The 57,671-nt window shown below is 51.0% G+C and carries 44 protein-coding genes and 2 pseudogenes (1 of these 46 running past the window's edge); 31 read left to right on the forward strand and 15 right to left on the reverse strand.

What is annotated here, in order from left to right:
* A pseudogene (locus BZG14_RS01600) lies at nt 1–935 on the reverse strand (M14 family metallopeptidase); the annotation flags it as partial.
* Between the two features lie 224 nt (nt 936–1,159).
* On the opposite strand from BZG14_RS01600, the gene BZG14_RS01605 reads away from it, so the two are divergent.
* The 4 genes from BZG14_RS01605 to pgsA all read left to right on the forward strand — a co-directional run bounded on the left by BZG14_RS01605 (nt 1,160) and on the right by pgsA (nt 6,010).
* A complete protein-coding gene (locus BZG14_RS01605) occupies nt 1,160–2,608 on the forward strand; it encodes an NAD-dependent succinate-semialdehyde dehydrogenase (RefSeq protein WP_077607796.1) in 1,449 nt (482 codons plus the stop codon).
* Between the two features lie 285 nt (nt 2,609–2,893).
* Nucleotides 2,894–3,538, forward strand: coding sequence for a UvrY/SirA/GacA family response regulator transcription factor (gene uvrY, locus BZG14_RS01610; protein WP_046073101.1), 645 nt, complete (start codon nt 2,894–2,896; stop codon nt 3,536–3,538).
* Between the two features lie 29 nt (nt 3,539–3,567).
* Nucleotides 3,568–5,400: an excinuclease ABC subunit UvrC gene (gene uvrC / locus BZG14_RS01615; RefSeq protein ID WP_077607797.1), complete on the forward strand. Its 1,833-nt coding sequence runs from the start codon at nt 3,568–3,570 to the stop codon at nt 5,398–5,400.
* A gap of 49 nt (nt 5,401–5,449) precedes the next feature.
* Complete coding sequence (gene pgsA / locus BZG14_RS01620; RefSeq protein WP_077607798.1) at nt 5,450–6,010, forward strand: CDP-diacylglycerol--glycerol-3-phosphate 3-phosphatidyltransferase; 561 nt, start codon at nt 5,450–5,452, stop codon at nt 6,008–6,010.
* Nucleotides 6,011–6,194: 184 nt separating this feature from the next.
* On the opposite strand, the gene BZG14_RS01625 is transcribed toward pgsA, so the two are convergent.
* The 3 genes from BZG14_RS01625 to BZG14_RS01635 all read right to left on the reverse strand — a co-directional run bounded on the left by BZG14_RS01625 (nt 6,195) and on the right by BZG14_RS01635 (nt 10,021).
* Nucleotides 6,195–7,562: an ATP-binding protein gene (locus BZG14_RS01625; protein ID WP_077607799.1), complete on the reverse strand. Its 1,368-nt coding sequence runs from the start codon at nt 7,560–7,562 to the stop codon at nt 6,195–6,197.
* 3 nt (nt 7,563–7,565) lie between these two features.
* Nucleotides 7,566–8,240: a response regulator gene (locus tag BZG14_RS01630; protein ID WP_046073104.1), complete on the reverse strand. Its 675-nt coding sequence runs from the start codon at nt 8,238–8,240 to the stop codon at nt 7,566–7,568.
* A 101-nt stretch (nt 8,241–8,341) separates the two neighbouring features.
* Nucleotides 8,342–10,021: an aspartate:alanine antiporter gene (locus tag BZG14_RS01635; protein WP_077607800.1), complete on the reverse strand. Its 1,680-nt coding sequence runs from the start codon at nt 10,019–10,021 to the stop codon at nt 8,342–8,344.
* A gap of 542 nt (nt 10,022–10,563) precedes the next feature.
* On the opposite strand from BZG14_RS01635, the gene BZG14_RS01640 reads away from it, so the two are divergent.
* The 9 genes from BZG14_RS01640 to BZG14_RS01680 all read left to right on the forward strand — a co-directional run bounded on the left by BZG14_RS01640 (nt 10,564) and on the right by BZG14_RS01680 (nt 22,340).
* On the forward strand, nt 10,564–11,388 hold the full coding sequence (locus BZG14_RS01640) for a hypothetical protein (RefSeq protein WP_077607801.1): 825 nt from the start codon (nt 10,564–10,566) through the stop codon (nt 11,386–11,388).
* Between the two features lie 100 nt (nt 11,389–11,488).
* Entirely contained in the window at nt 11,489–12,280 is a 792-nt protein-coding gene (locus BZG14_RS01645) for an HNH endonuclease (RefSeq protein WP_077607802.1), read from the forward strand.
* Nucleotides 12,281–12,535: 255 nt separating this feature from the next.
* Nucleotides 12,536–12,910 carry a LysE family translocator gene (locus BZG14_RS01650; protein ID WP_077607843.1) on the forward strand — a complete coding sequence of 125 codons (375 nt, stop codon included), beginning with the start codon at nt 12,536–12,538 and terminating at the stop codon, nt 12,908–12,910.
* 60 nt (nt 12,911–12,970) lie between these two features.
* Complete coding sequence (locus BZG14_RS01655) at nt 12,971–13,786, forward strand: arylamine N-acetyltransferase family protein (protein WP_077607803.1); 816 nt, start codon at nt 12,971–12,973, stop codon at nt 13,784–13,786.
* A gap of 30 nt (nt 13,787–13,816) precedes the next feature.
* Entirely contained in the window at nt 13,817–13,999 is a 183-nt protein-coding gene (locus BZG14_RS01660; protein ID WP_198531997.1) for a type II toxin-antitoxin system YoeB family toxin, read from the forward strand.
* Nucleotides 14,000–14,219: 220 nt separating this feature from the next.
* Nucleotides 14,220–14,612: a response regulator gene (locus tag BZG14_RS01665; protein ID WP_077607844.1), complete on the forward strand. Its 393-nt coding sequence runs from the start codon at nt 14,220–14,222 to the stop codon at nt 14,610–14,612.
* Nucleotides 14,602–16,251 (forward strand): diguanylate cyclase, encoded by a 1,650-nt coding sequence (locus BZG14_RS01670; RefSeq protein ID WP_077607804.1) that lies wholly within the window; start codon nt 14,602–14,604, stop codon nt 16,249–16,251. The genes BZG14_RS01665 and BZG14_RS01670 overlap by 11 nt, the downstream gene beginning before the upstream one ends.
* Before the next feature lie 24 nt (nt 16,252–16,275).
* Nucleotides 16,276–19,134 (forward strand): PAS domain-containing protein, encoded by a 2,859-nt coding sequence (locus BZG14_RS01675; RefSeq protein ID WP_077607805.1) that lies wholly within the window; start codon nt 16,276–16,278, stop codon nt 19,132–19,134.
* Nucleotides 19,131–22,340, forward strand: a complete 3,210-nt coding sequence (locus BZG14_RS01680) for a response regulator (protein ID WP_077607806.1) — start codon at nt 19,131–19,133, stop codon at nt 22,338–22,340. Before BZG14_RS01675 ends, BZG14_RS01680 begins: the two co-directional genes overlap by 4 nt.
* 130 nt (nt 22,341–22,470) lie before the next feature.
* Here BZG14_RS01680 and BZG14_RS01685 read toward each other — a convergent pair whose 3' ends face one another.
* Nucleotides 22,471–22,737 carry a GrxA family glutaredoxin gene (locus tag BZG14_RS01685; RefSeq protein WP_077607807.1) on the reverse strand — a complete coding sequence of 89 codons (267 nt, stop codon included), beginning with the start codon at nt 22,735–22,737 and terminating at the stop codon, nt 22,471–22,473.
* A 247-nt stretch (nt 22,738–22,984) separates the two neighbouring features.
* On the opposite strand from BZG14_RS01685, the gene nfsA reads away from it, so the two are divergent.
* The gene (nfsA, locus tag BZG14_RS01690; protein WP_077486129.1) at nt 22,985–23,707 is read left to right on the forward strand and encodes an oxygen-insensitive NADPH nitroreductase; all 723 of its coding nucleotides are present in this window, start codon (nt 22,985–22,987) and stop codon (nt 23,705–23,707) included.
* Between the two features lie 254 nt (nt 23,708–23,961).
* On the forward strand, nt 23,962–24,549 hold the full coding sequence (locus BZG14_RS01695) for an acetate uptake transporter (RefSeq protein WP_077607808.1): 588 nt from the start codon (nt 23,962–23,964) through the stop codon (nt 24,547–24,549).
* Between the two features lie 94 nt (nt 24,550–24,643).
* Here the strand turns inward: BZG14_RS01695 and BZG14_RS01700 are convergent, their stop codons facing one another.
* From BZG14_RS01700 to pabB, 4 genes are all read right to left on the reverse strand, one after another.
* The gene (locus BZG14_RS01700) at nt 24,644–26,005 is read right to left on the reverse strand and encodes an L-serine ammonia-lyase (protein WP_077607809.1); all 1,362 of its coding nucleotides are present in this window, start codon (nt 26,003–26,005) and stop codon (nt 24,644–24,646) included.
* A 243-nt stretch (nt 26,006–26,248) separates the two neighbouring features.
* Nucleotides 26,249–27,517, reverse strand: a complete 1,269-nt coding sequence (locus BZG14_RS01705) for a serine/threonine transporter (RefSeq protein WP_069362540.1) — start codon at nt 27,515–27,517, stop codon at nt 26,249–26,251.
* 237 nt (nt 27,518–27,754) lie between these two features.
* Nucleotides 27,755–28,519 carry an NUDIX hydrolase gene (locus BZG14_RS01710; protein ID WP_077607810.1) on the reverse strand — a complete coding sequence of 255 codons (765 nt, stop codon included), beginning with the start codon at nt 28,517–28,519 and terminating at the stop codon, nt 27,755–27,757.
* A complete protein-coding gene (gene pabB, locus BZG14_RS01715) occupies nt 28,516–29,931 on the reverse strand; it encodes an aminodeoxychorismate synthase component 1 (protein ID WP_443508378.1) in 1,416 nt (471 codons plus the stop codon). The genes BZG14_RS01710 and pabB overlap by 4 nt, the downstream gene beginning before the upstream one ends.
* Nucleotides 29,932–30,168: 237 nt before the next feature.
* On the opposite strand from pabB, the gene BZG14_RS01720 reads away from it, so the two are divergent.
* Nucleotides 30,169–31,686: a fumarate hydratase gene (locus BZG14_RS01720; RefSeq protein WP_077607846.1), complete on the forward strand. Its 1,518-nt coding sequence runs from the start codon at nt 30,169–30,171 to the stop codon at nt 31,684–31,686.
* A 160-nt stretch (nt 31,687–31,846) separates the two neighbouring features.
* Here BZG14_RS01720 and BZG14_RS01725 read toward each other — a convergent pair whose 3' ends face one another.
* Nucleotides 31,847–33,478, reverse strand: a complete 1,632-nt coding sequence (locus BZG14_RS01725; RefSeq protein WP_046073121.1) for an ABC transporter ATP-binding protein — start codon at nt 33,476–33,478, stop codon at nt 31,847–31,849.
* A gap of 654 nt (nt 33,479–34,132) precedes the next feature.
* Nucleotides 34,133–35,488, reverse strand: coding sequence for a dihydroorotase (locus tag BZG14_RS01735; protein WP_069362538.1), 1,356 nt, complete (start codon nt 35,486–35,488; stop codon nt 34,133–34,135).
* A gap of 203 nt (nt 35,489–35,691) precedes the next feature.
* Between BZG14_RS01735 and hinT the strand changes: the two genes are divergently transcribed.
* The 9 genes from hinT to BZG14_RS01780 all read left to right on the forward strand — a co-directional run bounded on the left by hinT (nt 35,692) and on the right by BZG14_RS01780 (nt 43,723).
* On the forward strand, nt 35,692–36,042 hold the full coding sequence (gene hinT / locus BZG14_RS01740; RefSeq protein ID WP_046073123.1) for a purine nucleoside phosphoramidase: 351 nt from the start codon (nt 35,692–35,694) through the stop codon (nt 36,040–36,042).
* 27 nt (nt 36,043–36,069) lie between these two features.
* Complete coding sequence (locus BZG14_RS01745; RefSeq protein ID WP_069362537.1) at nt 36,070–36,447, forward strand: DUF1425 domain-containing protein; 378 nt, start codon at nt 36,070–36,072, stop codon at nt 36,445–36,447.
* A 59-nt stretch (nt 36,448–36,506) separates the two neighbouring features.
* Entirely contained in the window at nt 36,507–37,187 is a 681-nt protein-coding gene (locus tag BZG14_RS01750; RefSeq protein ID WP_077607811.1) for a hypothetical protein, read from the forward strand.
* Complete coding sequence (locus tag BZG14_RS01755; protein WP_158011717.1) at nt 37,180–38,043, forward strand: phosphotransferase; 864 nt, start codon at nt 37,180–37,182, stop codon at nt 38,041–38,043. The genes BZG14_RS01750 and BZG14_RS01755 overlap by 8 nt, the downstream gene beginning before the upstream one ends.
* On the forward strand, nt 38,044–38,907 hold the full coding sequence (locus tag BZG14_RS01760; RefSeq protein ID WP_131825160.1) for a DUF6279 family lipoprotein: 864 nt from the start codon (nt 38,044–38,046) through the stop codon (nt 38,905–38,907).
* A gap of 181 nt (nt 38,908–39,088) precedes the next feature.
* Nucleotides 39,089–39,631, forward strand: coding sequence for an alpha/beta hydrolase YcfP (ycfP, locus tag BZG14_RS01765; protein ID WP_069362533.1), 543 nt, complete (start codon nt 39,089–39,091; stop codon nt 39,629–39,631).
* Between the two features lie 263 nt (nt 39,632–39,894).
* Nucleotides 39,895–40,986 (forward strand): NAD(P)/FAD-dependent oxidoreductase, encoded by a 1,092-nt coding sequence (locus BZG14_RS01770; protein ID WP_077607814.1) that lies wholly within the window; start codon nt 39,895–39,897, stop codon nt 40,984–40,986.
* 167 nt (nt 40,987–41,153) lie between these two features.
* The gene (locus tag BZG14_RS01775) at nt 41,154–42,155 is read left to right on the forward strand and encodes a cytochrome-c peroxidase (protein ID WP_077486109.1); all 1,002 of its coding nucleotides are present in this window, start codon (nt 41,154–41,156) and stop codon (nt 42,153–42,155) included.
* A 236-nt stretch (nt 42,156–42,391) separates the two neighbouring features.
* Nucleotides 42,392–43,723, forward strand: a complete 1,332-nt coding sequence (locus tag BZG14_RS01780; protein ID WP_077486107.1) for a DEAD/DEAH box helicase — start codon at nt 42,392–42,394, stop codon at nt 43,721–43,723.
* Nucleotides 43,724–43,853: 130 nt separating this feature from the next.
* Here BZG14_RS01780 and BZG14_RS01785 read toward each other — a convergent pair whose 3' ends face one another.
* From BZG14_RS01785 to BZG14_RS01795, 3 genes are read right to left on the reverse strand one after another with little or no spacing between them, the layout of a single operon-like run.
* Entirely contained in the window at nt 43,854–44,726 is an 873-nt protein-coding gene (locus BZG14_RS01785; RefSeq protein WP_077486105.1) for a peptidoglycan binding protein CsiV, read from the reverse strand.
* A 28-nt stretch (nt 44,727–44,754) separates the two neighbouring features.
* Complete coding sequence (gene mfd / locus BZG14_RS01790) at nt 44,755–48,219, reverse strand: transcription-repair coupling factor (RefSeq protein ID WP_077607815.1); 3,465 nt, start codon at nt 48,217–48,219, stop codon at nt 44,755–44,757.
* Nucleotides 48,220–48,223: 4 nt separating this feature from the next.
* Nucleotides 48,224–48,817 carry a PilZ domain-containing protein gene (locus BZG14_RS01795; protein ID WP_077486100.1) on the reverse strand — a complete coding sequence of 198 codons (594 nt, stop codon included), beginning with the start codon at nt 48,815–48,817 and terminating at the stop codon, nt 48,224–48,226.
* A gap of 194 nt (nt 48,818–49,011) precedes the next feature.
* Here BZG14_RS01795 and BZG14_RS01800 point away from each other — a divergent pair, with 194 nt between their 5' ends.
* From BZG14_RS01800 to lolE, 3 genes are read left to right on the forward strand one after another with little or no spacing between them, the layout of a single operon-like run.
* Nucleotides 49,012–50,199, forward strand: a complete 1,188-nt coding sequence (locus BZG14_RS01800; protein WP_077486098.1) for a lipoprotein-releasing ABC transporter permease subunit — start codon at nt 49,012–49,014, stop codon at nt 50,197–50,199.
* The gene (lolD, locus tag BZG14_RS01805) at nt 50,192–50,881 is read left to right on the forward strand and encodes a lipoprotein-releasing ABC transporter ATP-binding protein LolD (RefSeq protein ID WP_077607816.1); all 690 of its coding nucleotides are present in this window, start codon (nt 50,192–50,194) and stop codon (nt 50,879–50,881) included. The genes BZG14_RS01800 and lolD overlap by 8 nt, the downstream gene beginning before the upstream one ends.
* Complete coding sequence (gene lolE / locus BZG14_RS01810; protein WP_077605295.1) at nt 50,878–52,116, forward strand: lipoprotein-releasing ABC transporter permease subunit LolE; 1,239 nt, start codon at nt 50,878–50,880, stop codon at nt 52,114–52,116. The genes lolD and lolE overlap by 4 nt, the downstream gene beginning before the upstream one ends.
* Before the next feature lie 204 nt (nt 52,117–52,320).
* Here the strand turns inward: lolE and BZG14_RS01815 are convergent, their stop codons facing one another.
* Nucleotides 52,321–52,878, reverse strand: a complete 558-nt coding sequence (locus tag BZG14_RS01815; protein ID WP_077486092.1) for a DUF2062 domain-containing protein — start codon at nt 52,876–52,878, stop codon at nt 52,321–52,323.
* A gap of 29 nt (nt 52,879–52,907) precedes the next feature.
* Here BZG14_RS01815 and BZG14_RS01820 point away from each other — a divergent pair, with 29 nt between their 5' ends.
* The 3 genes and pseudogenes from BZG14_RS01820 to lpxK form a co-directional block, all read left to right on the forward strand.
* Nucleotides 52,908–55,208, forward strand: coding sequence for a DNA internalization-related competence protein ComEC/Rec2 (locus BZG14_RS01820; RefSeq protein ID WP_077607817.1), 2,301 nt, complete (start codon nt 52,908–52,910; stop codon nt 55,206–55,208).
* A gap of 43 nt (nt 55,209–55,251) precedes the next feature.
* Complete coding sequence (gene msbA, locus BZG14_RS01825; RefSeq protein WP_069362522.1) at nt 55,252–57,006, forward strand: lipid A ABC transporter ATP-binding protein/permease MsbA; 1,755 nt, start codon at nt 55,252–55,254, stop codon at nt 57,004–57,006.
* Between the two features lie 2 nt (nt 57,007–57,008).
* Nucleotides 57,009–57,671, forward strand: a pseudogene (lpxK, locus tag BZG14_RS01830) (tetraacyldisaccharide 4'-kinase); it runs 362 nt beyond the window's last position.

The following is a 57,671-nucleotide window of genomic DNA, read 5'->3' on the forward strand; positions in this document are numbered from 1 at the left end:
GTCATAGCCGTGCTCGTCTTGGAACTCTGGCGTCACGGTCAGTAAGGCACGCGCTTAAAACTGTCCTCTAAATCCGCCATACGCGCATCGTAAGAAGGGATCCCCTCGCAACCAGCAACAAAGTTATACGGAATCGCTTCATCACCGTGGATATCGAGGCACATTTTCACCCCTGTTTGTTCCATGCGCGCACGAACATGATACACCTCAGGGCTGCGCTCAATCGTGGGGGCTTGCCATTCGCGGTTCAAGTTGGCACCCACCGCATTGGTGCGCAAGTGGCCACGCACACTGCCGTCGGGGTTCATATTCGGCACCACGTAAACGTCTGCCTTTGCCAACAGCGCACGGGCGGTGGTGTCCGTGTCGTCAAGCAATCGGTCGAGCAGCCCCTCGATAAACCATTCCGCCATGGTTTCGCCAGGGTGTTGGCGCGCAATCAGCCAAATCGGTGTTTTTGCTTGCGCAGACTCACTGAGCTCTGAGCGGATTTTCAAAAGGCTAATATCACGCCCGTCCAAGGTCTGGCCGAGGGTTTCTAGCTGACATTGCGGATAGGTCTGCGCTTGGTGAATCAAATCCAGGTGGAGCTCATAGCTATACGGCGCGAAGTAGGCGAAATACATCGAACCATGTTGCGGCGTGACTTTAATGGTTAGGGTGTCGCCGTCAAATTCGGTGGGGACACGGAACCAAGTATCACGGTCGTAAGAGGCGACCGCTTGATAATCTCTCCAGCCTTCCGGGTAGGCCGAACCTGCCAGTTGCTGAATATGCAGTGTGTGAGCCTGATTGACTTGCGCCTCTAAGCGAAAGTGAAACCACTGATAAAATTCAGACTGGTTGTCGTTATGAATGGCAAGTTGAATGTTGTTGATGTCGTCATCGTTAACAACGCGAATATTCCCGCTGTCGAACTGGCTAAAAATACGCATAGAGCATCCTTTATCGGTTTGAGAGGCCAGCTGTGTTTGCACCTGAGGGTAAGCCTTTTGTTATTTCCGCTTCTTCTGTTGTCTATTTGAGCAGACAACGGACGTTGACGGATTTATGCTGATTGAATCTCTGTGATTATCTTGCCGTGCCMACGGTGAGCTGGCAAGGTGCTGTCTCGATCCAAGCCAATTCTCCAGGCTTTTGAACACAAAAAGGAGCCATTATGCAGCTTCACGATCAGACGTTACTCAAATCTCAGGCCTTAATTAACGGCAAATGGGTTGATGCCGATAGCCAACAAACCCGCGCAGTGATCAATCCTGCGAACGGAGAGCACTTGGCGACGGTACCCAATATGGGGGCGGAGGAAACCAGCCGCGCCATTGATGCGGCGGATGCGGCGTTACCCGAATGGCGAGATTTAACCGCCAAAGCGCGGGCTGACGTGCTATATCGCTGGTACGAGCTGATGCTCGAGCATAAAGACGACCTCGCCGCTATCATGACGGCTGAGCAAGGCAAGCCATTAAAAGAAGCGTCGGGAGAGATCCAATATGCGGCGTCGTTTTTACAGTGGTTTGCTGAAGAAGCGAAGCGCGTTTATGGCGCGACTATTCCCGCGGAGCAAGCGGACAAGCGTATTTCAGTGATCAAGCAGCCGATTGGCGTGACTGCGGCGATTACCCCGTGGAACTTTCCGGCGGCGATGATCACCCGTAAAGCGGCAGCCGCCCTGGCGGCAGGGTGTACCATGGTAGTGAAGCCTGCAAGCGATACGCCATTGTCGGCGCTGGCGCTAGGGGATTTAGCGTTACGAGCTGGGGTGCCAGCTGGGGTGATCAGCGTGGTGACTGGGGCGTCGGGCCCCATCGGCGATACCTTATGCGCCGACAGACGCGTCCGTAAGCTCTCGTTTACCGGCTCCACCGAAATCGGCGCACAGCTGATGGAAAAATGTGCCCCAAGTATCAAGAAGCTCTCGTTGGAGTTAGGTGGCAACGCGCCCTTTATTGTGTTTGATGATGCCGATATTGATGCCGCGGTTGAAGGTGCCATCGCGGCGAAGTTTCGTAATGCTGGGCAAACCTGTGTCTGTGTGAACCGCATTTACGTGCAAGCGGGCGTGTATGAAGCCTTTGCAGAAAAGTTTATCCAGGCGGTGAGTCAATTGCAGGTGGGTAAAGGCACCGACGATGGTGTAGACATTGGCCCACTCATTAACAAAGGGGCAATAGAAAAAGTGAATGCCCATCTGGATGATGCCAAGCAAAAAGGCGCTGCGATTGAGCTGGGTGGCGCGTGCCCTGAGCTGGGAGAAAACTACACTCAACCGGCGGTGATTAAATACGCGACCCCAGCGATGCAGATAGCTAAAGAAGAGACCTTCGGCCCCGTGGCCCCGCTATTTTCTTTTGAAGAAGAGGCGGATGCCATCGCCATGGCCAATGATACCGAATTTGGTCTCGCGTCTTACTTTTATGCCAAAGACATTAGCCGCGTGCATCGGGTAGCTGAAGCGTTGGAATACGGCATGGTGGGGATTAACACCGGCCTGATTTCGRCCGCGGTCGCGCCCTTTGGTGGGGTGAAGCAATCGGGCCTTGGCCGTGAGGGATCACACTGGGGACTCGATGAGTATCTAGAAATCAAGTACTTGTGTTTGGGCCTTTGATAACGTGAGCGATTTGTACCGCCAAGTGTTAAAAATTACTGACACGTAAAGCGGTTCTTACGCGGTTTATGGCAGTCAACTTGCCTCTAACGCCACCAAATCGGTGATAATTCAGGCAAGTTGACTGTTTTTTGGCGGCTTAGTGTATGAATATTTGCATTTGCCCACATCCGCTCTGTTGTTGGCTTTTCATCCGTGGTAAAACTCAAGTAATATGCGTAAGAGAAGTCCAACCGTTGCCTTGGTGCAGCATGTTGGCGAACCAAACCAAGTGGAGATACAAGTTTGATCAATGTGTTCCTTGTAGATGATCACGAGCTGGTTCGCACAGGGATTCGACGTCTTTTAGAAGACGTTCGTGGCATAAAAGTGGTAGGGGAAGCCGACAGCGGTGAAGCTGCACTCAAGTGGTGCCGGCAAAATCACGCCGATATTGTCCTAATGGACATGAATATGCCAGGTATCGGTGGGTTAGAGGCAACACGCAAGTTGCTTCGCTACTCGCCGGACGCCAAGATTATCGTGCTCACGATCCATACAGAAAACCCGTTCCCAACTAAGGTAATGCAAGCGGGCGCCGCGGGTTATTTGACCAAAGGCGCCGGTGCCGATGAAGTGGTGAACGCGATCCGCATGGTCAATAGTGGCCAGCGTTATATTTCACCGGACATTGCCCAGCAAATGGCACTCAGTCAGTTCTCTGCCTCTTCAGATAATCCTTTCAAAGAACTGTCAGAGCGTGAATTGCAGATCATGCTAATGATCACCAAAGGGCAAAAGGTTACCGACATTTCCGAGCAACTTAGCCTGAGCCCGAAAACGGTGAACAGTTACCGTTATCGCTTATTCAGCAAGTTGGGCATTAATGGCGATGTGGAATTGACCCACCTTGCTATCAGGCACGGCATGCTCGACACCGAAACCCTGTAACGCGAAGTAATCCAGGACGAGACCGCGCAGTGCCGAACACCTTCGATGCGAAAAGCTTTCTAAAAACCGTCCCTCACCAGCCTGGCGTTTATCGCATGATGAACGCCGCGGGTGAAATTATCTATGTGGGTAAGGCCAAAGATCTCAGTAAACGCCTAGCCAGCTACTTTCGGGTGCAGGTTGCCAGTGAGAAAACCAAAGCCTTGGTACGGAACATCGCCGATGTAGAGGTGACGGTGACCCACACCGAAACCGAAGCGCTGATCCTCGAGCACAACCTGATCAAGCAGCACCGCCCCAAATACAATGTATTGCTGCGAGACGACAAGTCTTACCCTTATATCTATCTCAGTGCTCACGAGCATCCACGGCTGGCGATCCACCGCGGCGCGAAAAAGAAAAAGGGCGAATATTTTGGTCCCTTTCCTGATGCCAATGCGGTGCGTAAAAGCTTGCATCTGTTGCAGAAAATATTCCCGGTTCGCCAGTGTGAAGACTCGGTGTATGCCAACCGCAGCCGGCCTTGCTTGATGTATCAAATTGGTCGTTGCTCTGGACCTTGTGTGCCAGGGCTGATTAGTGATGACGACTACGCCGAGCAAGTCAATTTTGCCCGTATGTTTTTACAAGGCAAAGACCGCGAAGTGATCGACAGCTTGGTGACCAAGATGGAAACCGCCAGCCAAGAGCTGCAATTTGAAAAGGCGGCGGAATACCGCGACCAAATCCAAGCGTTGCGCCGTGTGCAAGAGCAGCAGTTTGTTTCGCAAGACAGTGACGATGACATCGACGTTATCGGCTTTGCACTAGAAAACGGGGTAGCGTGCATTCATGTGCTCTTTTTGCGTCAGGGTAACGTGCTGGGCAGTCGTAGCCACTTTCCTAAGATGCCGGCAGAAACCGACCCTGGTGAAGTGGTTTCAAGTTTTGTCAGCCAGTTTTACTTGGCGCAAGCGGAAGGGCGCACCATTCCCAGCCATATTTTGATTTCTGACGATATCGGTGATGATCTTGGTTGGCTGTCAACTACCTTGAGTGAAATCGCCGGCCGCAATGTGCGCCTACAAAGCCGTCCGCGCGGGGCCAGAGCCCGCTTTTTGAAGCTGGCCAACACCAATGCGCGCACCGCCCTGACCAGCAAAATCAACCATCGGATGACCATCCAGAATCGTTATCAAGCGCTGCAAGAAACCTTAGGCTTAGAGCCGGTTAAGCGCATGGAGTGCTTTGATATCAGCCACACCATGGGCGAGAAAACGGTCGCCTCTTGCGTGGTGTTCAACCAAGACGGGCCGCTGAAAAAAGAGTATCGCCGTTACAACATTGAAGGGATCACTGGTGGCGATGATTATGCCGCGATGGCGCAGGTACTGACGCGCCGTTATAGCAAGCAAGTCGAGCCAGAAAAAATCCCCGATATCATTGTGATTGATGGGGGTAAAGGCCAGCTCAGCCGTGCTTGGGAGGTGCTCGAGCCGCTGATCGCCGACTGGCCGGTTAACCCGCTTATTTTAGGTGTAGCTAAAGGCACCAGCCGTAAACCGGGGCTCGAGACATTGATTAAGGTCTCGGGCGAAGAGTTTTCGCTGCCTGCAGACTCGCCGGCGTTGCACCTTATCCAACATATTCGTGATGAAAGCCACGATCATGCCATTGCCGGACACCGCGCGGCACGGGGTAAAGCACGCAAGCAAAGTGTGCTCACCCAAATTGATGGCGTTGGCCCTAAACGTCGCCAGGCCTTGCTGAAATACTTGGGCGGGATTCAAGAGCTGAAAAACGCCAGTGTTGAAGAAATCGCCAAGGTGCCCGGGATCAGCGCCACATTGGCAGAGAAAATTCATTCCTCATTGCAAGGTTAGTGGCAATGGGGCACCATAACCCAGTTAATCCTAAAATAAAAAGCTGAGCATGCGTCTAAATATACCTACCATTTTGACCTTTTTGCGCATTGCGCTTATTCCGGTCTTTGTTATTGCCTACTATTTGCCTTATGCCTGGGCGCCATTTGCGGCAGCACTCATTTTTGTGATTGCTGGTGCCACCGATTGGTTAGATGGTTATTTAGCGCGTCGCTTAAAGCAATCGACCCGTTTTGGCGCGWTTTTAGATCCCGTCGCCGACAAAGTGATGGTGGCGATTGCCATGGTGCTGATTGTCGAGCACTACGCCTCTATTTGGATTACCATTCCCGCGGCAACCATGATTGCGCGTGAGGTGATTATTTCAGCCCTGCGCGAGTGGATGGCTGAAATCGGCAAACGTGCCAGCGTCGCGGTCTCTTGGGTGGGTAAATTTAAAACCGGCTCACAAATGTTCGCCCTGACCATGCTGCTTTGGCATGGCGCGCCGTGGATTGAATGGTTAGGCTATGTCGCGCTCTATGCCGCAACCGGCTTAACCTATTGGTCGATGTATCAATATATGATGGCGGCCAAAGACGACTTGCTCGCCGATCCGGACGATGAATAAACCGAGCACTGAGCAAACGCATTCACGCCCGTGACGTATCAATAAAAACGCAGCCACGATTGGGCTGCGTTTTTTGTTTGCTGCTGGTGGCAGCGCGCGTGAGTCTGCCTGTTTGGCGTCGCGCTTAAGCGAACCGCTGGACTTCGCGCTTTAGGATTAGCGCGGCTAGCTTAGCGCGGCTAGCCTAGCGCTTGGGAATGGTCAGCACAAAGGCCGCGCCTTGCAGCGGAGAGTCGCTGGCGTGGATGTTGCCATCGTAACTGGCAATGATTTCATCGCACACCGCTAACCCGATGCCGGTGCCAGGGTTGAGCTGATCGGCACGCACCCCGCGCTGGAATATGCTTTCCCGATATTGTGCTGGTACTCCGGGGCCATCGTCTTCAATCGCCAGTTGCCACACTTCGCCATGATCGTCGAGCCGGATTTGCACGGTTTCAAGGCAAAACCGATAGGCGTTTTCCAGCAAGTTACCGAGTAACTCCATCAAATCACTACGGTGCACCGGTAAAGAGGCGCTTTCATCAAACGCTCGCACCACTTTCACCGGTTTATCGCGATAGGCCTTATCTAACATGCCCGTCAGGCTATCAATTGGTGCGGTCAGTGGGCTATCTTCGCGTTTCAGGCCACATTGCCCCACCAATGCGCGTTTAAGCTGATATTGCACCATGTCATCCATCTGACTGACCTGCTCCAAAATCCGCTTATTTAGCTGCTCGCGCGACAGATGATTATCATCGAGCAGGGCATTGGTGGCGGATAAACGCGTTTTTAAGCTGTGCGCCAAATCATCCATGGCGTGGCGATAACGGGATTTTTGCTTTTCCCGCTGGGTGATCATCCGGTTAAGCGCTTGGGTGACATCTTGCAGTTCGTCAGGGTAATCGTTATCCAGTGTTTGCTGGCGTGATTCAGTAATCGCGATCAGCTCTCTGGCTAAGCGGCGCAGTGGGGAAAAGCTCCAATGACACGCGGCAACCACGAGTGCCGACGCCGAGACAAACAGCAGGCTAATGTAAAACCAGGTCTCTGCTTCTAAATCGGCTAGCTGTTGTTTTTGTTTGTCGACGTTGCGCAGCACAAACAGCCGGTTTTCGCTATCACCGGGTTGTTTTTCTGATGAAAGCCGCTGTGCCACTACGTTAAAGCCAGCAATGGAAAGATACTGCGGCTTTTTCGCTTCGTTAGGGATCAGCGTGCAGATATCGTCGATATTAAACGCTTGCACATCGCGCGAGGTCCACAGCGTGTGATTATCGGGCGTACATAGCACCGACATATAATCGCTGCTGGACGGGTCAAGCGATTGGATCCAAGCGGTCAGCTGGTCAGCGCGGATCAGCCCGTCTTTACTGAGCTGCGCCATCACCATCGGAATTTGTGAGGCCAGATCGCGCGAGTAAGCCGCCATTGAATTTTGCTGATACAGCTTATTAATCAAGGCCGCAAGCGCAATCGAGAAAAGGAGAATAATGCCAATCGAGGTGGCGAGCACGCGGGTGCGCAGTCGAGGGCGACATTGGCAAAGGGTAAATTGGCCTAGTTTCATGGTTTACTCAGCTTGGATCTCGAACAGGTAGCCTTGGCCACGCACAGTCGAGATGGGGTTGTCGTGTCCGGTTTGGATCAGCTTTTTACGCAGACGACTGATCATCACCTCAATGGTGTTAGGGTCGCCATCTTGGTCATGATACAGCACATCGAGCAAGCGTTGTTTAGAGATCACTTCGCGACTGTGACGAATCAGGTACTCAAACAAATCATATTCAAAGGCGGTCAGCTCCAGTGCTTGGCCATTGACGGTAACCGATTTCGCCAACAGATCTAACTCGATATCACCAGCGGTAATGGTGGGCTTCACAAAACCCGCACTGCGGCGTACTAATGCGTTTAGTCGTGCGACTAGTTCCGGTTTTTGAAACGGCTTTACCAAATAATCATCGGCACCGGCATCTAAGCCCGTGACTTTATCTTGCCAATTGGCGCGCGCTGTGAGGACCAAAATCGGCAGGCGWAGCCCTTTGGCGCGAATATCTCGAATAAGGCTAATGCCATCTTGATCGGGCAAACCGAGGTCAACAATGGCAATATCATTGGGGTATTGGTCAGCGTAGTAAAGCCCTTCGCTGGCAGTGCTGGCACAGCGAACATGGTGGCCGAGTTCACTGAGTTCGGTGTTCAGGTGATGACTTAAAATCGAGTCATCTTCAATAATAAGAACCTGCATAAAAGCCCCTGTAAAACAAAAAAGCGCCCGAGGTGGACGCCTTTATTATAGGTTTAATAAACTGAATTTTGGCTGACTCAGCGACCGTCTCCGGCGTGACGTTACACCAAAATAATCATCAAGGTGCCGGCCAAGGTCAAAATAACGTTGGCAATCGCGTAAGTGCCCGCATAGCCCAAGGCAGGAATGGTGCTGCGAGCATGCTCGTTGATCATATCCATCGCCGGCGCACAGGTTCTTGCCCCGATGATTGCGCCAAACAAGAGCGCGCGGTTCATTTTAAGCACATAGGCCCCCACCAGATAAGCAATAATCACGGGGATCACGCTAATCACAATGCTGGCCAGGATCACCGAAAAGCCCATGTCCGCGATGTAATCAAACAGCCGGCTACCGGCACTCAGTCCAATGCCAGCCATAAAGGTCATCAGGCCGAGATCTTTCACCATATTCAGCGCCCCTTGGGGCACATAGCCGAAAGTGGGGTGGTTGGCACGTAAAAAGCCGAGGCTGATCCCCGCCAACAGCAAGCCAGCGGCATTACCCAGGCCAAAGGTCACTTGGCCGAAGGTGAGGGTGATCATCCCTAAGCCCAGCCCCAAAATAAAGAAGCAGCAAAAGGCGAGCAAATCCGACATCTGGCTATGAATCGAAATAAAGCCGATGCGGTCGGCCAAGCCTTTTACGCGGCTTTTCTCACCACTGATTTGCAGCACATCGCCTTTGTTGAGGATAATTCCTTGGTCCATCGGCATCTCAACCTGAGCGCGCACCACTCGGTTTAAAAAGCAACCGTATTCCGACAGGTTTAAATCCGACAGCTTTTTCTGCGCCACGCTGTCATTTTTCACCACGATTTCTTCCTCGACAATACGCAAGTCGAGCAGATCGCGGTCAAACACTTCTTTACCGTTACGAAAGCTGGGGTCCAGCCGCGCATGGCTGTCGGGATAGCCCACCAAGGCAATCTCGTCGCCTTGCTGCAAAATGGCGTCCCCATCAGGGTTAGCCAAAATGCCGTTACGGCGAATACGCTCGATATAACAGCCGGTTTGGCGATAAATACCCAGCTCTCGCAAGTTGCGGCCATCAATCCAATCGATCAATTCAGGCCCCACCCGATAGGCGCGAATAATGGGTAAATAGACCTTACGCTGTGATTCACTGCCCAAGCCGCGCTCAATCGCAATCTGTTGGGCGGAGTGCTCAAGGTTATGGCGCTGCAACTTCGGCATCAATTTCGCCAGCACAATCAAGCTCACCAGGCCGGTGAGGTAGGCCATGGCATAGCCGACACTGAGGTTATCAATCATCATCCCCAGTTGTTCGCCTTCCGCGCCGGTTAAGCCGGAGTTAAGCGCATCTTTCGCGCCCACCAATACCGGGGTGGCGGTAAGCGCGCCGGCCATCATCCCGGTGGCAATGCTGATATCCAGCCCCAATTGCTCTTGGAAAAACAAGGTTAAGCCAATAGCACTGAGTAGCACGGCCAAGGCAAGCAATAGGTATGATTTTCCGTCACGGAAAAAGACGCCAAAAAAGTTCGGCCCCGCCTCAATCCCCACGCAGTAGATAAACAGCATAAAGCCGATGCTGAGGGTATCGGGCGAGAAGGTGAACCCCGCGTTGCCAAAAATGATCGCGGTAAACAACACGCCGATGGATCCGCCGAGTTGCACACTACCAATTTTGATCTTTCCGACCGCGAGGCCGAGGGCGAGAACCACAAAAAGGAGTAAAATATCGTTTTGGAGCAGGAGGTTATTGACGTCTATATTCACAGCACAAATGTCCGACAGAGCGTGCAGGGGGTTAATGTGGTGAAAATTATACCAACCTTAATCACACTTTGTTGTACAAATTTAGTGAAATAATCATTAATTTTGCGTAAAAAAAGACCAGTTGCACGTTTTTTGGAAGCATCCACAAAAAATGGCAGCCCCGACTGGCTTTTTAGACCCAACCAACACGCCCGCAAGACCCCAGCCAAATCCTCGAAGCAATCTCACAGAATTAGCGCTAGCTAACATTTTAGACATGAGGGAATGAAAACGTTATCACGCCTCTGTTAGGCTAATCCTTACGACAAAAAAGGGAATGGCCTATCGGATGCCCAAAACCGGCGGGCGGTAGCGTGGGAAGGCTGGATAGTTAACCCGCTTATCGGATAGAAAGCCGAGTCGGATGCACGCTTTCGCGGGGAAGAGACAGACAGTAATCGCAATAACTGACTATTAATAACAGTCAGTTAAGAAATAGAAAGGCGCGTATAACGGTTTTGGAAAATCGAGCATGCGCACTAACACAATGTTAGGCAGAAGAAATGACAATACATGAGCTTGACCTTCTTGATAATGCGCTCGACAGTCTGTCCGAGGCCCTATCGAAATTTGAGGAAGGTGACGACGGTGACCACAAGGCCTATAAATTTGCTGTGCTTCACTTGGCGCATTTCATTGAGTTGATCTTTAAACACCACATAGCATCGAAGCACCCGCTGTTGATCTATAAAGATCCTTTCTCAAAGAAGCTGGATAAGAACAAGACTATAGGTCTCTGGGAAGCTGTGAATTTCATCAATAACGAAGCTCCTGACACGGTATTACCGGAATTCCGTAAAGACCTGGAATGGATAAAACGGCTAAGAAATGAGATAGAGCATCACAAGTTCACTATGGACGTTCCGCAGGTACGAACTACGATGGGCCGCTTGTTCCGCTCGGTGATGGAGTTTCTCGAAGAATATACTGAGGTAGAAATAGAAGAGCATATTCCAAGGCACACAAAGGACACGTTTAAGATTCTGTCTGATGAATATGAATTTTCAGTGCGTGACGCTATCAGGCAGGCAGAAGAAGTGGAGGAAGAGAACCCCATAGACTATTCCGATGATCCTGATGCGGCTCCGGTTCGTCTTGAGTGCCCAGAATGCGGTCACCTCACGCTTGTGGTAAATGAAGATTCTGGAACAGGTTATCGTTGCACTTTTTGCCAAAATGAAGAGAGCGATGAGTTACCCGCAAACTGCGACATTTGTGGTATTTCGACTACGGTTGGGGAGTTGGTCTACTGGGAAAACGAAATGGAACAAGTGGAAGGACGTTGCTACTACTGCTCTGGAAGGCACCACGCTGATAAAGATGATTAGCCGACCAATGCCCAACAAAACGCGTCACTCGGATGGCCTTTTCTTCGCTTCGCTGCGCAAAGGCCACCGGTGCGCTCTGCGTTAGACATAAGGAGAAAAAATGCAAGTATGGCGATTAGTTGCTCATCATGAAGAGTCACAAAAAGCACTCGCAAGAATGATAGAAATTGGACGAATTGCTATTGGTTGGTCAAGTATCGGGGATCTTTCCGAATTGGATCCAAGTAATTATACTGAAATAACCAATAAGCTAGAAACTATACAGCCTGATGTAAACAATTCCAATATGGCAGGGCCAAGTTTGTGGAACCTGTATGCAGAAGTTGAGATTGGTGATCAAATTATAGTTACGGCAAGTGGTAAAAGAAAATGTGTTTTTGAAATAACAGGGCCATACATTTTTGATTCTGATAATTCAATTATTGGCTACTCCCATCAACGGCAAGCTGCTTTAACTAACATTGACCCTGAAGCGCTATGGGAAGCATCTGAATCCAACGTAGCAAAAGGTGAGAATGTCAGGTGGACATTAGCGAAGTGTAAGGGTACGAAGAAATCGAATGATATTGTGCATTTTGAAGGTAAAAGGTATTCGGTAGTATCGACTGCAATTGAGCGAGATCGATCGGCTCGTGAAAAGTGCATACGCCACTTTGGTTGCAACTGCCAAGTCTGTGGAATGAACTTTCAAAATCTATACGGAGATATAGGGCGTGACTATATTCATGTACATCATCGAGTAGATTTGGCTTATAGCGACGGTGAGCATATTATTAATCCAGAAACAGACCTAGTTCCTCTTTGTCCTAATTGCCATGCAATGATTCATACAGATAAACCTGCTATGTCAGTGGAAAAACTGAAGGAAATTTACAATCGCAATGGTGCCTAACAAGAGAGTTGGGCTCACGCTGGATTTGATCCGTTTTACTGGAAACGTATCGACGATCTTATGACGTCAGCTTGTTCTCGTTCCCACGCTCCTGCGTGGGAATGCATATCTAGCTCTTGCTATTATTCAAACACAAACAGCACCATAAACAGTGTTATATTATTCTGCCTAGGGCGTTGAACTGGCTTGCTCGCTACAGGTATTGACGCTGTCCGCTAGTGTTAGAACAGGGGTCAAGTGCGATTCGGTGACTTTATGGTGAACCCTGCCTGTGATTCAAAATTCGTATACATTCCCACGCAGGAGCGTGGGAACGAGTTATACCAAAAATGGTTTGTTCGTGGCGTGGTTTTAAATTCCTCTAATCCTAAAACTGTGGTGGCATGGATGGCGGCTTTGTCGGTTGGTATGGGCTCAAGCAGCGATGAGCTATTTCTTGTCGCGGCGGTGCTGACTTGTATGTTGGTCGGCTTTTTGGTGAATGGGATGTGCTCCCTCTTGTTTTCAATCAACGGCGTGATGAACGTCTACCAAAAAGTGGCACATTGGGTCGAGCGAGTAGTGTCTGGGATCTTTGCTCTGGCAGGATTAGGATTGCTGCGCCCCGCCTTTAGCCGCAATCCTGCGTGAGGCTTTACCTCAACCTAACTTGAGGGGTTAATCTGGTGCCATTCACATAAGGAGTCGACGATGACATCAGCAACCATGATTGAAGAGTATTTACACCGCCTCGCGTTGAGTGAGGCGAAGGGCGCGGCACTGGTCACTGAGTTTATTGAAAAGCACTTGGCGCGGTATGCGTTTTCTAGCCTTAATGCCATGGCGGGGCAGCCGCTTTCTTTACAGACGGATGCCTTGTTTGAGCGGTTGGTGGTGAACCAACAAGGTGGCTATTGCTTTGAGCACAATAAAATCGCCTACCTTGCCCTGAAATATTTGGGGTTTGATGTGCGCAGTGTGCTGGCGCGGGTGATGCTTAATGGTAAACCCACCAATCCGCGCACTCACCGTATGAATATGCTTGAGCTCGATGGCGAGACTTATCTAGTGGACGTTGGTTTTGGCAATAAAACCCCGCGCGGGTTACTCAATATCAACCAGCGCACCTGCACTATTGGGCACGATACCTATCAAATCACGCGCAATGGCGATGTAGTGACGGTGGTATTACACGAGCCCGAGCAACCGCCATTAACACTGTACGAGGTTGAGCTTTATGATGTGGTAGAAGCCGACTTTGACGTGGCGCACTTCTATTCTCATCAGCACCCTGAAGCCATTTTCGTCAATAACCTTGTGGTGTCGTTGATCACCGCCTCACACCGCTATTTGATCCGTAATCAGCAGTTTTTGGTCTGGAATGCGGCAGGGCACCTTATTACCGATAAAAGTATCGATAGCGTCGAGGAGTTAACCCAGTTGGTTTATGAGGTGTTTTTATTGCAACCGCCCAAAGCCGTGTTGGAAACCGTGTTTGCAAAGGTGGCGGCCAACGCGGCGGCTTGAGTGAGCGGGTGCTCGCGACGGATGAATGCGATGAGGTGTTGGTTAACACTGATTGAAGACACCGCTACCGTCAACCTCCACCATCTGAAAAGCTTGCCAGTGATCAGCGGTGCCTATTCACGCCGTATTACTATTCATCACCGCTTGGTCTATCAAGTCCTCGAGAATGAACAGGTGGTGAAAGTGCTCAGGCTCTGGAGCCATTATGAGTAGTGGCTGTCATCGGTCTTTATTGGCTGCTTTGTTGATTGTGTTGTTCTCTGGGCTGTGCACTATGTTTGGAACGCGATAATAATCAATTTCTCTCATCACACGTTAGCAATATGCACTACGCTAAAATTACAACTGACTAAAATTTAAAGAGAAAGCTGAGCTGGCTGATAATAGCGAGCGGGTGATTGTACACCGTTGAGTGAATGAGCAAGGAATGTATATGTCTGTTTTAGATAAAGTTTTATATGTCGAGGATGACCCTGATATACGCGAAATTGCTACTCTCGCATTAGAGGATGTGGGAGAGCTCACTCTCAAAACCTGTGAGTCTGGTGAGCGAGCCTTGCAGGAAGTGGAAGGCTTTAAGCCGCAACTCATACTGCTCGACGTCATGATGCCGAATATGGATGGACCCGAAACTCTCACTGCGATGCGGGAACGAGGGTTCGTTGATGACTCGGTACTGGTTCTTTTTATGACCGCGAAAGTTCATCCAGAAGAGGTGGCTCGCTATAAAGCGTTAGGCGTGAGTCAGGTTATCTCTAAGCCTTTTGACCCTATGACATTGGCTGACGAAATTAAGGCGTTTTGGGACGAATTCAATGAACGATAGCAAAAAGAACAACGGAACCGATGAGCGACTAGAAAGGCTTAAAGAGGCGTATGCAAAAAGGTTGTCGTCTGAATTTAAACAGCTCCATGCCATCAATGAAAAGATAGYATCAGGCCATGATGATCAGGAAACCTTAAAAGCGTTGCATGCGGGGTTGCACACGATAGCAGGCGCGGCAGGAACATTTGGCTTTCCTAGTCTTGGGGAGGCAGCTCGCCAGTTCGAGCAACAAGTTGGCAATCGCTTATCTCAAGTTGAACAGCAAGCCAGTTTACCTGATGATTGGATCGAGGCGCTTGAGTTAGCGCATAACAAAGACAGTCTCTCAGCAAATCAGAGCACCACAACAATACAGCAGCCGGTCATGGAAGGAGCGCCTGTTATCGGCTTGGTCGAGCGCGATAATATTTTGGCTGAATACGCCCGATCCCAGTTTGCTCGTTTTGGCTTCCAGGTGCATTGGGTCAAAGAAGCAGACGAAGTAAATCAATTAACCAGTCATGCACCGGACTTAATGCTGGTTGACCATCATGCCATTAAGAATGACGCGCCTGATACCAATTTAGCGGATGTATGGAAAATCAAGCTGCGAGACTTTAAATGTCCAATCTTCTTCATTGGCGCGGAAGAAAGTTATAAAGCCAGGCTGCAAGCATTACGCGCAGGAGGCTCAGGTTATTATACCAAGCCGTTGGACATGTCTACACTCGCGTCCAAGTTTGCGTACATGCTCGGGCACAATGATAAAGAGCCTGGGCGAGTTATGATTATTGATCAAGACGCCGCTTTAGTCTCGCAATGCCAATCTGTTTTAGAAAACGCAAACATGCACATCGAGGTAGTGTCGAATCCCGAACAAACCTTTGAATGTATCAGCGAGTTCAACCCTGAAGTTATTCTCATTAGCGTCTGGTTATCTCAGGTTACGGGTGCAGAATTGGCCACTTTGCTGGCGCAGACAGAACACTGGGCGCATCTGCCGATTATTTTCCTTTCTCGCGACCCTAATGCAGATTTGCGTCGTCAATCATTGCTGATCGACGGCGATGCCATTCTTGAGGTTCCCGTGGATAAAGCGCTTTTGGTGAGCCTTTGTCAGCGGAGGGTCCAGCGCCTTCGGACTTTCAATCGTACCCAGCACCAGGACAGCCTCACAGGTCTATTGAAGCACGCGAGCATCAAAGACGCGTTGCAAAAGCAATGGCAATTGGCACAGCGCCGGTCGCAAGTTTTTAGCGTAGTCATGTTAGATATCGATCATTTTAAAGGCGTCAACGACACCTACGGTCATGCCATTGGCGATCAAGTGATTGCTGCAATTGGCACGCTGGTACGTCAGCACTTTAGAAATACGGATAAGCTTGGCCGTTACGGCGGAGAAGAATTTGCACTCGTATTACCCGATTGCGATATGCACCAAGCAGAGAAACTAGTGAACCAGTTACGCGAAGACTTTGCAGCGGTTAAGTTTAAAGCAAATGATACACCTTTTTCGTGCACGCTTTCCGCTGGTATTGCCGACAATCAGCGTTTTCCGGCAGAAACAGGTGAATCCCTATTGACACTCGCTGATAAAGCCTTATACCGCGCCAAACATGATGGTCGAAATTGTGTGGTACAAGCAGTCATTACTTCTTAACCGCGAATACACGGGAGCTTTTGTATGCGAACGCCACCTGTTCCAGACAACGAAGTGCAGCGTCAACAGGCGTTAGACGAAACCGAGTTGCTTAATAGTGGTGCCGACCCTCGCTTTGATCGCATTACTCGCTTATGCCTTGACTTGTTTTCTGTGCCTATCACGCTGGTGTCACTGATCGATCGTGAGCGACAATACTTTAAGTCTCGTCAGGGGTTAGATGCCTTTGAAACCTCAAGGGATATCTCTTTTTGTGGGCACGCCATTATGGGTAGTGAACCATTGATTATTGAAAACGTGCTAGACGATATGCGTTTTTGTGACAATCCACTTGTCTGTGGGGCGCCAGATATTCGATTTTATGCGGGTATGCCGATTCACAGCAGCGAGGGTTATCGACTGGGCACGCTATGCCTAATTGATAACCAACCAAGGCAGTTTAGTGAAGAAAACGTGGCGCAACTAAAGAACCTTGCTGGCATGGTGGAGGATCTGATTTGGAGCGATACCTATCAGCGGCGTGAGTCAACAGCGTTGCAGAAACAACTGCAGGCTAGCCACGATGAAATGGCATCGCTGATTAATAACATACCAGGCATCACGTTTCGTTGTTTGCCAGATAAAAGCTGGACCATGCTTTACATCAGTAACCAAGTTGACACCATCAGTGGTTATGCCGCCGACGATCTGATAAACAATAAACGTGTTTGTTATGCAGATCTCATTCATCCTGATGATGTTTCATTGGTTGATGACGCTGTTACTAACGCCATGGCCAATAATGAAGGATGGCATATTGAGTACCGTGTTCGGCATCGTACGCTGGGTTTTCGCTGGGTAGAAGAACGAGGTAAATGTATAGACACAGACCCTAGGCATCCACAGGTGCTTGAAGGGTTTATTATCGATATTACTCGAGAGCGCAATGCCCTGACGCAGCTGGAGCGGCATCATCAGGCGTTAGCGGTGCTGACTGACATTGCCTTTTCAAGCCATAGTAGCTTGGATGATAGAATTAATCATGCTTTGGAAGAAGCCAAGCAGTATTTGCGGGCTGAACTGGCGATTGTCAGTGAAACCAAAGACGATGTGTATATAGTTAACTGGATAGTCGGACCTCCAGACTCGGTCATTGATGCAGGACAGCAGTTTGCGTTAAAAGATACTTGGTGCCAGCTGCTCATGTCAGAAAATTCCCGTACATCTGTGACGGAACAGTTTATCGCTGACACCTGCCGTCCGGAATTCTACCAACACCCGTGCTATAAAGCGGCACCGCTAGGCAGTTATGCAGGTGTGGTTATTTATGTCTATGGTCGCCCTTGGGGCACATTGAACGTGTCGTCTTCTCGTGCGCGTTCGGAAGATTACAATGATGGTGAAAAGCTGTTTCTGCGTCTATTGGGCAACTGGTTATCTGATGTACTGACCCAAAATCTGAGCCAGCAACGGCTGACCAAGTTAGCGGCATTGCTACCGGGAACGCTGTACCAATTCCGTCGCTTTCCCGATGGACGGATGATTTTTCCCTATAGCTCCCCTCAAATAGAATCTTTGTACGGCATTACACCAGAGCAGGCCGCTGAAGACGCCACGCCCGCGTTTGAACGTATCCATCCTGGTGATATCGAGGCTATCCAGCAATCCATTGAGCATTCGGCAGACACGTTAGAATATTGGCAAGCGACCTACCAGAGTGATTGTCCAGGAAAGGGGTACCGTTGGATTTCGGGTGAGGCGCAGCCAGAAAAAATGATTGACGGCAGTGTCTTGTGGCATGGTTATTTGCAGGATGTTCACGAACATCACCAAGCACGCTTGGCTCTAGAACAGAGCGAGGCAAGGTTGCGTGGTCTTTTTGACTTCTCCCCGATCGGTATTGCGTTAAATGATTTTGAAACTGGACAATTTCTTGACTTAAATGATGCCCTCATAGCGCCCACAGGTTATACGCGCGAAGAGTTCGTTTCCCTCAGTTATTGGGATGTCACGCCCAAAGAATATGAGCCAGAAGAGAAAAAAGCGCTGGCAAGTATGCAGAACACAGGTCGCTATGGGCCGTTTGAAAAAGAGTACATCCGCAAAGATGGCAGTCGATATCCGGTACGTCTACAAGGCATGCTGAGCACAGAGTTGGACGGAAGAAAGGTGATTTGGTCTCTTGTCGAAGACATTACTGAGCGTAAAAAACTCGACAAAATGAAAGATGAATTTATTGCCACCGTCAGCCATGAACTGCGCACACCATTAACGTCGATCAAAGGCGCGTTAGGGCTCTTGAATGGCGGTGCAACTGGAGATTTACCGCCGAAGGCGAATCAGCTATTGCATACGGCTGAACGGAATGCAACACGTTTAAGCCTACTGATAAACGATTTGTTAGATATGGAAAAGCTTGTCGCAGGAAAAATGCTTATTCAACTCCAAAAACAAGAGCTTGGCCCGCTACTAAATGACGCGATAGAGTCTGTTAAATCCTACCAGCATCAAAACCCGATACAAATACACACCCCGAATAACTGGCCGACGGTGATGGTCAATGTTGACGGAGCAAGATTGATTCAAGCATTAACCAATTTACTGTCCAATGCGATCAAATTCTCCCCTGAGGAAGGGCAGGTGGACGTATCCGTCACAAAAAGCCGTAAAGACGTTGAAATTAGCATCCGAGATTACGGATCCGGCGTGGACAAGGAATTTCAAAACCGACTGTTCCAACGTTTTAGTCAGGCTGACAGCAGTGATAATCGCAAGGTTGCTGGTACAGGACTGGGGCTAGCGATTACGCGGGAGATATGTCAGCAAATGGGCGGTGATGTGGGGTACCGCGATGCTGAGGGTGGCGGGGCATTGTTTTTTATTCAGTTGCAGGTTGAACAATGAGCGTAGTTGCTAAACAGGTGATGGCAACGCTGTTACTGGCCCTTATTGCTGTCGTTGGTAACATGATTAACTTGCCTTTGTTTTTCGGTGTGCATTTTATCTTTGGCTCGGTGGCTGTCATGCTGGCCATAAGATTGATCGGGCTATGGCCAGCCGTGTTCGTCGCGTTAGCTGGCGGTTCTTATACCTGGATACTTTGGGGTCACCCTTACGCGATGCTGGCACTGACATTGGAAGCGTTTGCAGTCAGTTTATTGTATCGCCGCGGCGTAAAAAACTTGGTACTCGCGGATCTCGCTTTTTGGGTAGTGGTGAGTCCGATAGTGCTGATGCCACTCGACGTCATAGTCATCGGGATGGAGGCCAGTTCCGCTATCATGATTGCTCTGAAGCAAGCGCTGAACGGCGTATTCAACGCGCTTATTGCAGGGCTATTGGTGAAACTGCTGATTTGGTATTTCCAGAATGGCACTATCAATTGGTTACCGGCAAAGATACGGCTCCATGCGCTGCTTTTTGATGCCCTGTTGTGCCTGACCCTTATCGCGGGGATGACACCCATCATTATCAACAATCAACATAATATAATAAAAAACGAGCAACGGGTCGCTGACGAACTTAAGCGGGTTGCCGAGGGTGCCGTGGCTCGGCTCAACCAGCAACCCGATCGCTCGCTTGATAGTCAAAAGAGATCATTACGGCCGTCACTGTCTCAAGGTGCGTCTGGTGTGGCGATATTAAATCGCGAGGGAACACCGACAGTACAGGTCGGTGATTTACACTCTGGTTTACCAGGGGGAGTCCGGCCGCTAACCAGTGCCGATAACCTGTCTATTTGGTTGCCGGCGTCGGGGGATAATTTGGTTAACCGCTGGAAAGCGGGTTTTTATCAGTATCAATTACCAATAGCAGACCGGCCCAACGTGTCCGCGTTACTTATAGAGCGGCCCGCAGCACCACTGATAAAAAACATTGAAAATATGCGTAATCAAAGTTTTACGGTGCTATCGGGTATTGCTTTTTTGAGTATACTCGCGGCCTTTTCGTTGAGCCGAATCCTGATTCAGCCTCTATCACGACTCGATAGGGCAAGCCGTCATTTACCTGAAAAAATACGCTATCAATCGAGTGTTGTGCTGCCTCACAGCCGAGTAGCGGAATATGCTGTTTTGTCGACATCGCTGCAAGATATGAGCCATGCGCTTAGCGATAACTTCCGTGAATTGGAGAAAGCTGAGGCGAGTCTTACGGAGGAAGTGCAAAATCGCACCCAAGAACTGGCGAGAACGTCTGATCTATTAAGTAATATATTGGCCGCCTCGACTGAGGTTGCGATTATCGCCACCGACACTAAAGGGGGGATTGCCTTATTCAACACCGGCGCTGAAAGACTACTTGGTTATCAGTCCTCAGAGGTCGTCGATAAAGTTAGCCCTGCACTGTTTCATGTGCCTGAAGAGGTGGAAGAAAGAGCTCAGACGTTAACGGACCAGTTGAATCGTCCGATAACCGGGTTCGATACCTTCGTGGCGATTCCGATGTTAGAAGGTGCAGAAACACGTGAATGGTGTTACATCCACAAACAAGGCCATTATATTCCCGTTACGTTGACAGTGACGGCGATATACGACGATCGTCAAACGATTACCGGTTTCCTCGGTATTGCTCAAGATATCACCGAACGTAAACGCCATGAGCAAATGAAGAATGAGTTCATTTCCACGGTTAGTCATGAGTTACGCACGCCACTCACCTCGGTGTCCGGGGCACTGAGTTTGGTGCGAAGTGGACGCCTAGGCGAGATCCCTGATAAAGCCCAAAAAATACTCGACACCGCACATCGTAATAGCGAGCGGTTAACCTTGTTGATCAACGATTTACTCGATATCGAAAAAATAGCGGCCGGCCAGTTGTATTTTGATATGCACGTTCAACCTATTGATTCCATCCTTGAGCAATGCTTAGAAGAAAATAAAGCATACGGTGCAGAGCGACAAGTCGACATTATCTTGAACAGTGAAACGGCGGATGTCGAGGTTCGGGTAGATAAACAAAGATTGAAGCAAGTCATGGCTAATCTGCTATCTAATGCGATCAAGTTCTCGCCTGATGGAGCCACGGTCGTCATCGATTCCATAGTGAATGAAAAGCAAGTTATCGTCAGTGTCAGTGACCAAGGTTGTGGGATTGCTGAAGACTTCCTACCCAAGCTGTTTGAGAAGTTTGCACAAGCTGACAGCACAGATACTCGTCAAAAAGGCGGCACGGGGCTGGGGTTAGCGATTACTCGTGAACTCATTGAGAATATGAATGGAACGATCCACGTTGAATCAACAGAAGGCAAAGGGTCACGTTTTTACTTTCAGCTACCTGTGTATGAAACGGCGAAAATGAAATCGACTGTTCAGGATAGACTGACCGATTCGAGCGTTGTTAATGGGCCAGCTGCGAGTGTTTTGTATGATATTTTGGTCGTGGAGGATGATCCCGACGTTGCTAGCCTGTTAAGAATCATGCTGGAAGATTCGGGATATCGGGTTGAGATCAGTTACGATGGCATGACAGCGTTAAGCGCGTTAGAAGCGAAGCATTATGATTTAATCAGTCTCGATTTAATGCTGCCTGATATTGATGGGCTCGATATTATTCGCCGTATAAGACAGCATGCTGAAACGGCTGATATTCCCATCGTCGTGGTGTCTGCAAAAATGGAGCAGGGGCGTTTAGCGCTCAATGGTGACGTTGAAAATATTGAGTGGTTAGCCAAACCCATAGAGCACAAACAACTTATCAGCTTGGTACAACAACAGTTGCTGAACGCGACACATGCAAAAATTTTGCATGTTGAAGATGATATAGATTTACATCGAATCGTTCAGGCAATGGTCAGTGATTATATGACCATCGATCATGCGCTCACACTGGATCAAGCGCAATCGTTGATAGTGCAACACACGTATGATGCGATCTTGCTGGATATTGGCCTACCCGACGGTGTTGGTTGGAACTTAATCCCGCAGATCAAAGAGGTACAGCCGACAGCGTCGATCATTGTGTTAACGGGGGAAGAGGTAAGCGCTGCTCGTTATGGTAGTGTGCATGATGTGTTACTGAAAAGGCGACTGACAACGGAAAAGTTAGTCGATATTATCGGTAAGCGCGTTAGGCGTCAGCGCTTGTGCTCAAGCGATGAACCTGTGCGCTAACAGAGAATTTGTCAACGTGACTGAAACACCCGGTGTGCACCAGCATGATTGTGTCCAATGGTGCATGAAAATGTGGCTACAAACAAAAAAGCCAGCGAGAAGCTGGCTTTTTAGCAAGATTGTCGGCGCCTTATTCTTGATACAGGCCGAGGTTTTCTTTGGCGTAGGCTTCAAATTCGGTAAAGCCGCCAACGTGCGCTTGGTCAACAAAGATTTGTGGCACGGKTTCAACTGGCTTGCCGACGGTTTTTTCTAAGTCGGCTTTGCTGATGCCTTCCGCGTGGATATCCACATAGCGGTAGTTGAAATCTTCACGGCTTGTTTTTAGCTCTTCCGCGAGGTCTTTAGCGCGAACACAGAATGGGCAGCCAGGGCGGCCAAAAATTACGACGAACATAGTCATCTCCTTTAGCGTTAATACCACTACTATGCCTGATGGGCGAACGTTAGAAAAGATGAATTTCCCTCTCGCACCAATAGGAAAAACCGATGATAAGCGCCAAGATGTGCCAACGCGTGCGGTGGCGAGCTTTTGGGGTTGGTGGGGAGTAAAGCGCCAGAGCAGGGTGATTGCTTCCATGTGTAGAAAGGTGTACAACCTCTCAATCCCTCTTTAACGGCTCAACGTCAAATAAGGAAGCACAATGAATCCAACGATTGAGACACTTCTTTCTCACCGCTCTATTCGTAAATTTACTCAAGATGCCATTTCTCCCGAGCAATTAACCCAGATTATTGATGCGGCGCGCGCGGCATCCAGCTCAAGTTTCTTGCAGTGCACCAGCATTATCCGTGTGACGGACAAAGAAAAGCGACGCGTGCTGGCGGAATACGCGGGCAACCAAGCGTATGTGTCTGATTGTGCGGAGTTTTTGGTGTGGTGTGCGGACTTTCATCGCCACGAGCAAATCAACCCGAATGCCAAGTTAGGCTTTACCGAGCAGACGCTTATCGGTGCAATTGATGGTGCCATCATGGCGCAAAATGCGATGGTGGCCGCGGAGTCGATGGGCTTTGGCGGCGTATATATCGGCGGCTTGCGCAACCAGCCGGAAAAGGTGGCCGAGTTGTTGGCGATGCCGAATCACGTGATGCCTTTGTTTGGTATGTGCTTGGGTGTGCCGGCGCAAGACCCCGAAACAAAGCCTAAATTGCCCGCACAGCTTTTGGTGCACGAAAACAGCTATCAAGCCATTGATGAGGCGGCGCTAAGCGACTATGACAACCAAGTGCGTGAGTATTATCAAACCCGCACGGGCGGCAATAAAGACATGAGCTGGAGCGAGCAGATCTCCGCGACGCTAGAAAAAGAAGCGCGTCCGTTTATGAAAGACTTTCTGCACAGCAAAGGGTTTAGCACCCGTTAAGAGAGTGTCTAAACGTGATGGATAAAAAAGCAGCGTTTTGCTGCTTTTTTATTATTTATCACCTCGTTTTGTCCAGTTTGCTATCCGATTTGTTGGATTTATTGTCTAATCCTGCCGCTAAGCCCTAAAACCTATTTACATCTGCCCTGTAAACCGTAATATTGCCGCGTTTTTGCGCGTGATAATCACTTTTATCTGACGTTATCCGCGCTCATTTTTAATATTAAATTGTTTTTATACGAAGTAGGGCTCTGATGGAAAACAAACTGGCAAATCCTGCCCCTTTGGGGTTGATGGGTTTCGGCATGACCACGGTATTATTGAACATTCATAATGCGGGTTTTTTCCCCATTGATAGCATGATTTTGGCGATGGGCATTTTTTATGGTGGCTTGGCACAAGTGATTGTCGGCATCATGGAATTCAAAAAGGGCAATACCTTTGGTACCACGGCATTCACTTCTTATGGCCTGTTTTGGCTGACGCTGGTAGGGCTAATTGTCATGCCAGAAATGGAGATCGCTCAACCGAGCCCAGCCGGCTTTATGGGTTGGTACTTGGTAATGTGGGGCATATTTACCGGCTTTATGTACATCGGTTCACGCCGTTACTGCCTGGCGAAGCAGTTTGTCTTTGCTAGCTTGACCGTACTATTTTTCTTGCTGGCGGCACGCGATTTTACCGGCAGTGCACTGATTGGCACCATTGCAGGCTTTGAGGGCATTGTGTGCGGCTTGAGTGCGATTTATTTCGCGATGGCGCAGGTGCTTAACGAAGAATACGGCCGTACTGTGTTGCCTGTTGGCGAGCAAAAAGCAACGCTAGCGCCACAAACCGCGTAAACGCCTGATAGATTAGATTGTTGAGATCTAAAAAAGCTCGGCCATGTGAGTGGCCGAGCTTTTTTTATGCGCGATTAAGCCTGACAGTGAAGGATTAACACATCACTTTAACGGCCAATCCACCTTGTGAGGTTTCGCGGTATTTGGCGTTCATGTCTTTGCCGGTTTCCATCATGGTTTCAATCACTTTATCCAGTGATACACGCGGCTCGGACGAACGCTGAAGTGCCATGCGTGAGGCATTAATGGATTTTACCGCGGCAATGCCGTTGCGCTCAATGCAAGGCACCTGTACTTGCCCGGCAACCGGGTCACAAGTGAGGCCTAAGTTATGCTCCATAGCGATTTCGGCCGCCATACAAACTTGGTGCGGGCTACCGCCCATCAGTTCAGCGAGGCCGGCTGCGGCCATGGAGCAGGCAACGCCGACTTCACCTTGGCAACCGACTTCTGCCCCAGAGATGGAGGCGTTTTGTTTGTATAAACCACCAATTGCGCCAGAGGCGGCAAAAAAGCGGGTGTAGGTTGGTTTATCAACCGGCTCGATAAACTTGTCGTAGTAAGCCAGCACCGCAGGAATAATGCCGCACGCGCCGTTAGTTGGGGCAGTGACCACGCGGCCACCGGCGGCGTTTTCTTCGTTAACGGCAAAGGCAAACATGTTCACCCAATCGACCACTGTCATGGGGTCAATGTTGTATTTTTCGCTGGTTTTTAACTGGTGACGTAAGGCGGCAGCACGGCGCGGTACGCGCAGCGGGCCAGGTAACACGCCTTCGTTTTCCATCCCGCGGTCCATACACGCCTGCATGGTTTGCCAAATATTGGCGAAATAGGTGTCGATTTCTTCTTGGCTGTGCATGCTACGCATGTTGGCCATCACCAAGCCACTGATGGAAAAACCGGTTTCCTGGGTGAGTGCCAGTAAGCCGTCAGCGCTATTGAAGTCGTAAGGGACTTGCACCGCTTGCATGGCAGGCTGACCAAACTCGGCTTCTTCAACAATAAAGCCACCGCCAATCGAGTAATAGGTTTTACTCAGTACACACTCATCGCCTTGCCAGGCATGGATTTGCATGCCGTTCTCGTGCAGTGAGAGGTTAGACGTATGAAAGTTCATCCCTCCGTCGCGTGGAAAGGCCACCGCGTGTTGCTGCTCACCCAGTGGCAATTGCTCTGTCTCTTCGACCCGTTTAATAAAGCGGGGGATCGAATCGATATCAACGGTTTCAGGGGTGTTGCCCGCTAAGCCCATAATGCTAGCGATGTCGGTGTGGTGGCCTTTACCGGTGAGTGACAATGAGCCGTATACGTCAACCGTGACCCGATCGATGTCGGTTAAACGCTGACTGGCGGTTAGCTCATCAACAAAGCACTTGCCCGCTTTCATTGGGCCAACCGTATGAGAACTGGATGGGCCAACGCCAATCTTAAAAATGTCAAAAACACTGATCATGTGTCTACCTCAGTCAATGCCCTAAGGGCAATGGATTTAGTGTTTACGCCATCCGTCCATGGTATTGACTGTGATGGCAAGCACAGGCTCGCCATAATGAAAAGGAGCAGCCTTCACTGCTCCTTGTTAGCCGCAAACATCGATGGATGCGGAGGGCATAGCGCCCAATGCAGCAGTCCTATAGCGCCTGCTGCGCGCGCTGTGTCCGATTAAGCAAGACGGCTGATTCAGAATCGTTGGAGATTAAGAGATCATGCTGTACGTAATCGCTGAAATGGCTACCAGCCCCATAATCAGAACAAAAGCGTTGCTGATTGTACCTGAATATTTCTGCATTGCTGGCACGTTTTTCACGGCATACATTGGCATAATAAACAGGATGGTGGCAATGATTGGGCCGCCAAGTGATTCAATCATCCCCAAAATGCTTGGATTGAGGGTGGCGACGAGCCAAATGGTTAGGATCATGAATACCACGGTAAACACGTTGATTTTTTTGCGATCAACCGGCTTACCCATGCTGCGTAGCGCTTTGGTAGCAATACCGTTCAGGCCTTCACGTGCGCCTAGGTAGTGACCAAAGAACGAGGACACAATGGCAACAAAGGCCACCAATGGACCCAAGAAGGAAATGAACGGGCTTTCATGTTTGTTGGCCAAGTAAGAAAGAATCGCAATGTTTTCCGCTTTCGCCGCTTCTAAATCCGCTGGCGTCAGTGACAGCACGCAAGAGAACACAAACAGCATCACGAAACCGACCAACATGGCCGCTGAGCGCATCAGGATCTGGCCAGACTTGTATTCCGCGTCGTCGCCGTGATCACGGCGCTGTGCCAAGGAAAAAGACGAAATCGCCGGGCTGTGGTTAAAGGCGAAAACCAGCACTGGAATCGAGATCCAAAGGGTAATAGTAAAGTCACCCGCGGATGGCACTTGCGATAGCGCCGCTGTGTTCCACTCTGGGATCAGGTAGATGGACATAAAGACCAAGATCCCAACCAGCGGGTAGACCAAAAACTGGGTGACGCGCAGCATCATTTTCTCGCCCAGTAGCATCACCGACATCATGCCGAGGATCAGTGCTAGCGAGAGGATCGCACGTGGCGGTGACGCCATGCCAAGCTGGTTGACCAAGAAGGAGTCAACGGTGTTGGTGATCCCCACGCCATAAATCAGCACAATCGGATAAATGGCAAAGAAGTACAGCAAGGTGATCAATTTACCCGCGCCAACACCAAAGTGTTCTTCAACCACTTCGGTAATGTCGCTGCCCGCATTTTTAGAAGATAAAACAAAACGAGAGAGGCCGCGGTGGGCAAAGAAGGTCATTGGGCCGACAAGCAGGGTCATGACCACTAATGGCCAGAATCCACTCATGCCTGCGTTGATAGGAAGGAAAAGAATACCCGCGCCAACCGCGGTGCCAAAAAGGGAAAGCGCCCAGGTTGTATCTTGTTTGGTCCAGCGCGGGCGCGACGTTGCGCGGGTACCAGTCGTCGAGGTGGTTTGCATAACAATACTACTCACATTGTCGGGAACAGAAATCAGGGAAGGCGAATTCTGGCGATTTCCACAGAGAAAACCAAGAGCTAGATCGCTATATGAAAAGTGGTGCGCAGACTATTGCACCAAAATGTGATGACTATCAATAACGAAAGGTGGATTGCTCTACTATGCAGGCATAAATGTATAGATATTTGTTGGATAAATATGCATCAATGTGCGTCTAAAGCCATACTCTTAGAGTGGTTATGAGCAGATTGACGATTGGTGACCCGAGGGGGAAAACAATGTTAGTTGGCTGATTAACGCACGAAGCAATTGCGCAGTGGCGCCCCAAATCAGCCGGTCTTGGTGATAAAACGCACACACAGGATGCCACTGGCCATAGAGTAAGAAAGACTGCTCGCGAATATGCCCCGGACGACAAAGAGTATCCAACGGTACTTCAAAGCAGGCGGCGACTTCGTTGTCATCCAGACAAGGCTGGTACTCGGGATCGACCCAAGCCAGGACAGGGTGAATGTAATAGCCAGTAACGGTGGGAAGTGGGCATAAGTGGCCAATAATCGCCTCAGGGGCAACACGAATCCCGGTTTCTTCCCACATTTCCCGTGTGGCGGTGGCGGTGTTATCTCTGTCAGAAGGCTCCCGCTTGCCGCCTGGGAAACTGACTTGGCCAGGATGATGTTTTAAGTGACTCGCGCGCTGGGTTAATACCAGTTGGATCCCGTTTTCGCGCGGCACCAGGCCGATTAGCACCGCCGCGGGTTGAAAGTCGGCGCCACCCAAAATTCTGGGGGAGAGGCGAACGCGATTCAAAATGCGGCTGTCGTGGCGCGCTAGCGGGGTTAACGAAAAAGCCCGGGTTACATCCGCAGGCGATAAGGGGCGGCCTGGCTCGTCACAAATGGATTGAGGATGCGTCAGGGATGCAGACCAAGAAGCTGCTTTCGCGCGCAACGTACAGCGGATTGGCGTGAAATAAGCATGTTCCTCGGCGATTAGCGTCATCGTGACTCCGTTAAATCAGTTAAAGGGGCAGCCAAGCTATCATCGTCTGCCAGCACGGGGAGGATGCGGCTGACTTTGTCGAGCGTTTCTTGATACTCGGCGTCTGCCTCGCTATCAGCAACCAAACCGCCACCGGCCCACACATGCAGTTGGCCTTGGTGGCCGACCAGGGTACGAATGGTAATACTCGAATCCATCCGGCCACAGCGACTGAGATAGGCAAAACTGCCGCAATAAATATGGCGACGGTGTGGCTCAAGCTCTTCAATAATTTCCATGGCGCGTACTTTGGGAGCACCGGTAATTGAGCCACCGGGAAACGCCGCGCGAAGCAGATCGAGGCCTGTTTTTTCATCAGGGAGCCTACCTGTTACCGTGCTCACCATATGGTGGACGGCGGGAAAGCTCTCTATATCAAAGAGTTTAGGCACAGAAACCGAGCCTGGCGAGGCAACTCGGCCAATATCGTTCCTGAGCAAATCGACAATCATCAAGTTTTCAGCGCGATCTTTTTCCGCCGATTTCAGTGCTTGAGCGCTGTCGGCATCTTGTTGCGGGTCGGTATAGCGAGGGCGCGTACCCTTGATAGGCTTGGTTTCAATCTGTTGATTATGTACGGAAAGAAACCGCTCCGGTGACACGGATAACATGGCACTGTCCGCTAAGCGGATAAAGCCAGAGAAGGGCGCACCATTACGGGTCGCTAATTTCCGATACGCTTGCCACTCGTCACCTTCATAGGAGGCGGAAAAGCGTTGAGCCAAGTTGATTTGGTAGCAATCACCGGCATGTAAGTACGCTTGTACTTGGGCAAATTTTTGCTGGTATTGCGTCTCGGTCATGTTAGCGCGCCAGCGTTCGGTGAGTGCAAACGATGGGTGGGACGGTGCAGCCTGATGAGTGAGCCATTGCCAGCGCTGATCGCTGTCCGGTGCAATCACCACCGCTTGATGCTGGTGATGATCAATCACCACAGCCCAGTCGTAGAGACCAACCGCCATGTCGGGGACATTGAGCTCGTCTTTGGCGAGCGTCGGCAATGTCTCAACACAGCGCCCTAGGTCATAACCAAAATATCCAAGGGCACCGCCGGCAAACGGCCAGGGGGCGATTTCAGAAACCGCTGGTAATAGCTGTGCTTGTAATTGCGCGACCCAGTGAAAGGGGTCGTGATCGTCAGTGGTGGTATGCCCATCGGGGTAGCGCGTGGTCACTTGGTTGTCGCGCGCGGTCACCGTGGCGATGGGATCGGCGACAAGGATATCGAAGCGACTATCCGGATGCGTCCGTGTGGCCGAGTGGAGCAACATCGCCCAGGGCTGATGAGCGACCTTATCAAACAGGGTCAACGCAAGATCCGGGGCGTAGTCGATTGGCGTGGTAGTGAGCTTCATGGCGTTTTGTGGTTGCATTCTTCTTTTTGTGATCACGGTTAAGACGCCGTGTGGCGCGCAGATAGCGCTAAGCGTATCATAGCTAGGCCTTTTCCGGCACGAGCAACAATAAAAGACGAAGCGAGGTTGCTGTCAACCATCGACTTCTCTATCACAGAGCAGTAAAACTGCCTAGCCAAACGATAATAACGAGGGGAAGGCCTCCCCAACACTGGATACCCGCTTTGGGTCCTGCAAATGACACCAGAGGCAATGATGACCACTATTAAACAGCAAGACGTGATCGAAAGCGTTGCAGATGCCCTGCAATATATCTCTTACTACCATCCCCTTGATTTTGTTCAAGCCCTTGAAAAAGCCTACGACAAGGAGCAAAGCCAAGCGGCGAAAGATGCTATCGCGCAAATTTTGATTAACTCGCGAATGTCGGCTGAGGGCAAGCGTCCGATCTGCCAGGACACGGGTATTGTGACCTGTTTTGTCAAAGTAGGGATGGCAGTGCAGTGGGACCGTCACGATATGACGGTGCAGCAAATGGTGGATGAAGGGGTGCGACGTGCGTACACCAATCCTGACAACCCGTTGCGTGCCTCTGTGGTGGCTGATCCGGCAGGCAAACGCCAAAACACCCGTGATAACAGCCCAGCGGTGGTGCACATTGATATGGTGCCAGGTGATACCGTGGATATCCAAATTGCCGCGAAAGGCGGTGGTTCTGAGAACAAAACCAAAATGGTGATGCTTAACCCATCGGATGATGTTGCCGAGTGGGTAGAAAAAACCTTGCCTGCAATGGGCGCGGGTTGGTGTCCACCGGGCATGCTGGGTATCGGCATTGGCGGCACGGCAGAAAAAGCCGCGGTGTTAGCCAAAGAGTCACTGATGGAGCACATTGATATTCAAGCGCTTATCGAGCGTGGTCCAAGCAATGCCGATGAAGCGCTGCGCCTCGATATTTTCAATCGTGTGAACAAGCTGGGCATCGGTGCCCAAGGGCTAGGCGGTTTAACCACGGTGGTGGATGTAAAAGTGAAAACGGCTCCGACCCATGCGGCGTCTAAACCTGTGTGCTTAATTCCGAACTGTGCTGCCACCCGCCATGTGCATTTTACACTTGATGGTACCGGGCCAGCCGAATTGGCGCCACCCAAATTGGACGACTGGCCGCAAGTCACTTGGGAAGTGGGGGATAACGTCCGCCGTGTTAACTTAGATACCGTCACCAAAGAAGACGTACAAAGCTGGCAAACCGGTGAAACCGTGCTGTTGTCAGGCAAAATTCTGACCGGACGCGACGCTGCACACAAACGCTTGCAAGAAATGCTTCGCAATGGCGAAGGCCTTCCTGAGGGCGTTGATTTTAATGGTCGCTTTATTTATTACGTGGGCCCCGTTGATGCGGTAGGCGATGAAGTGGTTGGCCCAGCAGGCCCTACCACGTCGACCCGTATGGATAAGTTCACCGATATGATGCTCGCCGAAACCGGCTTGATGGGCATGATTGGTAAAGCGGAGCGTGGTCCGGCGGCGGTTGAGTCAATCAAGAACCACAAAGCCGTGTACTTGATGGCGGTTGGCGGCGCGGCCTATTTGGTCTCGAAAGCGATTAAGCACGCACGCGTAGTGGCGTTTGAAGATTTGGGAATGGAAGCCATCTACGAGTTTGACGTCGAAGACATGCCAGTCACGGTGGCCGTCGACGCACAAGGGCAAAATGCGCATCAGATTGGCCCAGACACCTGGAAGGTGAAGATCGCCGAAATGGATGATTAATCCACTAACTTGGTTTGTTCGGTCCAACGTCTGCTTGCGTTAGCGAGAGGGCGTTGCGTCGGGCAGTGTTTAAGTGGATAGAAACCATGAAAAAATGCGCCAATTTGGCGCATTTTTTGTCTATCAGATGGAGTAACGCGTAAAGACGTTACAGCGTGGGCTAGGCCACTTCCTCTTCCGCCAGGTCGAACGAGGCAGCAATCAGGTTACGCGTGTACTCGTTTTGTGGGTGATGGAAGATTTCCTCTGGGGTACCCGCTTCCATGACTTTCCCTTTTTGCATCACCATCACCCGATCGGAGAGGGCACGAACCACACTCAAATCGTGGCTGATAAACAGATAACCGATGTTATGGCGTTTCTGAATGTCTTTCAGCAAGTCGATCACGGTCAGCTGTACGGAGCGGTCCAGTGCCGACGTTGGCTCATCCAGCAAGATAAACGCAGGGTTTAAAATCAGTGCACGGGCGATCGCGATACGCTGACGCTGACCGCCGGAGAACTCGTGCGGATAACGGTTGATCGCCGAGGTGTCTAGGCGTACCTCATACAGTGCATCTTTCACTCGCTCTAGACGCTCTTTTTTGCTCAACTCGGGGAAATGCGTGCGCAAGCCTTCAGCAACAATTTCACCCACCGTCATACGTGGCGACAAGGAGCCAAACGGGTCTTGGAACACCATCTGCATATCGCGGCAAAGCGCTTTGTTCTCGCTGTTTTTGATCCCGTGGATATCTTGGCCTTTAAAGCAAACGCGACCTTCAGCCACGGGTAACAGGCGCATGATCGCGCGGCCCAGGGTTGATTTACCTGAGCCAGACTCACCGACGATACCCAAGGTTTCGCCGCGACGCAGTGATAAGCTGATATCACTGACCGCCTCGAAATAGCGTTTGTTGCCACCAAAGAAGTCTGCCCCCAAGAAGTACTTGATGGTGACGTTATCCACGGTGAGCAAGTTTTCTGCATCGTCCTGCGGGGCTTCTTTACGGCCACGTGGCACCGCGTCGATCAGCATCTTGGTGTAATCTTTTTGTGGGTTCTCGAACAGGGCTTGGGTGTCGTTGGTCTCGACCACTTCGCCTTTACACATGACTACCACACGATCGGCCAGGTGTTTAACCACGCCGAGATCATGCGAAATAAACATGATGGCCATGCCCATTTTTTGCTGAAGCTCGCCAATCAGATTAAGCACTTCCGCTTGTACCGTGACGTCAAGGGCGGTGGTTGGCTCGTCGGCAATCAACAAATCTGGTTCGTTAACCAGTGCCATGGCAATCATGATGCGTTGTAGCTGGCCGCCAGAAAACTCGTGCGGATACTTTTCTAACGCGCTGGTTGGATTAGGCAAGTGAACCAGGTTTAACAAGTCGATGATGCGCTGTTTTGCCTTCTCAGCTGTGGTGCGATGGTGACATTGAATCGCTTCGGTCAACTGCTCGCCAACACGCATATACGGGTTAAGCGAGGTCATCGGCTCTTGGAAGATCATGGCAACACGATCGCCGCGCATCTTCTGAATTTGCTTGGTGGACAGCGTCAACACATTGGTGTCGTTAAAGGTCACTTTAGAGGCCGGTTTTACCAGTGCGTTATTGGGGAGCAGCCCCATCACGGCGCTACTAGAAACCGATTTTCCCGACCCTGATTCACCAACGATTGCCACGGTTTCACCGGGCATGATGTCAAAGCTAACATTTTTAACGGCATCGACCATGCCGTCGTTGGTGGTAAATGACACACTCAGGTTTTCGACACTGAGAAGTGGCTTAGAAGCAGATGAAGACATCATCACCTCACTGGTTGATTATTCGACGTCACGAGTTCACCGACAGCCTTCGACGCTGAATGCGCTCAGTATCGTTGGCGCGGTAGAGACTCGATGATTTGGATGGTCGCCTGCGATTGATACGCAAACGCCCGTCATTCGTGTTGGGTTGGTCATTGTTGGCCGCAGCCACAATGCACGCCCTGATGCGGATATCAGCCAGCTGGGGCGTTTCATCAAAGGCCAAAACAGGCATGATGAACAGCTTGCGCCAGTGGAAGAGGTAGGATACGAGTGTCGCGATAACCGAAAGACGCTTAAGGTTACCTCTCCTTGCGAACACAGCTTTTCAACATCATCCAGTGTTGAAACCAAGCAGCGTGAATATCCATATATCACCCACACAATATACGATTCGGATATAAAAGCAAATCGTTATTGCGCGCAAGGTTTGTGATGCCAGAGTTTGAGCTGTCAGACAAAAACACCCTTGTTGACGTTTTATACAGTGAAATATCTGTCTTTTCGTGGGGGGGACTATGGCTGATTCGCGCTGAAGACGCTGAGTGAACCGAGCAGTGCGGTTAACGTATGTGGCTTGCAAAGGGAAGGGGAGGCCAGATGCGCGCGACACACGGTCGCGCGCATGCATGCTAGACGCGCATGTTCAATGACTTACTGACGGTCGAACTCAAGGCGCGTTGAATAGCGTTCGTCGCTGTGTTGACCGTGCTCAAAGGCTATTTGGCCATTGACGATGGTCATATCAATGCTAGAGCCGAAAGTGTGGCCGTCAAACGGTGACCATTGGCACTGGTAGAAGAGGTTATCTTGACCAACCGTCTGGGTTTGGTTGAGATCCACCAGCACTAAATCGGCCCAATAGCCTTCACGGATAAAGCCACGATCTTTCACCTGATAGCGAACTGCAGGGGCGTGTGCGACTTTTTGCACCACCAAAGGCAAATCGAAGATACCACGATGATAAAACTCTAAGGCCACCTGCAACGCGTGTTGCACAAGTGGCAGGCCAGCCGGCGCGTTGAAATAGCTGTTTTGTTTTTCTTCATACGTATGAGGCGCATGATCGGTGGCAATCACATCAATTACCCCGTCTTTGACTGCTTGAATCAGCGCTTGCTGATGGTGAGCTTCTTTGATCGCTGGGTTACATTTGATCAAAGTGCCTTTGGTCGCGTAATCATCCCGGTTGAAAAACAGGTGATGGACACAGGCTTCCGCAGTGATCTGCTTTTGCTGCAGAGCTTCGAGCGTTTTAGCTGGCTCAAACTGATACAGCTCATCTTCCGTGGTTAAGTGCAGCACATGCAGGCGTGTGCCGTGCTTTTTAGCGAGATTGACTGCCAACTGTGAGGATTTTAAGCATGCCTCTTTGGAGCGAATATGGGCATGGGCGTCAATCGGCACGTCTTCACCATATTTTTCGCGATAGATGCTCTCGAGTTCGCTGATCATGGGGGTGTCTTCGCAATGGGTGGCGATGAGCGTGGGACAGTCAGCAAAAATGGCGTTGAGTGTCTCTGGGTCATTGACCAGCATATTGCCCGTAGAGGCGCCCATAAACACTTTTACTCCGCAGGCGCTATTTGGGTCTAAACGACGGATTTCATCAATGTTGTCGTTGGTCGCGCCCAAGTAAAACGCGTAGTTAGCATGGCTGGATTGCGCGGCGCGTTGATATTTTTCTTCCAGTGCCTCTAGCGTCGTGGTGGGCGGGTTGACGTTAGGCATTTCCATGTAGGTGGTAATGCCCCCCGCGACCGCGGCTTTGGATTCGGTGGCGATGGTGCCTTTTTTCGGGAAGCCTGGCTCACGAAAGTGCACTTGATCGTCAATCATTCCTGGGAGGAGGTGCTTGCCGGTGGCATCTATTACGCGGCAATCGGCCGCGGCGGGGGCACTGATATCTTGGGCGATTTGACTAATTCGGCCATTTTCAACCAGGACATCCGTTTCAACAATCTGTCCTTCGTTGACAACGGAGACATTCTTAAATAATAGAGTGGTCATGCTGTGATCCTTACATGTCAAGGCATTGGCGTTATATTAACGCAATCGATTACTTGATTCAGCCCCTGATTGTTTAGGGAGATTAATCAAGTCTTAACCGAATGTTGACGCAATTATTGTACATTAGCATTGTCAGCATATTGCCCTTCAAGTAGGGCTGCCGCATACTTGGCGCGGTAAACAACAATAAAAGGGAGTGAACCATGGCGGAAGAAACAATTTTTAGCAAAATCATTCGTAAAGAAATCCCCGCGGATGTTTTGTATCAGGATGAACTCGTGACCGCCTTTCGCGATATCAACCCGCGTGCCCCTGTGCATATCTTGGTGGTGCCCAATAAGTTGATTCCGACCACCAACGATGTGGATACCGATGACGAGCTTGCACTGGGACGTATGATTACCGTGGCGAAAAAATTAGCCGCTGACGAAGGGATTGCCGAAGACGGTTACCGCTTGATCATGAATTGTAACCAACATGGTGGGCAAGAGGTTTACCACATTCATATGCATCTAGTCGGAGGCCGAGCGTTGGGGCCGATGGTGGTCGGCTAGTCACGATAAGCGTTAAGAGGGTGATATATGGGTAAATGGCTGTGTTTGCTGGCAACCCTTAGCCTGTTGGCTGGATGTGCCACCGGCCAGCCATCGCTTTCTATCACGCCAGGACAATCTGTGGTTTATTCGGATAATACACTGGCGCAGGTACTCGACGTTAAACGGCGGGCGTGTGCCGGTGCGAAGACCATACAACAAACCTGTTTAACGCTGATCAATCGTAGCCAGCATTCTCAGTGGATGCGTTACCGCTTTTATTGGTACGACAAACAAGGGCTGCAAGTGGAGGCCTCGCCGTCTGAGTGGCAGCGTATTTCGTTGCCTGCGAAGGCCTCTAAACGTATCAATACTCGGATGCCGACCGCGAGCGCGACCCAGTACCGCATGGTGATTGTTCACTAGCGTGTCTCCTTACGCCGAGATCATCAGCCAGGCTCTTACTTATTGTTGAGGAAATAACAATGGCACTTGTCCGCTTTGCTTGTTTATCCATGCCGTCGGCGGGGCGCCAGTCTTCACTGCGACAGTATTCACTGCGACAGTATTCACTGCGACAGTATTCACTGCGACAGTATTCACTGCGACAGCGTTCACTGCGACAGCATTCACTGTTCACCACACTGGTCGTGACGTTTTTCTTACTGACCGTGATGGGCTGTGGGCCACGTACACAACCGGTTTATCAACCGGGTGCCCAGAGCCCATCGACAACCACCCCCTCTCGTCGGCCTCATCCGAGCTTGGATCAGGCAATGCACGCGGCGGTAAGTGGACTACTTGACAGCCAGCCGTTGCAATCGTCACCCGTCATCCTGGTGCAGCCCATTCAAAACCTGAGTAACACCTACTTTCCGACACAGACGTACTCCGAGCAGCTTAAAGCCGGGTTAGTGAGTGCTGGCCGCATTACGCCAGTGCCTGAGACGAGAGTGCAAGCGGTGCGTCAATCCCTTGGGCTGGCGCAAAATCAAGCATTGGTGGATCCCTCTACCATTGTTCAATATGGCCGAATGCTGGGGGCTGAGTACCAGTTAAGTGGCAAAATAACGACGGGCAGCCCCTATCATCTGCGCTTACAACTGATGGACTTACACTCAGGTGTGATTGCGTGGCAAGGGGTTGAGACGTTTGTCAGTGAGTGATTGGGCACCAGCGCTAGAGGCCAAGCTTAACATCGAGCTAAGCCGATATTACGCGCAACCTACCCAGATTACGGCGGTTGAGCCACTGGAAGCAGGCTTGACCAATCGATGCTTGCGTTTGACGGACTCTCAAGGTGGACAGAGTGTATGGCGTCCTAATAGCCAAGCAGTCAGAGCGTTTGACATCGATCGGGCGCGTGAAGCTAGCGCACAATCTTTGGCCGCCAATCATGGATTGGCACTTCAGCCGATTGTGTCGTTAGCAGAAGGCTTGCTGGTGCCCTGGGTGAGCGGTCAACCACTTGATCAGGGCGACGATGATCCAACAGCGATCTTAATTGACTTGTTGGTTCGTATACACCAGCTACCGGTTGAACTTGAAACCGCATCGGTGGATGCACAATGCCAGCATTACGAGCAGCAGCTATCAGCCGCGAACGTGCATCGTCTAGCAGATATTAAAGCCTGGGCAATCGCGCAGCGACCTGCCAAGGAGGGCGATATTCCGGTGGTATGTCACATGGATCTGGGCGCTTACAACGTTGTGATGACGCCCAGGCGTGGGGCTGTCGTGCTCGATTGGGAATATGCACGTACGGCCGATGCGCACCTTGATATTGCGTTGTTTTGTCGTGTCAATGCCCTACAGCCTGATGCGGTGATTGAAACCTACTGTGCGCAGCAACAGATAAAAGCGACGGAGGCGGTGCGCAGGCGCGTGTTGGCGTGGTTGCCGTTTGCCGACTATTTGGCGCTATGCTGGTATGAGGTAGGTGCCAAATTGTATCGGCTACCGGCCTATAAAGAGGCGGCTAATCAGCTTTTTGAACAGCTGGCGGTACAAAGGCGAGGCTAATTGAACACGGAGGAAGGGATGGTCAAACAAGGTTGTCGAACAGGGTGGTTAGCTGGCTGTTTGCTCTTGCTGGTGGGCTGTACCACAGAGCTGGCCTATAACACCTTGCCGTTTTGGATTCATTACTACATTGACGATATTGTTAATTTGCGCCCCGAGCAGTCCCGCCAAGTCAAAGCCGATCTCGATAAGATTCAACAATGGCACCGCACTCACGAATTACCGGCGATTGCCGAGCGCTTAGGACTGATCGCCACACAAAGTACCGAGCGGCAGACGATGGCGCAGTTGCGCGACCATCAAGAGGCGGTGAAAGAGAGAATTCGTACAACGCTAAAGGCGTTTATACCCGCCACCGCACGTTTACTGGATAGTTTTGACGATGAGCAAGCGCAAGCACTGACGCAGTGGATGGAAGAGGAAATTGAACAAGCCACCCAGCGTCGTGCCAAGCGTTCGGAAGATGAACAGTTTGCCTATCAGCGGGATGACTTAGAGGAAGATACCGAAGAGTGGGTGGGGGATACCGACCGCGATCAGCAGCCGCTATTCGCCGAAATGGCGCAATACCAACAAGCGGCGATGCCGACATTCCGTCATGTACGCGAGCAGTTAGTCAGCCGTCTGTTCAACATTATCAATAACAGACAATCGATTGATACCGAAGCGGCGTTGTCGCAATGGGTGGACGATGTGGTGGCGTGGCGAGCCGGACCAGAGACCGAAACCGAAATGGCGATATATCGTTCGCGGCGGCTTGATTGGCTGTTGCGCCTGGATCGCAGTTTAGATGACGCGCAACGCAACCGCTTAGTCGAGAGCCTCAATGAGTGGCAAACGCGTCTTAGTGACATGAGCCGTTGATCCTTGCCTCTCGCAATGTCTGCTGGAGCGGGTCGCGTTGTCTTATTATCGCGACGAGGTGCCGACATCGTGGCGGGTCAATACCCTGATTATTTTTAGGGTGATCTTGCTCATTTTTCTGTCCGGAGGGCTATGCTATTGATAAGGGTCACAGCTTTGCGACAACCAAGGATGGATTTACATGATCATATATCTTCACGGTTTCGATGCCACCAGCCCCGGCAACCATGAAAAAGTGCTGCAGCTTCAATTTGTCGATGACGATGTGCGCACCATCAACTACAGCACCATGCACCCTAAGCACGATATGCAACATCTGTTGAAACAGGTTCAGACTCAAATTGACGCCAGTAGCGATCCAGACCCTTTGATCTGCGGTGTCGGCTTGGGGGCTTATTGGTCTGAGCGGATTGGCTTTCTGTGTGGTATTAAGCAGGTGATCATTAACCCCAACCTCCATCCTTATGAAAACATGCAGGGCAAAATCGACCGCCCAGAAGAGTACGAAGACATCGCCACTAAATGCGTAACTGACTTTCGCCAACGTAATCAGCAGCGTGCATTAGTTATCTTGTCGCGAGAAGATGAGGTGTTAGATAGCCAACGCAGCTACCATTTGCTCTCTCCGTTTTATCCCGTACGCTGGGATGAAAAACAAAGCCATAAATTTAAAAATCTCTCCGCCCACCTACAAGCCATTGCCCAGTTTAAACAATCGGCCTAATGCCATGCTCGTAACCCTAGTGTTGCGAGCATTTGGTGTAATTTTCCTACATGTTATCCATTAATTAAGCGCAGACAAGGCTCGAAGTAATTGTCGTTTTACGGCAAAATAGAGACGCGCGTTGACGAACAACACAACAAAAAAGAACGCAAAATACGTAATAGATGTTGTTAGTTACTGACAAAATGCCAATGAGTGCCAGTTTTAGCCAGTCGCCGGTGGGCGGCTAGCGTGTATTTTTTTAGTTAGGTAAGGATGTAGAAGTGACCAAAATTATCGTTGTCGGTGGCGGTGCAGGCGGGCTTGAGCTTGCGACCAAGCTGGGCCGAACGTTAGGCCGCAAACGTCGTGCAGAGATCACCTTGGTGGATAAAAACAGTAGCCATTTGTGGAAGCCATTGCTGCATGAAGTGGCAACCGGTTCAATGGACGAGGGTGTCGATGCACTGAGCTATCGTGCCCACGCTAAAAACCATGGCTTTGATTTCCAAATGGGCACGCTATGGGACATTGACCGTGACCAGAAAGTGATCACGCTCGCGCCCATGTATGATGAAAACAATGAGCTGTTGATGCCTGAGCGTGAGCTGGAATACGACATCCTAGTGATGGCGATTGGCTCAACGTCGAACGATTTCAACACGCCAGGGGTACGGGATAATTGTATTTTCCTCGACAACCCCAAGCAGGCGCATCGTTTCCGTCGTGAGATGAATAACGAGTTTATGCGCTTACACGCGAAACACGGTGACGGCAGTGTGGATATTGCCATTGTCGGTGCGGGCGCGACAGGGGTGGCCAAGGCCGATGAGGAAGGGTTGGAAACCAAAGAAGGCGAGCGCATCCACGCTGATATTATGGTGTGGGCGGCAGGCATTAAAGCCCCTGACTTTTTGAAAGATATTGCCAGTTTAGAAACCAACCGTATCAATCAGCTCGAAGTAAACAACACTCTGCAGACCACCCGTGACGAGAACATCTTTGTGATCGGTGACTGCGCGGCGTGTACACAAGAAGACGGCAGCAAAGTACCGCCGCGTGCACAATCTGCGCATCAGATGGCCAGTCGCTGTTTTAGTAACATTGTGGCGAAGTTGAATGGGCGTGAACTCAAACCATATGTGTTTAAAGATCACGGTTCTTTAGTCTCACTCAGCCGCTTTTCTACCGTGGGTAGTTTGATGGGTAACCTGACCAAAGGCTCGATGATGATTGAGGGCCGGATTGCTCGCATGGTTTATATCTCTCTATACCGGATGCACCAAATTGCGCTGCACGGTTATGTCAAAACCGGTTTGATGATGCTGGTTGGGCGGATTAACCGCGTGTTGCGTCCAAGTCTAAAGTTGCACTAAACGTTGCGCCTGCATCAGGCTCCGCGAAACTAAACAATAAGACCGAGGCATGCCTCGGTCTTATTGATCGTAGTCAATAAAGTTAGATATTACGTTCGCACAAGTCTTGATGGGTGACTATTTTATATTAGTGGTGACTAAATAAAAATATATCATCAGGAGGAGCAATGCGTTCAATCATTACGACGGTTATTGTCGCTACCGGACTTATAGCGAGTCAGGTTGCATCAGCATTACCCCGCAACGAACCCGTCTCGCCTATTACCCCGCCAGAAGAGATCCATATCGGAAAAGCCGAGCTTGGTAAGAAACTATTTTTTGACCCACGGCTATCTAAGTCTGGCTTCATTTCATGTAACTCCTGCCATAACCTCAGCATGGGTGGCAGTGATAACCTAAAAACGTCGATTGGTCATAATTGGCAACAAGGCCCGATTAATTCGCCTACCGTTTTGAACTCTAGCTTGTCTATTGCTCAATTTTGGGACGGTCGCGCGTCTGATTTGCAAGAGCAGGCCGGCGGGCCGATCGCGAACCCAGGAGAGATGGCGTCGAACCATGTGCTCGCCATCGATGTTCTGCAGTCCATTCCGCAATATGTGCGTGAATTCAACCAAGTGTTTGGTGTCACGGAGATCACGATTGATCACGTGACGGATGCTATTGCCGAGTTTGAGCGTACCTTGGTCACGCCCAACTCTCCTTTCGATCAGTGGTTAATGGGGGATGATTCTGCGATCAGTGATTATGAGTTGGCGGGTTATCGTCTGTTTGTCGAGTCAGGGTGCGTGGCATGCCATAACGGCAGTGCGTTAGGCGGTACCTCGTTTCAGAAAATGGGCTTGCTTGAGCCTTATCAAACTGATAATCCCGTCGAAGGGCGTATCGCGGTCACGGGTAAAGATGCGGATCGCTTTATGTTCAAGGTGCCGACGCTACGTAATGTGGAATTAACCTATCCGTATTTCCATGACGGTGAAGCGCAAACGTTAACAGAGGCGGTCGACATTATGGGGCGTCTGCAATTAGGTCGTAAGTTTACCGATGATGAAAATGCGAAGATTGTGGCGTTCTTGCTCACATTGACTGGCGATCAGCCGAGCTTTGACTTGCCGACACTTCCACCTTCCAACGCTGATACCCCAGTGCCTCAGCCGTTTGACGATTAAGTGATGTTGCCAGCTCGTGCCGGTTAGCACTGGAATGAGCTGGCATTTTGCATGATAGTGGTTGCCGCCTGACATGAAAGGCGTCACAATAGCCCCGCAATCAAGATTATTGATATCACTTCTAGAGCAACCCTCCTGACGCCGAGTTTTTCTCACACCACGATATTGATATTCATGACCCTAAGTGATGGGCCATGCGGCCTGTGACGACATTTTTTATTTATTGAGATCAATTGATGAGTTTCTCCTCTTTAGGACTATCTGCACCACTATTAAAAGCCGTACAAGAGCAAGGCTATACCACACCCTCACCGATTCAGGAAAAAGCGATTCCAGCGGTGATTGAAGGCCAAGACGTGATGGCGGCCGCGCAAACCGGTACAGGTAAAACGGCGGGCTTTACTTTGCCTATTTTAGAGCGTTTACAAGCAGGTAAACGCGCGCGTCCTAACCACGTGCGCACCCTGATTCTGACTCCAACGCGTGAGCTTGCCGCCCAAGTACATAAAAATGTTGAGCAGTACAGCCAGCATACATCGCTGAGCTCTATGGTGGTATTTGGCGGGGTGAAGATAAACCCGCAGATGATGAAGCTTCGCAAAGGGGCTGATGTGCTGGTGGCGACACCAGGGCGTTTATTGGATTTGTATCAGCAAAATGCGGTGCGTTTTTCTCAGCTGGAAGTGCTGGTGTTGGATGAAGCTGATCGCATGCTAGACATGGGGTTTATTCGTGATATCCGCAAGATCTTGGGGTTGTTGCCAGCCAAGCGGCAAAACTTGCTGTTCTCTGCCACTTTCTCGGCTGACATCCGCCAGCTAGCGAAAGAGCTGGTGAATAATCCGGTTGAGATCTCGGTGAGCCCTGCGAACCAAACCGCGACAGGGGTGGAGCAGTGCATTTATCCGGTTGATAAAAAGAAAAAGCCCGCGATGCTGCTTTCTTTGATTGCTGACAATAACTGGCAACAGGTGTTGGTGTTTAGCAAAACCAAGCACGGTGCCAACCGCTTGTCACGTTATCTGGATGAATACGGCGTCAGTGCCGCCGCCATTCATGGTAACAAGAGCCAAGGCGCGCGCACCAAAGCACTTGAACAATTCAAAACCGGTGACGTGCGAGTGTTGGTGGCAACCGATATCGCGGCGCGGGGTATTGATATTGCCCAACTGCCACAAGTGGTGAACTTCGATTTACCTCATGTGGCGGAAGATTATGTTCACCGTATTGGTCGTACCGGTCGTGCGGGGGCGGTAGGCAATGCGGTCTCTTTGGTGTGTGCGGATGAAGCCAAAGATTTGTTTGCCATTGAGCGCTTGATTAAAAAGGTTCTCCCGCGCCATAGCTTGGCGGACTTTCCGGTGACGAACCCAGTGCCAGAGTCTAAGCTTGATACGCGCCCAATCAAGCCCAAGAAACCGAAAAAGAACAAACCGCGTCAGGATGGTCAACGCTCTGGTGACAATGCACGTGGTCACAAACCGGTGGGAAAAAACCGTCGCCATACCCACAAACCAAGTGGCGGTAAGCCCAACTCATCTCGTTCACAGAGTAAAACGCCATCATAAGTGGGGCGTAAGGGTAGGCATCGGCATGCTGATTGCGTGCCTTCGATGGTGTAGTAAAAAGAAAAAGCCGGTGTGGTCACACCGGCTTTCTTGTTTTAACGCTTATCGGTCGCACCGACAGTCGGGGGACTTATTGATCCTGAACTTTACGCACCTGAATAATCATGCCCATCATGGGATTATCCAAATAGTGGGTTTCGCCACTGCGCATCCGTCGTTTGTGCGTGAACGCGTAAGGCTGCAAAAAGCGCTCAATGTGATACTGCTTCTCGACCTTTTCTAGGCCTGCAACTTGCACGTTATCTGTCTGTGATGAGGCACCTTGCTGCGCATCTGTGGTTTGCAGTGGCATATTGATCACGTCCTCAACCAGTGCGCGCCGCTCACTGGGCTCTCGTAGCACCATGTTGGCTTCGACGAACAAGTAATGCTGGACGTAGACGCGCAGTGTGCCATCTAGCTCATAGAGGGGTTGGCGAGGAGGCGTCGTTTCCAGTGCCTGCTCGTCCCACGCTTGTTTGCTATCTGACGCCGTGTTGCTTGACGAGGTGGGTTGCGCGGTCACCGGCGTGCCGTCTGGATTAAAGCGGTCGCGGTAGTCTTTTCCGGCACTGACACGCAGCAAAGGCAGGGCAGCGCGGCCACTGTCATCTTGACGCCATGCAACATGCACCATCGGCGTAAAGCCCGCATGGTTAGAGAGTTTGTTGTAAGCATTGGTCAGCTGCCATTGGCTGGGTGGCAGCGGGGTGAGTCCCGCATTTTGTAGCGCGCTATTGTTAGTGACGGGAATAGCACGGCTGACCGACGTGGCATCCGCTTGAGTGGGCCAGCTTTCTTCGACACTGGCCGGGTTTTGATTGCGTTTAAACACAATCAATTCCACATCATAAAGTCGCTTAGCTAAAACCGGTTGGCTAAGTGAGATCAGTAGCAACGCCCAAAGGCTCTGCTTGGTATAGCGTGCTAGCCAGCCTGGTGGGTGACATGAATGATTTTTCAAAGGTTACTCCGTTTTCTTTGGCAAGCCATTATGCGACCAGTTGGTGACTTGCAAATTGAGTCAACAGCTCATCAATAAAGTTCATCCGCTCCCGTCGATCGGTGAGACTTTCGATAAACTTAATTTTGGTTGGCCCGTCAAATTTATACTTGTCTGGCCGCGATTGTAACAGCCCGACCAAGAATCCGGGATCAATTTGCGCGTCCTCGTGAAACTCGACCATGCCGCCACGATCACTGGCTTCGATCTTTTTCACCCCTAATGCGGCAGCACGTATTTTTAATTGCTGGATATGAAGCAGATTCTTGGTGGCGTCAGGCAGCAGACCAAAACGGTCTATCAACTCAACTTGCAGCTCATTGATATCATCATTGGACTTGGCGCTGGCAATACGTTTATACATCGATAAACGCATATTGATATCGGGAATGTAGTCATCTGGTAACAGCGCAGGCAGGCGTAGCTCAATGTCGGTTTGTTCATTCAGCAATACATCTAAGCTCGGCTCTTTGCCTTCTTTCAATGCCTCGACGGCCTGCTCAAGCATGTCCATGTATAGGGTGAAACCAACCGATTGGATTTGACCACTTTGCTCGTCACCGAGTAGCTCGCCGGCGCCGCGTATCTCCAAGTCTTGAGTCGCAAGGGTAAAGCCGGCACCGAGATCTTCGAGCGAGGCAATGGCGTCCAGCCGTTTTGCCGCATCTTTGGTCATCCGTTTAGGATGGGGGGTCAACAGATACGCATAGGCTTGATGGTGCGAACGACCCACTCGACCGCGCAGCTGGTGGAGTTGCGCAAGACCAAAGTGGTCGGCGCGATCAATAATAATGGTGTTGGCTGAGGGAATATCGATACCGGTTTCGATAATGGTGGTACATACCAGCACGTTGTATCGTTGATGGTAGAAATCGCTCATGATCTTTTCTAGCTCACGTTCGCGCATTTGGCCATGGGCCACGGTCACGCGAGCTTCTGGGATCATTTCACTGATTTCATTGGCCGTTTTTTCTATGGTCTCGATATCATTGTGTAAAAAGTACACCTGGCCACCGCGCATAATCTCACGCAGTAATGACTCTTTAATCAGGCTGTCTTCGCGTTCACGGACAAAGGTTTTCRCCGCGAGGCGGCGCGACGGTGGGGTGGCGATAATCGAAAGATCGCGCATGCCACTCATCGCCATATTCAGTGTTCTGGGGATCGGCGTGGCGGTTAAGGTGAGAATATCTACATTGGCGCGCATCGCCTTAATTTTCTCTTTCTGGCGAACCCCAAAGCGGTGCTCCTCATCAACAATCAATAAACCGAGGTCGCGCAGCTTTACATCGGATTGCAGTAACTTATGGGTGCCGATGAGAATGTCCACTTTACCCGCTTCACAATCGGCTAAAATCGCTTTTTGCTCTTTTGCGGACTTAAAGCGTGACAACACCTCCACACGGACAGGAAGGTTAGCGAAGCGATCGCGGAAATTCTCGAAATGCTGTTGCGCCAACAGGGTGGTCGGGACTAACACGGCAATTTGCTTGCTGTTATTAACCGCTAAGAAGGCGGCACGCATGGCCACTTCGGTTTTACCAAAGCCAACATCGCCACACACCAAACGATCCATGGCAATGGGGCGACACATATCCGACAGCACGGCGTTGATAGCTTGTGATTGATCACTGGTTTCTTCAAACGGGAACGTCGCCCGGAAGGCGCGATAGGCGTCTTTGTCATGGCTAAAGGCAAAGCCAGGTTTGGTTTCTCGCTTGGCATAAACATCAAGCAGTTCGGCGGCGACATCGCGCACCTTCTCAGCGGCGCGGCGGCGTGCTTTTTCCCACGCCTCGCCGCCAAGTTTATGCACAGGCGCGCTCTCTTCCGCGCCACCGGAATAGCGGCTAATCAAGTGTAGTGCGCCCACCGGCACATATAGCTTGGCGCCCTGTTGGTATTCCAGCGTCATATATTCGGTTTTGAGCCCGCCAGCTTCCRGGGTTTGTAAGCCCTGGTAGCGACCAATACCGTGCTCAAGATGCACAACGGGTTGGCCAGGTTTTAGTTCGGCCAAGCTTCTGATCACCGCATCGCTGCTGACACTCTGCTTTCGCTTGTCGCGGCGGCGTTGCTGTACCGCGCGCTCGCCAAACATGTCGCTTTCACAAATCAGCGCAAATTGGCGGGTGTTATCAATAAAGCCTTGATCAACGGGCCCGATGATTAGGCCAAATCGACTGGGTTGCGACAAGGCTTCGGGCAGGCCATCAGCCACCATCGGGCGGATTTTGGCTTGGGCGAGGAGATCGAGTAGCGCTTCGCGTCGCCCTTCAGACTCAACTGAGAAAATGATGTCGCCGTCAAATTGCTCGCTGAACTGGCGCAGCGCCGCAAGGGGCTCTTTGGCTTGATGATTGACCGTCAACGTTGGTAGCGGCGTAATATCGAGGTTTTCTCGTCCTGCTTTTTCAGTGACAGTGTCACTTTCTAGCTTTAAGCGTGGGTAGTGCTTAAGCGTAGTAAACAGGGACTCTTTGCTTAACCAGAGCGCATCGGGGGGGAGCAGCGGTCGAAGCGGATCGACGCGACGCTGATCATAGCGGTTTGCCACATCGGCTTGGAAATGATCAATGGCGCTTTCCATATCGCCGACCGATAACACCAATGTATTGTCAGGCAAATGGTCAAACAAGGTTTCTGTTTGTTCAAAAAACAGCGGCAGCCAGTATTCAATCCCGGCCGGCCAGGTTTTTTTACTTACCTGCTGGTAAATGGATTCTGGCTCTCGGCGCGCTTCAAAATGCTCGCGAAACCGGCCACGAAAATATTCTACTGCGGCATCATCGGTGGGGAATTCATGCGCCGGCAACAGCTGGATGTGTTCCAGTTCCCCGGTTGAGCGTTGGTTTTCCGGGTCAAATTGACGAATGGTGTCGACTTCATCGTCAAAAAAATCAATACGATAAGGTTCGTCACTGCCCATTGGGAACAGGTCGAGGATCGAACCTCGGCTGGCAAACTCGCCATGCTCCATCACTTGATCAACATGACGGTAGCCCGCATCGGTGAGCTGATCACGCAACTTCTCAAGCGATAAGATATCGCCTTTTTTCACCATTAAGGCATGTTGATGGAGAAAATGTCGCGGCGTCACGCGCTGTAATGCGGTGCTCGCTGGCGCAATGAGTACCCCGTCTTGTTGATGAGGAAGCTGATACAGGCAAGACAAACGCGCGGAAATAATATCCTGATGGGGGGAGAAACTGTCGTAGGGCAGGGTTTCCCAGTCAGGAAAGAGGTCGCAATGGCCTTGAGTAAATTGGCGAATGGCGGGCTGCAAACGCACGGCGGTTTGGTTGTCCGGCACCAAAAGAAACACCGGGCCGGCGTGTTGCTGCGTGAGCGTGGCAATGGCTAGCGGTAATGCAGCCCCTGATAGATTACCGAGATGTTTAACATCGCCTGGCCCTGAGGGCAGCGTAAAAGCATAGAGCGGTTGTTGGGTCATGATTTTAACTGCTTGATTGTTTGCGGTTTCGTGCACGTTTTTTTAGTAGTTTCTGCTGATGATGCAGCGCCGCACGAATGAGCGTGTCGCGGTCTTCTTCCATTAAACGCGTGTACTGGATTTGGATCACATAGTCAGGATTTTCTTGCTCACTGTCGGCATCAGGCTCGCACCCGGTGACGACGCCGTAACAATAGATGGCCGTCGGCGGATAATCGAGAAATAACTTCACGCGCGCATGCACGCCTTTTTTAAGCGGTGAATGACTATGGTAAGAAAAACTGCTCGCCCCAAAGGTGTGTGTCACAAAGCGATGATCGGGCTGATCTTCGTGACTGAGCATATAGCCCATCATCAGTGTCATTTTTTCGTTCTGAGCCTGCAGCACCCGGAATAACGCAGAGGCATCCTCTGGATCGATAGCCTTTAAATCTTTTTCTACGTCGCTATCGAGCTGGCCGCATTGACTCGCCAGGCGAAAAGGCGCCGGGATTTCGGCGGTAAAAGCCTGAGCATCCGGCTGGGCTTGATTGTCAGCAAGAGGCTCAACATTAATGCGAATCGCCGCTCGCACAGAAAAATATTCGTCTTGGCTCATCACTGTGCCTTAGGTTGCAGTTGTATTAATGATTATCACGCACCCGTGGCAAGAGGTAAAGATCAGTCGCAGTTTCTGGGGGCGGTGAGGCGTTAATTAGGGTGACAATGGTGCCTTTCGTACAAGGTCGGCTTGGCGTGCCCCAATTGGACAGGTATGCTTGCAGCGAATCAAAACAATAAGCTAGGTGCGCTATGTTTCAACCCTTGTCGGTGTTTATTGGCTTGCGATATTTACGCGGCCGTTCAGCCGACCGTTTTGGCCGCTTCGTCTCGTCGATGTCGACGGCAGGCATTGCTATTGGCGTGATGGCGTTAATCACCGTCTCGTCGGTGATGAATGGCTTTGAAGCTCAGCTGAAAGGCCGAATTCTCGGCGTGTTGCCCCATGCGATTATTGCCAATGGGCAAGCACATCCAGATCAAACCGCGATTGAGCGTTGGCCTCACGTGATTGATACGGCACCGATACAAACCACGGATGCCGTGATTCAAAGCCGCAAAGGCTTAAGCGCTGGCTTGTTAGAGGGCATCGACCCCAGTGCGCATGAGCCCTTGGCTGCCCACTTATTGCAAGGTGAATTATCGGCACTGGCCGCCGGGCGCTATCAAGTGATCATTGGGCGTAGCATGGCCTCTGAGTTACAACTTCGCGTCGGGGATGCCGTGCGCGTGATGGTAACCAGTGCCAGCCGCTTTACACCGATAGGTCGGATCCCCGCACAGCGTCTCTTTACGGTGGCGGGGATCTTTCATACCGGCACGGATGTCGATGGGCAGTTAATGCTGGCTAACATTGAGGATGTGGCGAGACTCAGTGGGGAGCCGCCGTCTCAAGCCAACGACTTACGCCTGTTTTTAGATGATCCATTTGCCATTACCCAATTAAAGACACATGCTGATCCCGGTACTTGGACGGATTGGCGTGTGTGGCGTGGCGAGCTGTTTCAAGCGGTAAAAATGGAAAAGAACATGATGAGTTTGATGCTCAGCCTGATTGTGATTGTTGCTGCCTTTAACATTATTTCCGCGCTGATCATGGTGGTCATGGAAAAGCAATCTGAGGTCGCGATTCTAAAAACCCTTGGGATGCAAGATAAAGACATTGTGGCTGTCTTTGTTGCTCAAGGCAGCTTGAGTGGTGTGCTGGGCGCGGCGGTAGGCGGCGTACTTGGTGTGCTCCTATCGGCATACATCAATGAAATCATGTCTATTTTTGGCGTGAGTCTGCTGGGTAACGGCCTAGCGTTACCTGTGGTTATTAATCCTTTTCATGTGGTGATGGTATTAGGCTTAGCGGTCGTGCTAAGTGTGCTAGCCACGCTATTTCCTGCGTTTAAAGCGGCATCTGTTCACCCTGCTGAGGCACTGCGTTATGAGTAAATCTTTGTTGTCCTGTCACCGCGTCAGTAAAACGTATCAAGAGGGCGGWCAGCCGACCTGCGTGTTAAACGATGTTTCCTTGACCATTGCCCCGGGAGAGCTGGTGGCGATAGTGGGCTCCTCTGGCTCGGGGAAAAGTACATTATTACACACCTTAGGGACGCTCGATTTGCCCTCGGAAGGTGATGTGTGGATTGAGGGTGAGGCGGTCAATGCGATGACGGCCAAGCAGCAAGCGAAGCTGCGCAATCAAACGCTTGGGTTTGTTTATCAATTTCACCATTTGCTCGCCGATTTCACCGCGCTGGAAAATGTGATGATGCCGCTTTTGATCAACAAAATGCGCCACAGCGCCGCGTCTGAACGTGCGACGGCCATGCTCAACGCGGTAGGGGTCGGACACCGGCTCAGCCATCGCCCGGCAGAGCTATCAGGTGGCGAACGGCAGCGTGTGGCCATTGCACGTGCATTAGTCAATGAACCCAAGTTGGTACTGGCCGATGAGCCGACCGGCAACTTGGATCATACCACTGCGCTCGAAATCTACGATTTGATGCGCCAGTTAAATGCCCAACATGGCACGGCCTTTTTAGTGGTAACCCATGACGGTGAGCTGGCAGCAAAATTGGGTCGTCAACTGACCATGCAAGACGGCCAGTTGCTGGGGCAGGAGGAAGCATGAAGCCTTTATCGCTGGCCATTGGTCGTCGCTTTAGTCGCGCCAGACAAAGAAACCGTTTGGTCTCCTTTATATCCTTGTCGTCAGTGATCGGGATTGCAGTGGGGGTCATGGTGATCATTGTCGGCCTGTCGGCGATGAACGGGTTTGAACGTGAGTTGAATCAACGTGTGCTGTCTGTGGTACCGCATGCCCAAGTGTTTGGTGTTAATGGTCCTATCGATAACTGGCAACAGGTCAAACGTCAGACTGAGCAGCATCCCAATGTCGAGGCTGCGGCTCCCTATGTTGAGCTGACGGTGTTGATGGAGCATGGCTCGGCGTTACAGCCTGCGAAAATTCGCGCGGTTGATCCGAGTGATGAACAAACCGTGAGTCGCATTGGTGATTATATTGAAGGTGGCTGGGAGAGCTTGCCAGTTGGGCAGTCGCAGATTGTGTTGGGACAAGGTGTGGCGGCGAAGCTGGGCGTTAGTCAAGGGGATTGGTTAACGGTCATGGTCCCTGCGACGGACAGCCAACTTGCATTGCGCGCCCCAAAGCGAGTGAGAATGCAAGTGGCAGGCCWGTTACGCCTTGGTGGCCAAATTGACCATTCATTGGCCCTGATGCGACTTCAGGACGCGCAATCTATTATGCAAATGGGACAGTCAGTGACCGGTGTGTCTCTAAAGGTGTCTCCGGTGTTGCAGGCCCGTCAGATTGTACATGAAGTCGGCCAAACGCTAACCACCTATGTGTATCTAAAAGACTGGACCAGTGAGTTCGGTTATTTATATCGAGACATCCAATTGGTGAGAACCATCATGTATTTGGTCATGGTGCTGGTGATTGGCGTGGCCTGCTTCAACGTGGTGTCAACCTTGATGATGTCGGTAAAAGATAGAGCCGCGGACATCGCGATTTTGCGTACCATGGGGGCAGAAGATCGGCTGATTCGTCGCATCTTTATTTGGTATGGGCTCTTTTCTGGTGCCTTAGGCAGTGTGTTGGGCAGTATCTTGGGCGTCACTCTCGCCACTCACCTCACGGCGATATTGTCTCAGGTCGAACAGTGGCTCGGGCATCGCTTTTTATCAGGGGATGTGTACTTTATTAATTTCCTGCCCAGTGAACTGCATGCTGCGGACGTGGCGCTTGTGAGTATCACTGCCATACTGCTTAGTTTGCTTGCCGCTTGGTATCCTGCCCGAAGAGCTTGTCAGCTCGAGCCTGCCGCGGTGTTGAGTGCCAAATAGTGGCTATGCCGCTTGGCATGCTGTGATCACTGATACGCTTTATTGTATTAACACCAAGAGCCCGACAATGGGCTCTTTTTGATCTGCCTTGCTGACCCCTAAAGGGAATACCATGTGCAGACGCGGGGCTGACGATTGCATCGCACTTTTGCCTGACGACGGTTGGTCGCGTTTGATGCCTCGCGTAGATTAAATCAGGACGATTTAAGAGGGCTTGTTTGGGTTAGGCAACACTTCTTTTATTTTCTTGGGCAAACGTAATTTACGTTTTTCCCAGCTTCTGACCACAGAATAGCGCCATATGCCACGTACAGCGAAATAGCCGATGACAGCCATCACCAGTCCGCTGGTGGCGCAGCCTAATAAAAACGGAGGGCCGATGTGGCTCATTTGCTCCGCCAAGTAATGCCACGATAGTTCAAAGTGGAATGGATACGGTGGGCTGTTCATCATCCAGGTACCGAGCTTATAAGCGAGATAAAAAAGCACAGGCATGGTGATGGGGTTGCTTACCCATACTAGCGCAACGGCGAGCGGCAGGTTAACCCCAAATAAGATCGCGAGCCCGGCGGCCATGATCATTTGGCTGGGCAAGGGGACAAATGCCATAAACAGGCCGACGGCAAAGGCACCGGATGCCGACCGGCGGTTAAGGCACCATAAGTTGGGATCATGCAACAGGCTACCAAACACCCTGAGTGCCTTATTGTCGCGCAATGTTTCGCGCTTGGGCATATAGCGTTGGAAAAACTTCTTAGGCATACCTGTTTACATTACCTGGAAATTACGCAATGACGCTGACCTTTACATTGACTGCCGCACTGGCTGTGCTGTCGCTACCTTGGTGGCCAATGTTACCGCCAATTTGGGTCTGCATCATGACAGTGATCGTCTTTGTTGTTGGGTGGAAAAGACGTTGGTGGTGGCTTGCTGGAAGCGCGTTAGGGCTCACTTGGGCTGTATTGTCCGCAAACTTGTATCAAGCCGACGTGATCCACGTCATTTCACACCAAGAGGATACTACAATCAGTGGGACAGTGGGCACCCTTTTCAGCGCAAAAACGGGGGCGCAAGCGATTATTTTTGACGTTGATAAAATTAATCAGACAAGATTGCCGCCTTTTCGCTCAGCCAGAGTGCGCGTTTATTGGCAATCTCCCCCTTATCCCAAGCAAGGTGAACGTTGGCAATTGGTGGTGACGTTTAAGCCCCCTTACGGACGGTTAAACGAGGCGGGATTTGATGCGGAAAAATACTACGTTGCACGGCGAGTGCATGCCAAGGCCCGACTCAAAGAAGCAACGCGGCTAACCGAGCAGGTGAGTTGGCGTCAGCAATTACTTGATACACTCAGCCCAGCTTTGTCGCCGCTTGCCTTTGGGCCGCATTTATTAGCATTGAGCCTTGGCGAGCGGGAATGGTTAACTCCAGCGCACTGGGACACCCTGACGCACAGTGGTTTAGCCCATTTGATGGCTATTTCAGGATTGCATATTGGTTTGGCCTACGGGATTGGGTGGCAAATCGGCCGTTGGGCGCGCGTCTTTCTCCCGGAACGACRCCTGTTTTTATGGCTGCCTTTGTACGTGGCGATTGGGGTGGCCTCGCTCTATGCGGCATTGGCCGGGTTTGCACTGCCCACTCAACGCGCGCTCATTGCCTTGATGCTGGTCTCAATCAGTAAACGCTTGGGAGCACGGATTTCCCCGCTTAATCTGTTGCAGTTAACCTTATTATTGGTATTGCTCCGCGACCCTTTTGCCGGTTTCTCAATGAGTTTTTGGCTTTCGTTTGCCGCTGTGGGGGCCTTATGCATGGCGCATTACACGCTGACCCATGCCGCCTCTGATGGTCGAATACAAACAAGGCCTTGGCTTCGCCCTATCAAGCAGCTTATCGGCATACAATTGATTCTATTGGTAGGAATGCTTCCTTTGCAGTTAGGATTATTTGCAGGGATCAGCGCCGCTGCCACGCCCATTAACCTCGTGGCGGTGCCTTGGGTGGGAATGGTGACCGTTCCACTGGTCTTTGTTGGCCTGCTGAGTGAGAGTCTATCGCTTTCCTGGGTTGCGGATTGGGTATGGGGTGGGGCAAATGCCAGCCTTCATCCAGTGATGGCACTCGCCGATCTGGCGGCGGATACCTGGTTACCCGCCCCAGTCACCTCGGCAGGCTGGGCAATATCGGCGACGGTGCTCGTTTGGGGGTTATACGGCTGGCGTTGGCATCGTTTAAAGGCGGTGATGCTGGTCCTGGTCGCAGCCGTGGTAGCTTGGCGAGATCCTAAACCGGTCAACTGGCAAATTGATGTGTTGGACGTCGGGCATGGGTTGGCGGTATTGATCAGTAAGAATCACCGCGCGGTGCTCTATGACACGGGCAACCGCTGGCAGGTGGGCGGTATTGCACAAGCGGTGATCGCACCGATTCTGACCCATCGTCAAATCAGGCAGTTAGATGGCCTCATTCTCAGTCATGGCGACAGTGATCATGATGGTGGGGCGACGTTTATGTCTGATACCTATTCACCGCAGTGGCGACGTGCCAGTGAGCGTCGTGCTGGGTATCAAGCCTGTGTGGCCGGCGAGCGTTGGCGCTGGCAAGGACTCACCTTTTCGGTACTCTGGCCCCCAGCACAAAAGGCGCGTGCTGATAATGATGATTCCTGTGTAATCCGAGTGTCTGGCGATGGACGTAGCCTGCTGCTCACAGGCGATATAGAAGCCAGTGGAGAGGCTGATTTGTTGGCGTCTCTGACCGATAAACGGGCGCTTAATAGTGACATCATTTTGGTGCCCCACCATGGTAGTGCGTCTTCGTCTTCCTCAGCGTTTATTCGCACCGTTGATCCGGTTTGGGCAGTCGCGTCAACTGGGCTTCTCAACCCATGGCAGCTTCCGTCACCAGAGGTGAAATTGGCCTATCAAAACGCCGGTATCACTTGGCTTGATACGGCGGCAAATGGCCAAGTGCGTTGGCAGGGTGTCGACTCGGGTTGGCAGTTAACACGTTGGCGGCAGGACCGCAGCGATTATTGGTATCGTCAGATGTTTAAACGTCGGCCAGTATATTTGGACGCGGACTTGTAAAAGAGTAGAATGCCCGTCTGTTTAACACATCTAAACGATTTTAATGAGCGAATATCAAGATAAAACGACCTGGCAGACGTTTAAGCAGCTGTGGCCCTACATTGCCAACTATAAAGTAGGGCTGATTGTTGCCATTATCGCCTTGGTGATTAATGCCGCCAGTGACACCCTGATGCTCTCAATGCTAAAGCCTCTGCTTGACCAAGGCTTTACTTATGACGATGTCAAAGGCGATTTCCTCAAATGGATGCCTGTCTATTTGGTCGCACTCATGGTGATACGTGGCTTGTCGAGCTTTGTGTCCGCTTATTGCTTATCTTGGGTGTCGGGTCATGTGGTGATGACCATGCGCCGCCGGATGTTCAATCACTTTATGAAAATGCCCGTCAGCTTTTTTGACCAAGAGTCGTCCGGGGCTCTGCTTTCTCGGATTACCTATGACTCAGAACAAGTCGCGTCAGCGACCAGTAGCGCCTTGGTCAGTTTGGTGCGCGAAGGGGCATCCATTATCGGTTTGATGGCGTTGATGTTTTGGTCAAGCTGGCAGCTCTCCGCTATTCTTCTGGTGATTGCGCCAGTGGTGGCGATTTCTATCCGCATCGTCTCTAAGCGCTTCCGTCGCATTTCTTCCAATATGCAAGATGCCATGGGGTCGGTGACTAGCTCCGCCGAGCAAATGCTTAAAGGGCACAAAGTAGTGTTAAGTTACGGTGGCCAAGACGTTGAAAAGACGCGTTTTGAGAAAGTCAGTAATCGTATGCGCCAGCAGACCATGAAGCTGGTGTCCGCACAAGCGATTGCCAACCCGGTGATCCAGTTGATTGCCTCCATGGCATTGGTGGTGGTACTGATTTTGGCCAACACCGAGGCGATTCGCTCTGAGCTGACCGCAGGTACCTTTGCGGTGGTGTTTGGTGCCATGTTTGGTCTGATGCGCCCACTTAAATCCTTGACCAACGTGACCTCTCAGTTCCAACGCGGGATGGCGGCCTGCCACAGTTTATTTAACCTGATGGAGCTGGAAACGGAAAAAGACACCGGGACACACGCGGTGGAGCAAGTGAGTGGCGACATTAAGGTCGAGGATGTGGTCTTCACCTATCCCACTCGCGACGCACCCGCGCTAAATCATGTCAGCTTTGAGCTGCCAGCGGGTCAGACCCTAGCCCTGGTGGGACGTTCAGGGTCAGGAAAAAGCACCATTGCTAACCTGTTAACCCGTTTTTATGAACTAGACAGTGGCGCGATTACGCTCGATGGCGTCCCGATTGAGGACTATACCCTGGGTAATTTGCGTCAGCATGTCGCRGTGGTGTCGCAAAAYGTTCACCTGTTTAATGACACGGTGGCGAATAACATCGCGTATGCCGCAGAACATAAATACAGCCGTGAGCAAATAGAGCACGCCGCGAAACTTGCCTACGCGGATGACTTTATTCGAGAGCTTGACCACGGTTATGACACCATGATTGGTGAAAACGGGGTGAGCTTGTCTGGCGGACAGCGCCAACGCTTGGCTATTGCGCGTGCCTTGCTACGTAATGCGCCCGTTTTGATCCTGGATGAAGCCACGTCGGCACTGGATACCGAGTCTGAACGTGCGATTCAGGCGGCATTGGATGAGCTGCAAAAAGATCGTACTGTGTTGGTGATTGCACACCGGTTGTCGACCATTGAAGATGCCGATCAGATACTGGTTGTGGATGAAGGAGAGATCGTCGAACGAGGCAGTCATCAAGCACTCCTTGAACGTGACGGTGCTTATGCACAACTTCACCGTATTCAGTTTGGTGACTGAGTATGCTAGAGCAACTGTGGTTTGGTCATCAACGCCCACTATGGTCGATATTATTAAGGCCGCTTAGCGCCTTATTTGGCCTCGTGGCGCGCCATCGCCGTCGTCAATATTTACGCGGCAAAACACGGCGCTATTCGTCACCAGTGCCGGTCATCGTGGTGGGGAACATCATGATTGGCGGCAATGGCAAAACCCCGTTTGTGATTTGGTTGGTGGAGCAACTCAAAGCGCATGGCTACCGACCAGGGGTAGTGTCACGCGGTTATGGCGGAAAATCTGAGCAGTATCCACTATTACTCAGCCAAACCACGCCACCGCGCACGGCGGGAGACGAGCCAGTATTAATTGCGCGCCGCACTCAGGTGCCGGTTTGTGTTGACCCCAACCGCAGCGAGGCAGTTAAACGTATCCTGCAAGAAGGTGTCGATATCGTGGTCACGGATGATGGCCTTCAGCACTACCAGCTGGATAGAGACATAGAGATCGTGATCATCGATGGTCAGCGTCGGTTTGGTAACGGTCACTATCTGCCCCTGGGACCCTTGCGTGAATCACTCGATAGGCTTGAGAGCGTCGATATGTTGGTCACTAACGGTGGTACACCACAAGGCCAAGAGTGGGGGATGCATCTGGTCCCTGGCTTGGCGGTTAACCTACGTACGGGA

This window comes from Salinivibrio sp. IB282 (assembly GCF_001995685.1).
Classification (GTDB): domain Bacteria; phylum Pseudomonadota; class Gammaproteobacteria; order Enterobacterales; family Vibrionaceae; genus Salinivibrio; species Salinivibrio kushneri.

Excerpts from the sequence above, each read along its gene's own strand:
- BZG14_RS01735 (WP_069362538.1), bottom strand. The coding sequence starts at position 35,488 with ATGACCACTCTATTATTTAAGAATGTCTCCGTTGTCAACGAAGGACAG.
- BZG14_RS01675 (WP_077607805.1), top strand. The coding sequence starts at position 16,276 with ATGCGAACGCCACCTGTTCCAGACAACGAAGTGCAGCGTCAACAGGCG.
- BZG14_RS01680 (WP_077607806.1), top strand. The coding sequence starts at position 19,131 with ATGAGCGTAGTTGCTAAACAGGTGATGGCAACGCTGTTACTGGCCCTT.
- BZG14_RS01800 (WP_077486098.1), top strand. The coding sequence starts at position 49,012 with ATGTTTCAACCCTTGTCGGTGTTTATTGGCTTGCGATATTTACGCGGC.
- BZG14_RS01655 (WP_077607803.1), top strand. The coding sequence starts at position 12,971 with ATGACATCAGCAACCATGATTGAAGAGTATTTACACCGCCTCGCGTTG.
- BZG14_RS01720 (WP_077607846.1), top strand. The coding sequence starts at position 30,169 with ATGACCACTATTAAACAGCAAGACGTGATCGAAAGCGTTGCAGATGCC.
- BZG14_RS01705 (WP_069362540.1), bottom strand. The coding sequence starts at position 27,517 with ATGCAAACCACCTCGACGACTGGTACCCGCGCAACGTCGCGCCCGCGC.
- BZG14_RS01700 (WP_077607809.1), bottom strand. The coding sequence starts at position 26,005 with ATGATCAGTGTTTTTGACATTTTTAAGATTGGCGTTGGCCCATCCAGT.
- hinT (WP_046073123.1), top strand. The coding sequence starts at position 35,692 with ATGGCGGAAGAAACAATTTTTAGCAAAATCATTCGTAAAGAAATCCCC.
- BZG14_RS01815 (WP_077486092.1), bottom strand. The coding sequence starts at position 52,878 with ATGCCTAAGAAGTTTTTCCAACGCTATATGCCCAAGCGCGAAACATTG.
- BZG14_RS01660 (WP_198531997.1), top strand. The coding sequence starts at position 13,817 with ATGAGGTGTTGGTTAACACTGATTGAAGACACCGCTACCGTCAACCTC.
- BZG14_RS01725 (WP_046073121.1), bottom strand. The coding sequence starts at position 33,478 with ATGTCTTCATCTGCTTCTAAGCCACTTCTCAGTGTCGAAAACCTGAGT.
- ycfP (WP_069362533.1), top strand. The coding sequence starts at position 39,089 with ATGATCATATATCTTCACGGTTTCGATGCCACCAGCCCCGGCAACCAT.
- BZG14_RS01640 (WP_077607801.1), top strand. The coding sequence starts at position 10,564 with ATGACAATACATGAGCTTGACCTTCTTGATAATGCGCTCGACAGTCTG.
- BZG14_RS01625 (WP_077607799.1), bottom strand. The coding sequence starts at position 7,562 with ATGAAACTAGGCCAATTTACCCTTTGCCAATGTCGCCCTCGACTGCGC.
- BZG14_RS01775 (WP_077486109.1), top strand. The coding sequence starts at position 41,154 with ATGCGTTCAATCATTACGACGGTTATTGTCGCTACCGGACTTATAGCG.
- BZG14_RS01745 (WP_069362537.1), top strand. The coding sequence starts at position 36,070 with ATGGGTAAATGGCTGTGTTTGCTGGCAACCCTTAGCCTGTTGGCTGGA.
- nfsA (WP_077486129.1), top strand. The coding sequence starts at position 22,985 with ATGAATCCAACGATTGAGACACTTCTTTCTCACCGCTCTATTCGTAAA.
- BZG14_RS01795 (WP_077486100.1), bottom strand. The coding sequence starts at position 48,817 with ATGAGCCAAGACGAATATTTTTCTGTGCGAGCGGCGATTCGCATTAAT.
- BZG14_RS01665 (WP_077607844.1), top strand. The coding sequence starts at position 14,220 with ATGTCTGTTTTAGATAAAGTTTTATATGTCGAGGATGACCCTGATATA.
- BZG14_RS01750 (WP_077607811.1), top strand. The coding sequence starts at position 36,507 with ATGGCACTTGTCCGCTTTGCTTGTTTATCCATGCCGTCGGCGGGGCGC.
- BZG14_RS01650 (WP_077607843.1), top strand. The coding sequence starts at position 12,536 with ATGGTGAACCCTGCCTGTGATTCAAAATTCGTATACATTCCCACGCAG.
- BZG14_RS01710 (WP_077607810.1), bottom strand. The coding sequence starts at position 28,519 with ATGACGCTAATCGCCGAGGAACATGCTTATTTCACGCCAATCCGCTGT.
- pabB (WP_443508378.1), bottom strand. The coding sequence starts at position 29,931 with ATGCAACCACAAAACGCCATGAAGCTCACTACCACGCCAATCGACTAC.
- BZG14_RS01695 (WP_077607808.1), top strand. The coding sequence starts at position 23,962 with ATGGAAAACAAACTGGCAAATCCTGCCCCTTTGGGGTTGATGGGTTTC.
- BZG14_RS01645 (WP_077607802.1), top strand. The coding sequence starts at position 11,489 with ATGCAAGTATGGCGATTAGTTGCTCATCATGAAGAGTCACAAAAAGCA.
- BZG14_RS01780 (WP_077486107.1), top strand. The coding sequence starts at position 42,392 with ATGAGTTTCTCCTCTTTAGGACTATCTGCACCACTATTAAAAGCCGTA.